The sequence below is a fragment of the Arthrobacter sp. 05L44 genome (assembly GCF_056397605.1).
This window is the reverse complement of the sequence record NZ_JBFTNS010000001.1, coordinates 287033-344123: the sequence shown is the minus strand read 5'-3', so window position 1 is coordinate 344123 and position 57091 is coordinate 287033. Positions and strand designations below refer to the sequence as shown.

Genomic DNA, 57091 nt, shown 5'->3' with positions numbered 1-57091 from the left:
TCTGGTCCACGCAGACGAACTTCCTGCCGAGCTTGGCCGCTACGGCGCCCAGCGTGCCCGAACCGGCGAAGAAATCCAGGCACCAGTCGCCGGGCCGGGATGAGGCGGCGACCACCCGCCGGATCAGGCCTTCGGGTTTCTGCGTCGGGTAGCCGGTTTTTTCCTTGCCGGTGGGGGAGACGATCGTGTGCCACCAGACGTCGGTGGGCAGCTTGCCCAGTTCCCGCTTGGCCGGTGTCACCAGCCCGGGCGCCATGTACGGTTCACGGTCCACCTCGGCGCTGTCGAAATGGTATTTCGCCGGGTTCTTCACGTAGACGAGGATGTTGTCGTGCTTGGTGGGCCAGCGGAACTTGGCGCGGGCGCCGTAGTCGTAGGCCCAGATGATTTCGTTCAGGAAGCACTCCCGGCCGAAGATCGCATCGAGCATGACCTTGGCGTAGTGCACCTCGCGGTAATCCAGGTGCAGGTACAGCGTGCCGTCATCGGCCAGCAGCCGCCACGCTTCGACCAGCCGCGGCTCCAAAAAGGACCAGTAGTCGCTGAAGGCGTCGTCGTAGCTGTGCAGCGCACCCTTGATGGTGTCGTAGGAGCGGCCCTTGAAGCCGACACGGTCGCCCTCGCCCCCGGCATTCAGCACCATTTTGGTTTCCTGGCGCCGCTGGACACGCCCGGTGTTAAACGGCGGGTCCACGTAAATGAGTGTGAAGGCGCCGTCCGGCAGCGTCGGGAGGTACTCCGCGTTGTCCGCGTGTACCACCAGATTGCTGCCGTCCGGCGCCCAGACGGTGTCAGCCATGGTGCGGGTTAGGCCTCGGTGCCGCGTGCCGTAGCTCCGCCCTGTGCCTCGCCGGCCACCACTTCGCCGTTGCGGCGGCGGGTGCGGGTGCGGCGGCGGGCACGGGTGGCCCGGTCTACCTCGGTGGGGGCGCCGGCGGTTGCCGCAGCGCGGCCCGTTGCCTCGGCGGGTGCCGCGGCGGTGGTGTCCTTTTCCGGCGTACGACGTCGGCGCTCACCGGAGCGGCCGCCTTCGCGCGATCCTTCGCGGGCGCCGTCACGGCCGCCTTCGCGGTTGCCCTCGCGGTTGCCTTCGCGGTTGCCTGAACGGCCGCCCTCACGGGGCGCACGGCCGCCGTCGCGTCCGCCGGTCCTGGACCCGTCACGGCCGCCGGCCGGCGCGCCGCCGCGGGCGTTCTTCTTGCCGGTCTCGCCCAGATCCTCGAGGACTTCGGCGTCCACACCGGCAAGCACGCGCTTGTCCCGGGGCAGGCGGCCCTTGGTGCCCTCGGGAATGTCGAGCTCCTCGTACAGGTGCGGGGAAGAGGAGTAGGTTTCGACCGGTTCGGGGTAGCTCAGGCCCAGGGCCTTGTTGATCAGGCCCCAGCGCGGCATGTCATCCCAGTCGACGAAGGTCACGGCGGTGCCCTTGTTGCCGGCGCGGCCGGTGCGGCCAACGCGGTGCAGGTAGATCTTCTCGTCTTCGACGCACTGGTAGTTGATGACGTGCGTGACGTCGTCGACGTCGATGCCGCGGGCCGCGACGTCGGTGGCGACAAGGACGTCCACCTTGTTGTTGCGGAAGGCGCGCAGCGCCTGTTCGCGGGCGCCCTGGCCGAGGTCGCCGTGGATGGCGGCCGCGGCGAACCCGCGGTCCACGAGTTCCTCGGCAACCTTCGCGGCGGTGCGCTTGGTCTTGGTGAAGATGATGGTCCGGCCGCGGCCGCGGGCCTGCAGGATGCGGGCCACCACCTCCACCTTGTCCATGCTGTGGGCGCGGTAGATCAACTGGCGGATGTCGCGCTTGGTCAGGCCCTCATCCTCGGGGTCCGCCGCGCGGATGTGGGTGGGCTGGGTCATGTACCGCCGCGCCATTGCGATGACCGGGCCGGGCATGGTGGCCGAGAACAGCAGCGTCTGGCGGACGGCCGGGGTTCCGGCGATCAGGGTCTCGACGTCGGGCAGGAAGCCGAGGTCCAGCATTTCGTCGGCCTCGTCCAGGATGACCATTTTGACGTTCTTGAGGACCAGGTGCTTCTGCTTGTAGAGGTCGATCAGGCGGCCGGGGGTGCCGACGACGACCTCGACGCCCTGCTGCAGCGCCTCGACCTGCGGCTCGTAGGCGCGGCCGCCGTAGATGGTGGTGATCCGGGCGTTGCGCTTGCGGGAGGCGGTCTGCAGGTCGCTGGCGACCTGGACGGCGAGCTCACGGGTCGGCACGATCACGAGGGCCTGGGGCGCGCCGGGGGCGGGCAGCGCGGCGTAGCCGGCGTCGTCGCGGCCGATCACACGCTGCAGCGCCGGGATGCCGAAGCCGAGGGTCTTGCCGGTACCGGTCTTGGCCTGGCCGATGATGTCGTGGCCGCCGAGGGCGACGGGCAGGGTCATGGCCTGGATCGGGAACGGGTGGGTGATGCCGGCGTCCGCCAGGGATTCAACGATGTCGGCGCGGACGTTGTAGTCGGCGAACGACTTTTCCGCGATTTCGTGGGGGGTCTCGTCAGAGATGATGGTCTCTTCCGGCTCGATCGTTTCCGTGCCGGATTCGTCGGTCAGAAGCTGGTGCGTGTGCAATTCACTCACAGGGGAGTTTCCTTATTCATTTGGGCTGCGCTGCTTGCTCGACGGGGCCGGCCGGGCGGCCGTTCCGGAGCACGCACAGGCGCGCAAGCATGTCCAGTGGAAGCCGATCGCGGGCTATCTAGGTGCTGGCACTGGGACCAGCGGGTGTGTCTCAAGATCGCGTAGGGGCGGGCTTGTTGAATTCATAAAAAATGGAAATCAACGACCGGGCATCCATTACTACCGTTCCAGTCTAGCTGTTCGGCGTTCGGAACCCCGACGGCGGCTGGCAGCGGCGCGGCACAGGCCACACCGGCTCCGGGTGCGGTGTTGGGCCCGGACGGGGTAATTCAGCCCACCAGCTCCAGCCGGACCTCCCGCGTGACGATGTCCGCGGATACCACACGCACCCGCACCTGGGTGCCGGACTCCAGCTCGCCGGGGCAGCGTGCCGTCACCGCGGGCTCGGCGATCTGGACGATCCCGGACGGGCCGTTGCCGTTCCCGTTTCCATTCGCGTTGCCGTTGCCGTTGGCGTTGGCCGGGGCACCATTCGCACCGTTCGCACCATTCGCGCCATTCGCGCCGTTGGGTGCACCGTTTTTGGCCGGCTTCGATCCGGAGATGACGACGGCGTCGAACTCCTGGCCGACGTGGTTGATGAGCAGGGCGGCCTCCACTGTGTCCAGCGCCAGCCGCTCGAGTTTGGCGGCCAACTGGTCGGAGGCGGCCATGATCGCCGGCAGGGAGGGCAGTGCCTCGCGGGCCCACCCTGGAACCTCGTCGCCGTTGGACAGCGCCTCGCAGATGACGAGGACAAACCGGTCGATCAGGCGGCGCAGCGGGGCCGTTGAGTGGGCGTACGCCGCCCCGATGGCGGACTGGATGGCGTCCTCGGGAACCACGCCGTCGAACGGGGTGTAGCCGGCGCCGCGGAACAGCATCCCGGCCGAGTGCACAATGGCCAATTGGCGCGGGTCGGTGGGATCCAGGGTCCGCAGGTATTCCCCGTAGCTGATCCGGCCGTCCCACGGCTTGCCGAGGGCGCCGGTCTGGCGCCGGAAGTGCCGGAGCGAGCGCTCATCGGGGGCCGGCATGGTGCGCAGGATGCCCACCTTGCCCTGCAGCATCAGCTCGGCGGCGGCCATCCCGGTCATCAGGGAAATCTGGGCGTTCCAGTCTTCCACCGGCAGCGGCGGGGCGGCGACGATCCGGTAGCCGCCGTCGGGCAGCTGCTCAATTTCCTGTTCGGGAATATTCAGGCTTGCCCCGCCGCGGGCGCGCTCGAGCTCCACCCGTTTGCTGCCCACCTCCTTGAGCAGCTGCAGCACGGGCGCGGCGGTCCCGGCGTCGAGGTCCGCCTGCACACCGTGGTAGCTGAGCTTGGCACGGCTGCGGACCTGCGCCCGCCGGACCCGCACCGAGGACACCTCGGCGGCCGCGTCGAGGTCGAACTCCCAGACGAAAGCGGCGCAGAGCTGGTCGGCGAGGAGGCTGCCGGCGGCCTCGCTGATGATCTCGGGGTGCAGCGGGATCCGGCCGTCCGGGGTGTAGAACGTCTGCCCGCGGCGCCTGGTCTCGGCGTCGAGTGCACCGCCGGGAGCCACGAAGGAGGGGACATCGGCAATCGCGTAGAACACCTTGTAGCCGTCACCGGAGCGGTCGATGTACAGGGCCTGGTCCAGGTCCGTGGAGGACGCCGGATCAATGGTTACGAACTCCACGTGCGTCAGGTCCAGGCCGGGCAGCTCATGGCCGGCCACGGCGGCCTCGGCGTCCCGCCGCGCGTCGGCCGGGAACGGTCCCGGCAGTTCCAGGACGGTGCGCAGCGCGTTAAGCGCCTGGGCCAGCTGGTTCTGCTGCTGTCGGACGCTCGGAGTCAGGCGATGATGAGACACGGAATCAGGGTAGCCCGATTTCCGCCGCTAGTGTTGAAGCATGAGCACCTCCCCGGATGAGCCCGCCCGCTTCAACCGTTTCCGCAGGGACCTGCTGGGCGTTATGGCCTACGGGGAGTTGTCGGCGTTCGAACGGCTCTCCTCCGACGCCCGGTATTCGCCCACCCTGCACGACCGGTCCGTGCTGGGCCGCCTTGCCGTCATCGAGTTCCAGCACTTCGAGCTGGTCTGCGCGAAACTGGCCGAACTCGGCGTGGACGCGGAGGAGGCGATGCAGCCGTTCCAGGCCTCGGTGGACCACTTCCATGAGCGCACCCGGCCCGCCGACTGGTACGAGTCACTGATGAAGGCGTACGTGATCGACACGGTCTCCGCCGACTTTTACCGGCGGGTTTCGGGTTATGTGGACGCCGGGACGGCCGGCCTGATCGAGCAGGTCCAGTCCGCAGGCGACGCGACGGCCGTGCTCCGGGAGCGGCTGAAGGCGGCGCTGGCCGATGACCCGCGGCTGGCCTCCCGGCTGGCCCTGTGGGCCCGGCGGTTGCTCGGCGAGGCGCTCACCCAGGCCCAACGGGTCAGTGTGGACCACGCGTTCCTCGACGGGCTGGCCGGTGAGGACCCGGCCCGGGCCGGTGAGCTCGCCCGGGAGCTCACCGCGGAACTCGCCGCCGGGCACTCCCGCCGGATGTCCGGGCTGGGGCTCGCGGGCTAGCTAGCCGACGTCGGAATCCGCGCCGGCGTCGAGCGCGGCGAGCAGGGCGCGCGCTGCGCCCGCCGGGTCCGCGGCCTCGGTGATCGCCCGGACCACCACAATCCTGCGGGCCCCGGCGTCGACCACCTGCTCCACGTTGCCCAGATCGATCCCGCCGATCGCGAACCACGGCACCACTCCGGAGACCTTGCCGACGCCGGCTTCCGAGGCCCGCCAAATCGCCGCGGCGGCGTACCGCACCAGGTCCGTTCCGACCGCGGCGCGGCCAGGCTTGGTGGGCGTCGCCCAGACCGGCCCCACGCAGAAGTAGTCCAAGCCGGTCCGGCCCGGGGAGGCGGCGATGGCCGCGTCCACCTGGTCCGGCGTGTGGGTGGACATGCCGATCACCGTGTTCTTGCCCAGGAAGTCGCGGGCCGCCGTGAACGGAATGTCCTTCTGGCCGATGTGGAAGACCGGCGCACCCGCCAGCGAGGCGAGGTCGGCGCGGTCATTGACGGCCCACAGCCGGCCGTGCCGCTGCGCCGTGGCGTGCAGGACCCCGAGGAGCTCCAGTTCCTCGGCCGCCTCCAGCGACTTGTCCCGCAACTGGATGATGTCCACCCCGCCGGCAAAGGCAGCGTCGACAAAATCTTCAAAGTCCCCGCGCTCTTTCCGTGCATCAGTGCACAGATACAGGCGGGCGGTGGTGTGCAGGTCCTGGCTCATATCCCAAGCGTAGTTCCTCTAAACTGGGCGCATACCGCGGGAGCCCGCGGGCCGTACGCGGCCGCCGGGCTGAGAGGGCGTCAGAGCCGACCGCTTGACCTGATCCGGTTAGTACCGGCGTAGGGAAGGAAACCATGACCCCACCAGCCGTACCGTACGACGTCGCCGTGATCGGCGGGGGAGTGATCGGCCACGGAATCGCCTGGGCAGCGCGCCGCTCCGGCCGGACTGTGGCCCTCATCGATGATGCCCCTGGCAGCGGCGCCAGCTGGGCCGCCGCCGGCATGCTGGCGCCGGTCAGCGAACTGCACTACCAGGAGGAAGACCTCCTGGCCCTGATGCTCGAAGGCTCCAGGCTGTGGCCGGCCTTCGCCGCCAGCCTGGCCGACGGCGCGCCCGGGGGCCTGCCCGACGGCGGCCCGCAGCCGGGCAGCACCGGCTACAGCACGACGCCGACCCTCGCCGTCGGCGTGGACGCCGCCGACCGCCGGGCGCTCACCGACCTGCGGGAGGTGCAGCTGGCGTGCGGCCTGGCCGTGGACCCCCTGACGGTGCGGGAGGCACGGTCCCGGGAGCCCCTCCTGAGCCCCGGCATCTCCTGCGCCTTCGCCATCCCCGCCGACCACCAGGTGGACCCGCGGCGGCTGCTGGCACGGATGGGGCGTCTGCTGGCCGCCGACCCAGAATTCGTGGCCGTGCCGAGCCGGGCGGCCGCCCTGCTCTGGGATGACGGCCGCGTCGCCGGGGCCCGGCTGGAGGGCGGGGGAGATATCCGCGCCACCGAAACGGTCGTGGCCAACGGCCTCGGCGCAACCGATCTGCAGGCCCTGCCGCAGGGGCTGGTGCTGCCGCTGCGCCCCGTCTACGGTGACATCCTCAGGCTGCGGGTGCCGCCCCGGCTCCGTCCCTTGCTGGGCTCCACGGTCCGGGGGCTGGTCCGCGGGGTCCCGGTGTACATCGTGCCCCGGGACGACGGCACGGTGGTGATCGGCGCGACCCAGCGCGAGGACGCACCTTCGACCGCCAGCGCGGTCTCGGCCGGCGGCGTCTACCAGCTCCTGCGTGACGCCCAGCAGCTTCTTCCGGCGGTCGCCGAACTCGAACTGCTGGAAGCCACAGCGCGGGCGCGGCCGGGCACACCGGACAACGCCCCGCTGATCGGGCGGGTCGCCGGTCCGGGGGATGGCCCTGACATCGAGGGCCTGATCATCGCCACCGGGTTCTTCCGGCACGGGGTCCTGCTGACTCCGGCCGCCGCGGCGATCTGCCAGGCGTTGCTGGACGGCCGGCCGGATCCGCGCTGGGCCCGGTTCCGCCCCGACCGCTTTCCCCGCCCCCAGGCCGCGGCCCATAGATTCTCAGCAAAAGACAGGACACCAGCATGAACATCAGGCTCAACGGAGCACAGCACGCCGTCGCCGACGGCGCCACCGTCAGCGCCCTGGTCAGCGGGGTCACCGGACGGCCGCTTGCCGCCAACGGCCAGGCCACGGACGGGCGGAAGCTCGGCGTCGCGGTCGCCCGCAACGCCGAGGTGGTCCCGCGCAGCCAATGGCACGCGACGGCGCTCGCCGAGGGCGACGACGTCGAACTCGTCACCGCAGTGCAGGGAGGATAAACGCCATGGAAGAGACCGTACTGACCCAGACCGAGCCGGGCCGTGACCTGCTGACCGTGGACGGCGTCGACCTGCGCTCGCGGCTGATCATGGGCACCGGAGGCGCGCCCAGCCTCGACGGACTGGGCGCCGCGCTGGTGGCCTCCGGCACCGAGCTCACCACGGTGGCCATGCGCCGCTACTCCCCGGCCGAGAGCGGATCGCTGTTCCAGCTGCTGGCGGACCACAACATCCGGGTGCTGCCCAACACCGCCGGCTGCTTCACCGCCCGGGACGCCGTGCTTACCGCCGAACTGGCACGGGAAGCCCTGGAGACGGACTGGGTGAAGCTCGAAGTCATCGCCGATGAGCACACCCTGCTGCCGGACGCCCTGGAACTGGTGGAGGCAACGGAGCAGCTGGTGGGCCGTGGCTTCAAGGTTTTTGCCTACACCAATGACGACCCCGTCCTGGCGCTCCGGCTTGAGCACCTGGGTGCCGCCGCCGTGATGCCCCTGGGCGCCCCGATCGGCACGGGGCTGGGCATCCTGAACCCGCACAACATCGAGCTGATCGTGTCCCGGGCCTCGGTGCCGGTGGTGCTTGACGCCGGCATCGGCACCGCGTCCGACGCGGCGCTCGCCATGGAGCTGGGCTGCGACGCCGTGCTGCTGGCCACCGCCGTCACCCGGGCGCAGGACCCTGCCCTGATGGGCGAGGCATTCAAGCACGCCGTCATCGCCGGGCGCCTGGCACGGCTGGCGGGCCGGATTCCGCGGCGGGAACACGCGCTCGCGTCCTCCGCCATGGAGGGCCGTGCCGAGTTCCTCTAGCCGCAGCGGGCCACGGAAACGTACTGCAGGGTAGTTGAGCACTGTTGCGGAAACGGCAACGTGTCTATTGTGTCCCTTAGACCGCGGCACACCGTGGTCTGCAGGTCGCCGGCACGTCCCGGGAAGCCTTCCCGCACCGGGGGCCCGTCTCGAGGAGGAGGCGACGATGTCCAGTCCTGATGTGCCAACGCGGGGGCCGGCCAAGCCCGGCCCGTACGTGATTTCCGGAATTCTGTTGCTGATCGCGATCGTGGTTCCGTTATTTGTACCCGGATACTCCTTCGACCAGCCGCGCCTGGCGGGTATCCCGTTCTTCTACTGGTACCAAATGGCCTGGATCCCGGTCACCGCGGCCCTGGTGGGCATCTCCTATTGGCTGGTGACCAAGGAGGACCGCCGGCGGCGTGAAGCTGTCCGGGGCCAGGCCGGGATGGGGGAGGAACGATGAACCCCGCAGCCGTGCCCCTGGCAGCACCGGACCGGCCGGTCGACGGTGTGGCTCTGACCATTGTGATCGTCCTCTTTGTCCTGGTCGCCGCCCTCGGCTTCTTCGCCGCGCGGTGGCGGCGGGAGGAAAACACCGGCCTGCACAGCCTGGACGAGTGGGGCCTGGGCGGCCGCGGCTTCGGCACCTGGGTGACCTGGTTCCTGCTGGGCGGCGACCTCTACACCGCGTATACCTTTGTGGCCGTTCCCGCGGCCATGTGGGCCACCGGAGCCGTGAGCGGCTTCTTCGCCGTCCCCTACACGATCGTGCTGTACCCCATCGTGTTCCTGCTGATGAGCAGGCTGTGGTCCGTCTCGCACCGGCACGGTTTTGTCACGCCGGCGGACTTCGTCGGCGGCCGCTACGGCAGCAAGGCGCTGACACTCGCCGTCGCCGTCACCGGGATCGTCGCCACCATGCCCTACATCGCCCTGCAACTGGTGGGCATCAAAGCGGTGCTCACCGTCCTCGGACTGGGCAGCGCCGAGAACGTCCTGCTGACAGACCTGCCGCTGATCATCGCGTTTGTGGTCCTGGCGGCCTACACGTACACCTCGGGCCTCCGCGCTCCGGCCCTGATCGCCGTCGTGAAGGACCTCCTGATCTACCTTGCGGTGATCGTCGCGGTGATCTACCTGCCCATCAAGTTCGGCGGCTGGGGCACCATCTTCGACGCCGCCCAGACGAAGCTCGGGACCGTCAACCCGGCCACGGGCAAACCGGCGGGGGCCTTTATCCCGGGCGCCGCCAGCTACTCGGCGTACTGGACGCTGGCCCTCGGCTCCGCCCTGGCCCTGTTTATGTACCCGCACTCGATCACCGGCGTCCTGGCCACCAAGAGCCGGAACACCATCCGCCGGAACGCCGCAGTGCTGCCGCTCTACTCGCTCATGCTGGGGTTCCTTGCACTGCTGGGCTACGCGGCCATCTACGCGGGGACTAAACCGACCGACCTGAACGGGACCATCAACCCGCAGCTGGTGGTGCCGCAGCTGTTCCTGGACCACTTCCCGTCCTGGTTCGCCGGGATTGCGCTCGCCGCGATCGCCATCGGTGCCCTGGTGCCGGCGGCCATCATGTCCATCGCCGCCGCCAACCTGTTCACCCGGAACATCTACCGGGACCTGATCAAGCCCGACGCCACCCCCCGCCAGGAAGCGAGCGTTTCCAAGATCGCATCCCTCGTGGTGAAGTTCGGTGCCCTGATCTTCGTGATCGCGATGGACCAGTCCGCAGCAATCAACATGCAGCTGCTCGGCGGGATCTGGATCCTGCAGACCTTCCCGGCGATCGTGGCCGGGCTCTACACCCGGTGGTTCCACCGCCGGGCACTGTTCATCGGCTGGGCGGCCGGCATCCTGTACGGCACCATCGCTGCGTACAACGTGGTCAACCCCGTGACGAAGGCCCACTTCGGCGGGTCCATCGCGGCGATCCCGGGCACCGACATCCAGGTGTACATCGCGGTGGTGGCGTTCGCCATCAACCTGATCGTCGCGGCCGTCCTGACGGCGCTCTTCCGGGCCATGAAAGTCCGGGAAGGCACGGACATCACCCGGTCCTCGGACTACGGCGCCGACGAGAACGATCCCAAGGTGGCCCAACTCCAGCGCGAGCACCCGCTGGCCGAGCCGGGAGGCCCCACGTACTGACCAGCAGGAGACACGTACTGACCAGCAGTAGACATCGGCCGGAAAACATTTTTCCGGCCGATGTCTTTTTCGCGCTTGCCCGCACGTAGTAGAGATGTAGCTAACAACAACCAACCCAAGGAGCCAGCGTGGAATACATGCTCTTCATCTGCACCGATCCCACCGCACCCGCCTACGTGGCCGCGGAGGACAACATCGAGGAATGGTCCGCCGACGTGGAGGCCCGGGGGATCGCCCGGCACGGTGACCGGCTCCGCCCGGTGCAGGACGCAACCACCGTCACGGTGCGGGAAGGGCGGCTGATGGTGGTGGACGGCCCGTTCGCCGAAACGAAGGAGTGGGTGGCCGGCTACGACATCATCGACTGCGCCGGGCTGGACGAGGCGATCGAGGTCGCTTCCAAGCATCCGATGGCAAAGTTCGGAAAAATCGAGATCAGGCCCGTGTGGCCTTTCGGATCCTAGCCGTGGACGGCGGGGTAGTGTGATGACCATGGAAATGCGCCTCGAAGTTGTCCAGGTACCGGTCGCCGACGTGGATGCCGCCAAGGCGTTCTACACCGAAAAGATGGGGTTCGCCCTGGACCACGACGTCGAGTACATCCCGGGCATGCGCGTCGTCCAGCTCACGCCGCCCGGGTCGGCCACCTCGGTGGTCATCGGCACGGGAATGACCGGCATGGCGCCGGGGAGCCTCGAAGGCCTGCAGCTGGTGGTGCCGGACATGGCCGCCACCCGCACGGAACTCCTGCGCCGCGGAGCGGAGATCAGCGAGGTCCAGGACATGGGCGGGATCGCTTTCGCCTATTTCAGCGACCCGGATGGGAACCGCTGGGTCCTGCAGGAGGCCACACGGCCCGAGGTCAAGGACGCCCACCAGCACTGAGGCCAGGTTAAAGAACTGTGGCCACTCGCCCGAGGGGGAGTGGCCACAGTGCTGTGTGCCGCGACGCGCCGTGTGCCGCGACCGGCTAGAGCCGCAGACCGGCTAGAGCCGCAGGATAGCGGTCATCCGGGCGATGTCGTGCTTGGCACGGGTCCTGCCGAGAAACAGTGCAGCACCTACCGCGGCCGCGGCGCCCAGCAGCAGGGGCAGTATCCACGGGATCCAGGTCAGGCCGGGCTGGTAGCCGAAGCCCGCAGCCATAAAGATAATCCAGCTCAGCATCCCGACCCCGAGGGCGATCCCGGCCGGAACGGTGATGCCGTACTTCGCGTGGCGCCTGTCATTGGCCCACACCACAAAACCCGCGGCCACGGCCACCATGGCGACCACAATCAGTGACAGCATTCAGACTCCTTTGTGAACTGCGGGTTGAGGGTTCGGGACGACGGCGCCGCTGGGCCGGGCGCGCGCCGGGTAGCTAGAGGGCGCCGAAACCGACGCGGCGGACTTCTTCGGCGCCGATTTCCACGTAGCCCAGGACGTTCGCCGGGATGATGACCAGGCGGCCCTTCTCATCGGTCAGGCGGAGCTCGGTTCCTTTGGAAATGGCCTCGGCAACGAGCGTCGCCACCGCATCCGCGTCCTGGTTCGACTCAAGGGCAATTTCGCGGCCGATGTTCTGAATGCCGATCTTTACTTCCACAGCAAGGCCTCCAAGCCAATCAAAGTGTTCAGGGTGTTTTCTATTTCTACTCTAGGACTCTTTGGGGAAGCGGGAGATTCCGCGCCAAGCTAAACGGTAAATCAGGTCACTGGCCACATCGAGGTCCAGGTTTCCGTCCGTTTCGAGCCAATAGCGGGCACTGACCTGCGCCATGCCGGACAGGCCGCGGCCCAGGAGCTGGGCTTCCAGGAGCGGCAGCTTCGTGTCCTCGGCGATGACCCGGGCGATAGCGTCGGCGAAGGTCTTGTTGAAGGTTTCCAGCCGGGCGCTGACGTCGTGGTCGTTGACCAGGTCCGACTCGAAGACCAGCCGGTGCGCCTGGTCGTCGTTGGCGATGAAGCGGAAATAGGCCCGCATCACAGCCTGGACGCGCTCGTCGTTGTCCGTGGTGGAGTTCAGTGCGCCCAGCAACAGCTCGGTGAGGGTGGACAGGTGGCTGTCCAGCAGGGCCAGGTACAGCTCCCGCTTGGACGGAAAGTGCTGGTACAGCACCGGCTTGCTCACGTGGGCCGTCTCGGCGATCTCGTCCATGGCAGCACCGTGGTAGCCGTTGGCTACGAAAACTTCCTGCGCGGCGGCGAGCAACTGCGCCCGCCGCTCGTCCCGCGGCAGGCGCGCCGAACGCTGGGTGCCGCCCCGTGCCTGGCCTGCCGACGACTTTCCGGTGTGGCCGTGCTCGACCGGTGCCTGATGAACCACTGTAGGCCCGCCTTCCCTCGCTGTTAGCTCCACTTTACGCGGGGGTAATATGACCTGGCCGCATCTTCGGGCATACATTGAAGTATGGCTTCCCAGTTGACCGCTAACGGCACCCCCGCAACCCCGGCCCCTGCCGCCGGGCCGCTGGTTGAACCGGCCGACGCACTGACACCCGAAGAGGTGGAGCGCTACTCCCGGCACCTGATCATTCCCGAGATCGGCACACTCGGGCAGCGCCGCCTCAAAAACGCCCGCGTCCTGGTCATCGGGGCCGGCGGCCTCGGCTCGCCCGCCCTGCTCTACCTGGCCGCCGCCGGGGTGGGAACCCTGGGCATCATCGACGACGACGCAGTTGACCTCAGCAACCTCCAGCGCCAGGTGATCCACGGCGTCGCCGACGTTGGCCGGCCGAAGACCGAATCCGCCCGCGATGCCATTGCGGCCCTGAACCCGCTGGTTGATGTCCGGTTGCACAACGTCCGGCTGGACGCCGGCAACGCGCTGGAGCTCTTCGCCGGCTACGACCTCATCGTCGACGGCGCCGACAACTTCGCCACCCGCTACCTGGTCAACGATGCCGCGGCGATCCTCGGCAAGCCCTACGTGTGGGGCTCGATCTTCCGCTTCGACGGGCAGGTCAGTGTGTTCTGGGAGCGATACGGCCCCACCTACCGGGACCTGTACCCGGAGGCCCCGCCGGCGGGCTCCGTCCCGTCCTGCGGCGAGGGCGGCGTCTTCGGCATGCTGTGCGCCGCCGTCGGCTCGCTGATGGTGACGGAGGCGGTCAAGCTGATCACCGGCGTCGGACGTTCCCTGCTGGGACGGGTGGCGCTCTTCGACGCCCTGGGCGGCAGCTGGCGCGAAATCAAAGTCTCCCGTGACCCGGAGGCGGAGCGTATTACCGGGCTCACCGACTACGAGGCCTTCTGTGGCATCACCCCCGCCGCGGACGCCGGCACCGAGCACACCGTCACCGCGACCCAGCTCGCCACGATGCTCGCCTCCCGCAAGGCCGGGCTCAAGGACTTCCAGCTCGTGGACGTGCGCGAGAGCGGGGAATTCGACATTGTCCGGATTGAGGGCGCCACGCTCATTCCGCAGGGCAGGATCCTCGCCGGCGAGGCCTGGGCCGAACTGCCGCAGGACACGGACATTGTGTTCCACTGCAAGGCCGGGACCCGGTCCGCGGCAGTCCTGGCAGCCGCCCGGGCCGCCGGCTACGAGCGCGTCAGCCACCTGGAGGGCGGCATCCTCGCCTGGGTGCGCGACGTCGAACCGGAAAAGCCGGTCTACTAGCGTCCGACCCAAAGCTGTCCCCGGCCACCCTGCCCGGCGACGATTCCCCGGCCCGCACGGGCCCAACCGGAGAGGCACCGCCATGACTGAAGACAGCAGCACCACCCCGCAGCACCGGATCGGGTCCGGGTTCGGCCCGCGCACGACGGCGGCGGAGGTGGTCGCCGGCGTCGACCTGCACGGGAAAACCGCGCTGGTCACCGGAGGGTATTCGGGGCTGGGCCTGGAGACGGTCCGCGCGCTGCACTCGGCCGGTGCCCGCGTGATGGTGCCGGCACGCCGCCCCGACCACGCCCGCAAGGTCCTGGACGAGGCCGGCCTCTCGGATGTCAGCGTCGCCGCGCTGGACCTGGCCGACCTCGACGCCGTGCGGTCCTTCGCCGCCGACTTCCTCGCCTCCGGGTTCCTTGGCGAGGGCGGCAGCCTGGACATCCTGATCAACAACGCGGCGATCATGGCCAGCCCCGAGCAGCGGGTGGGTCCGGGCTGGGAATCCCAGTTCGCCACCAACCACCTGGGCCACTTCACGCTGGCCAACCTGCTCTGGCCCGCCCTGTCCGCCGGGGACGGTGCCCGGGTGGTGGCACTGTCCTCGACCGGCCACAAACTCTCGCCGCTCCGCTTCGACGACATCAATTTCGACACCGGCTACGACAAGTGGAAGGCCTATGGGCAGGCCAAAACGGCGAACGCCCTGTTCGCGGTGCAGCTGGACGCGCTCGGACGGTCCTCCGGCGTGCGGGCCTTCGCGGTGCACCCGGGCGGCATCATGACCGAGCTGCAGCGCCACCTTCCCCGCGAGGAAATGATCGCCTCCGGCTGGATGGATGCGGAGGGCAACCTCAACGAGCACTTCAAGACCCCCGCCCAGGGCGCCGCGACGTCGGTGTGGGCGGCTACCTCCCCGCAGCTTGACGGCAAGGGCGGCGTCTACTGCGAGGACTGCGACGTCGCCGAGCCCACCGAGACGGGGACGCCGCTGGCCCGGATCAGGGGAGTGGACGCCCATGCCGTGGACCGGGCGGACGCCGAACGGCTGTGGCAGCTGTCGGCCGGGCTGACGGGTGTAGACGCGTTCGCGACGGAACACTAGTCCGAAGGGGACCCGGCGCGGGCCGGCCACTGGCGAAAGGACGGCGCCGGTGCAATAGTGGCCCGATGATCAGCCAGCAGGAGCTCTGGGACGAGGACGCCGCCAAGCAGTACGACACCCCGGGGGAGGGGATGTTCGCCCCCGAGGTCCTCGGGCCCACCGTCGAGGTCCTCGCCGCGCTGGCCGGCGGCGGACCGGCACTCGAGTTCGCTGTCGGCACCGGCCGGGTGGCCCTTCCCCTCACCGAGGCGGGCGTGCAGGTCAGCGGGATCGAACTTTCGCACGCGATGATCGCCCGGCTCCGCGAGAAACCGGGGGCGGACGTCATTCCGGTGGTCCAGGGCAGCATGGTCGACGCGTCGGCCGGGACAGGCTTTTCGCTGGCATTCCTCGTCTTCAACACCATCGCCAACCTCCTGACCCAGGACGAACAGGTCCGGTGCTTCCAGAACGCCGCCCGCCACCTTGCCCCCGGCGGCCGCTTCGTCATTGAGCTGTGGGTCCCCCAGCTGCGTTCGCTGGCCCCCGGGAGGGGCGGAACTGTGGAAGTGAGCGAGCCCGGATACCTGCTGGTCGACACCTACGATGTGCTGCGTCAGCACGTCGTCTCACACCATGTGCGGTTTGGCCCCGAACTCTCGGACGGCAGGAATGCCCGGATCGGCCGGACGCCGCACCGTTACGTCTGGCCCAGCGAGCTTGACTTGATGGCGCGCCTGGCCGGCTTCGAACTGGAATCCCGCTGGGCGGACTGGGACCGCAGCGAATTTACCGCGGAGTCCCGCAGCCACGTCTCGGTGTACCGGCTCAGCGAAGGCTGACGTGGCCGGGGTGGCCTGACGCCGAGGGTCAGGCGGTTTCCCGGCGGCCGTCGACGGCTGGGAGGGAGTTGTGGTCCACCGGGCATTCGGCGGCGGCGTCGGCAGCCGGCCGTGCAGCGGCGGGCTGTTCGACCGTGATGCCGTAGACCGCCTCGAGGCCGGCCACGTAATCGTCCTGCTGGCCGTTGGCAGCAAGCTCGCGGGCCCGGACCGTGGGGACGTGCAGGAGCTGCTTGACCATCCGGCGGAGCGCGAACTCCACTTCCTCGGCAGCGGCCGTGCAGCCGTGGCGGGCGCGGACCTTTTCCATTTCGGCGTCGAGCACGTCCATGGTGTGGCGGCGCAGGGCAACAATGGCTGAATCGACGGAGCGAGACTGCCGTTCCTGCTCGAAGGCGGTTGCGGCGCCGTCAACAATCCCGCTGGCCTGGGTCAGGGACTCGGCCTGTTCCTGCGGGGCGGCCAGCCGGACCGATTCAAGGGTGAGCAGTTCCACGCCGTCGAGCTCCGCCACTGCGGGGTCAAAATCGTGGGTCAGCGCCAGGTCGATGGCAATCAGCGGCTGCGGCGAGGCCGAGCGGATCCGGGCGAGCTCCGGCGCTTCGACGCGGTTGTCCGAGCCGCTGCAGCCGATCATCACATCGGCGGCCGCCACCGCGCCGGGCAGGGTTGCGCTGTCCAGGGCGGTGCCGCCGCGGGTGGCGACAAAGCCGGCGGCGCGTCCGGAGGAGGAGAAGACGGAAATGTCGGTGCAGCCCCGTTCACGCAGCAGGGACATGGTGGCCCCGGCATACGCGCCGGTCCCGAAGACCACGGCCTTTTTGCTGGACCAGTCGGGGTTTTCGGACAGATCGGTGGCCAGGTCCAGGGCGACAGAGACGATCGAGAGCCCGCGGGAGCCCAGGGCGGTTTGCGCCCCGACGTCCTTGGCGGTCTTGGAGGCGGCCTGGAAAAGGCGCACGAGTCCGGCGCTGGCCGTCCCGTCGTGCTGGGCCGCGATCAGGGCCCGGCGCACCTGGCCGGCAATTTCGCGTTCGCCGACGACGGCGGAATCCAGGCCCGAGCTGACGGCGAACAGGTGCCGCGTGACATCCGGGCCGGTGCGGGTATTAAAGGAGCGGGAGACGAGCTGTTCGCTCAGGCCGCTGGCGCCGCTGATCTGGGAGACCAGCGCGGCACGCGCCGCCTCGACGTCGTCAGGGTGCGGGGCTTCGCCGTAAATCTCGAACCGGTTGCACGTGGCCAGGACAACGGCACCCGACACCGCCGGCGATCCGGCGAGGGCGGATGTGGCAAGCCCGGAAGCGCCGGTGCTCAGTTGAGCAACGGTTTCCAGGTCGATGTCGGCGTGTGTAGCCACCAATGAGAAAAGAACCACAGCACCACAATCATAGCTTTTTCGTGCCCGTGTAGAACAACTACCGGACGTGGGACTGCGCACCCCTGGCTGTGATTCCCGCCACGACAGGGGACCGGCGGCCTTCGCTGACAGGTTGTCGTTATCTTTTGGGGCCGATTTTCGGCACAATCAAAGGCATGACACCTAGCGCTGCGGCAACGAACGGCACCGCCGTCGACGGAACGGCAATCGACGGCACTGCAATGAACGGCCTCGACGCCGGCCACCCCCTGATGGACGGCCGCACCGCCGATTCACCGCTGATCACCGCGTACCGCGGCGGCAAGCCGTCCCGGCGCCCGGTGTGGTTCATGCGCCAGGCCGGCCGGTCGCTGCCCGAATACCTCAAGGTGCGCGAAGGCGTGGCCATGCTCGATTCCTGCCTGCGCCCGGAACTCGCCTCCGAGATCACCCTCCAGCCGGTGCGCCGGCACGACGTCGACGCAGCGATCTTCTTCTCCGACATCGTTATCCCGCTGAAGCTCGCGGGCGTCGGCGTGGACATCGTCCCCGGCGTCGGCCCGGTGCTGGAGAAGCCGGTGCGCACCGCCGCGGACGTCGCTGCCCTCCCGCAGCTGACCTGGGAAGCCCTTGAGCCCATCCGCGAGGCCGTGCGCCTCACCGTTGCCGAGCTGGGCAGCACCCCACTGATCGGCTTCGCCGGAGCCCCGTTCACCCTGGCCGCCTACATGGTTGAAGGCAAGCCCTCCCGCGACCACCTCGGCCCGCGCACCATGATGCACGCCGACCCGGAAACGTGGACGGCGCTGGCCAACTGGGCCGCCGATGCCTCCGGGATGTTCCTCCGGGCGCAGCTGGAGGCCGGCGCCTCCGCAGGCCAGCTCTTCGATTCCTGGGCCGGCTCACTGGGGCTGGCCGACTACTCCCGCTACGTCGCGCCGGCATCGGCCCGGGCCCTGAACGACGTCCGGCACCTCGGGGCCCCGCTGATCCACTTCGGTACCGGCACGTCGGAACTCCTGGTTGCGCTGCGCGATGTCGGTGTGGACGTTGTGGGGGTCGACTACCGGCTGCCCCTGGACGAAGCCAACCGCCGGCTCGGCGGGACCGTGCCGCTGCAGGGCAACATCGACCCTGCACTGCTGTCCGCGCCCTGGGAGATCCTCGAGGCCCACGTCCGGGATGTCATCGCCGCCGGCGCCTCGGCTCCGGGCCACGTCCTGAACCTTGGCCACGGCGTGCCGCCCGAGACCGACGCCGCGGTGCTGACCCGCGTCGTCGAACTGATCCACTCGATCGACCCGGAGTAGGCCCCGGATGGCCACAGGCCCTGCCGCAGGCTCCGCCCTTCCCGCGCCGACCGCCGTCGTGGTGGGCGGCGGCATCTCCGGCCTGCTTGCCGCCCGGGAGTTGGCCCGCGCCGGCGTCCGGACCACGGTATTGGAGGCCTCCGCGGAATGGGGCGGCTGCGTGGGCAGCCACGTGGTGGCCGGCCTGACCCTGGACAACGGCGCCGAGTCTTTCGCCACCCGGTCCACTGCGGTGGCGCGCCTGGCCGAGGACCTGGGCCTCGGCCCGCAGATCGTTCCGCCCAACCCCGGGGGCGCCTGGGTCCAGCTCCCCGAAGGACCCCGGGAACTGCCCAAGACCGGGGTCCTGGGCATCCCCGCTAATCCCTGGGACCCCGAGGTGCGCCGTTCGCTGGGCCTGTGGGGATCCCTCCGTGCCTCCCTGGACGCAGTGCTTCCGGCCACGGCCGGCACGTCATCGCAGGCCACCAGCGTCGCTGACCTGGTCCGTATCCGGATGGGACGCCGCGTCCTGGAACGCCTGGTGGCCCCCGTGGTGGGTGGCGTGCACTCCGCGGACCCCGCCCTGCTGGACGTGGACATGGTGGCCCCGGGGCTGCGGGCCGGCATCCGGGCCCACGGTTCCCTCGCCGGCGCCGTCGCCGCGCAACGCCGCGGACCCGCCGCCGTCGGCGCGCAACGCCAGCAGCCTGCGGAGCGCCCGGAGCACCCGGAACACCCGGGGCAGGCGGCCGGCCAGCCGGGTCCCGCGAAGGCGGGATCCGCCGTCGCCGGTCTCCGTGGCGGCATGCACACCCTGATCGCGGCGCTCCTGGCCGAGCTCCGCGGCCTGGACGTCAGCCTGCTCAGTTCCTCGCGGGCGGACGCTGTGGAGCGCCTGTCGGGCGGCTGGCGCGTAACCTCAGGGACCGCCCGGTACGAGGCCGAACGGCTGGTGGTGGCAATCGAGGGGCCGGCCGCCGTCGACCTTCTCGCCGGCACACTGCCGGCCCTGGAATCACTCCGCCCGGAAGCCGGCCCCGACGTGCGGCTGGTGACCCTGGTGCTGGACCGCCCCGCCCTCGACGCCGCACCGCGCGGGACCGGGGTGCTCGTGGCCCCGCAGAGCCCCGGCGTCCTGGCCAAGGCCCTGACGCATGCCACCGCAAAATGGGCGTGGCTGGCCGAACGCACGACGCCGGGCCGGCATGTCCTCCGGCTCTCCTACGGTCGCGGCGGGGACGAACCCGCCGCCGGCAGCCCCGTGTCCCGCAGCGACGACGAGCTGTTCGATGCCGCGCTCCGGGATGCCTCGTCGCTGCTCGGTGTCCGGCTGTCCGCGGGCGACGTCGTCGGCTGGGACGTGGTGCGCTGGTCCGGCGCCCTGCCCTTCGCCACCCTGGGCCACCGGCAGCGGGTGGACCAGGTCCGGCGGCTCTGCGCCGCTGAAGGAAACCTCGCCGTGGTCGGGGGCTGGCTGTCCGGAAACGGGCTCGCCGCGATCGTCGCGGACACCCCGAAACAGGTGGCGTCCCTGCTCCCTTGACGGGTCCCAGCGGGCCGCCGTCCGGCTCCGGACGGGGACGCGCTAACCGGAACAGGGGTGTTTCCGCAAATTTTCCCCCGCGCCGTTCAGCGGCTAGGGTCGATGACCATGGTTATGCACAGGTCCGAGGTTCCAGAAACGCCGGCCGGTCACCATGGGGGACTTCGACGCGGCACGGCAGTGGCAGCGCTCGGAGCGGTACTGGCTCTCACCGCAGGAGTTCCTGCCACACAGGCGGCCACCCCGTCGCCCAGCCCGGACGGCCCTTCGGCCTCGATTTCCGTGGGCATCGGCGACCTGATCGGCGGCATCGTGTCGCCGTCGCCGTCGCCCTCCCCGACGTCAGGCTCCAGCAGCCCCACCCCTACCCAGAGCACCGCGCCGCCGTCGTCGGCCGCGCCGGACCCGACTGAGACGCCGGCGCAGCGCGCCACCCGGCAGGCCAGTGCACCTGCCGCACCGGGGACCACGGCCCCGCAGCCGGCGCCCGCCGTGCCCGCAACCGGCCAGGCCACCGGCACCCAGGCCTCCGGCACCCAGCAGGCACCGGCCCCCGTGCAGGCCCCCGCCGCCGGCAGCCAGGCCGCCGCGCCCGGCACGCCGTCAGAAGCCGCTACCGGCACCGCCGCCGGCAAGGCCGGCACCCCGTCGGCGACTCCGAGCGGAACGCCCCGGTCCGCCACCACCATGTCCGCCGCCAAGGAAGCGACCCCGGCGTCGCCCAGCCCGTCCGGGGACACCATGCAGGCGGCGTCCTCGGTGCAGTCGTCCGGGCCCTCCGCACTGGTGGGCTGGGGGATCTGCCTGGTGGCTGTGTCCCTCGGAGCAGGAGCAGTGGTCCTGCGGATGCGCCGGATCTAAACCCGCCAACCCCGCCCCGCTGTGAAATTGAGCACTTCTACGCCTTGTAGAAGTGCTCTGTTTCGACTTAGCCCGGGGGAGGGGGCAAACTGGTATGCATGAGCCACACTTCTGCCGAATCTGTCACTAAAACCGGAGCAGCAGCCGAGGAATCGACCGAGCAATTCTTCACGCTCTGGACGGTCTTCAAGCGCTCCGCGGACGTCCTGCGCAGCGGCGACGCCGCCGAGGACTTCGACGCCCTGATCGGGCGGCTCGCCGAAGACGGCGTTGTCCACCGCGGCAGCTACGACGTTTCGGCAATGCGGGCGGACGCAGACATCATGGTCTGGCTGCACGGTCCCCGTGCCGAGGCCCTGCAGCGGGCCGTGCGCGACATCCGCCGCAGCAAGCTGTTCACCGGCACCGAGATCGCATGGTCCGCCATGGGCGTGCACCGCGAGGCCGAGTTCGCCAAGAACCACACGCCCGCCTACTCCCGCGGCGTCGAGCCGGCCGAGTGGCTCTGCGTTTACCCCTTCGTCCGCTCCTACGAGTGGTACCTGCTGCCGGACGCCGAGCGCGGCGCAATGCTCCGTGACCACGGCCTCCTGGGCAGGGACTTCCCGCAGGTCATCTCCAACACGGTGTCCTCGTTCGCCCTCGGCGACTGGGAATGGATCCTCGGCCTGGAAGCCCCGGAACTGGTTGACCTGGTTGACCTGATGCGGCACCTGCGCGCCACCGAGGCCCGCCACCATGTCCGCGAGGAAATCCCCTTCTACACCGGGCGGCGCATCAACGCCACGGAGATCGCCGAGGTCCTCGCGTGAGCCCGATCGACGCCGCGCTCACCGCCGTGAACCCCATCACCGAGGCCGGCCGGATGGCGCCCAAGGAGTACGACGCCGTTCTGCTCGCCTCCTTCGGCGGCCCCGAGGGGCAGGAGGACGTCATCCCGTTCCTCCGCAACGTCACCCGTGGCCGGGGCATCCCGGACGAACGGCTCGAAGAGGTCTCGCACCACTACCGCGCCAACGGCGGCATCAGCCCGATCAACGAACAGAACCGCCAGCTCAAGGCCGCCATGGAAACCGAGCTCGCCGCCCGCGGCATCGGGCTCCCGGTGTTCTGGGGCAACCGCAACTGGGACCCGTACATCCCGCAGACCCTGCAGGAAATCTACGACGCCGGTCACCGCAAGGTCCTGATGATCACCACCAGCGCGTACTCCTGCTATTCCAGCTGCCGGCAGTACCGCGAGGACATCGGCATGGCCCTGACCGAGACAGGTCTGGACGGCAAACTCGAAGTGGACAAGGTACGCCAGTACTTCGACCACCCCGGCTTTGTGGAGCCGTTCATCGAAGGCACCGCCGCCGGCCTCGCCGACGTCCGGGCCCAGCTGGCCGCCGCCGGAACCCCTGACGCGCCGGTCCACATCCTGTTCGCGACCCACTCGATTCCGACCCGCGACGCCGAGGCCGCCGGACGGTCCGACGGCGAACCGCGCCAGTTCGAACAAGACTCCGCCTACGTGGCCCAGCACCTCGCGGCAGGCACCGAGGTCATCCGCCGGGTGGAAGCCGAGACCGGCCTGACCGCACCGTGGTCCCTCGTATACCAGTCCCGCTCCGGCGCCCCGCACGTGCCGTGGCTTGAGCCCGACATCAACGACGCGATCGAGGAACTCGCCGGCCAGGGAGTCAAGGGCGTGGTGATCGTGCCGCTCGGCTTCGTCAGCGACCACATGGAGGTGGTCTGGGACCTGGACACCGAAGCCCTGGAAACCTGCGGCAAGCTCGGCATCGCCGCCACCCGTGTGCCCACCCCCGGAACGCACCGTAAATTCGTGGCCGGAATCGTGGACCTCATCAGCGAGCGGACCGCGGCGAACACCATCGCCGACCGGCCCCACCTGACCAACCTCGGCCCCTGGTACGACGTCTGCCGCCCCGGCTGCTGCGCGAACTTCCGCGGCGAAAAGCCCACCATCGCGGGCGCAGACACCTCTGTTGGGACCGGGCACGACCCCTACCCGGCCGGCACGGCGTCGTCCACGGCCGGCCAGGCCGCGCTGTGACGGTCCGGATCGGCACCCGGGCCAGCAAACTGGCCCTGACCCAGACCCAACAGACCGCGGACCAACTGGCCGCCGTCGGCGGTTTCCCGGTGGAACTGGTGCACATCCGCACCGACGGTGACGTGCTGACCGGCCCGCTGTCCCAAATGGGCGGCACCGGTGTGTTTGTGGCCGCGCTGCGCGACGCCCTCCTGCGGGACGCGTGCGATGTCGCCGTGCATTCACTGAAGGACCTGCCCACCGGCGCGGCGCTCGGACTGAGCCTCGCGGCGACCCCCAAACGCGCTGACGTCCGCGATGTGCTCTGCGCCCGGGACGGCCTCACCCTCGCCGCGCTGCCGGCCGGCGCCACCGTCGGCACCGGCTCGCCCCGCCGCGCGGCCCAGCTGCGCGCGGCCCGCCCTGACCTCGACATCCGGGACATCCGCGGCAACGTTGATACCCGCCTGGGCCGCGTCCCGGGGCTGCCCGGGAACACGACGGACGACGTCGTGGAGGGCAAATCCTGCGACCTCGACGCCGTGGTGCTCGCCGCCGCCGGCCTGCACCGGATCGGCCGGCAGGACGCCGTCACCGAGTACCTCGACACCACCGTGATGCTGCCGGCCGCCGGCCAGGGTTCCCTCGCGATCGAGTGCCGCACCGGGGATGCCCCGCGGAAGGCAGGGTCCACTGAGGGATCACAGGGGGTGCTCGCCCAGGCCCTCGCGGCCCTGGACGATCCCGACACGCGCCTGGCCGTCACGGCCGAGCGCGCCCTCCTGGCCAGGCTGGAAGCCGGTTGCGCAGCCCCGGTGGGAGCCTACGCCCAACGCAAGGGCAGCATGCTGCACCTCGAAGCCGTGGTGTGTGCCGTGGACGGGACCGCAACCGTCCGGGACTCCAAGGTCACCGACGGGCTGACCGAGGTGGGGGCCACCCTGCTGGGCATCGAACTGGCCGAGGCGCTGCTCGCGGCCGGCGCTGCCGACATCGCCGACCTGGCAGCTTCCTGAGCCGGACGGATTCCAGCCTGATGGGACGCCGCAGCGCCAGCCGCCGGCCGGACGGGGAGGCCGGGCCCAGGGTGCTTGAGGGTGCCCGGGTCCTGGTGACCCGCAGTCCGGACCGAGCCGGTGCGCTGGTGGCGGCCCTCCGCGAGACCGGGGCCGAACCGTTGCTGCTGCCGCTCATCGACTTTGAGCTCGCCCCGGACCAGCACTCCCTGGACGTTGCCTTTGACGCGCTCGGCGCCGGAGCCTACTCGTGGCTGGTGGTCAGCAGCGTGACCACCGTCCAGGTCCTCGAAGCCAAAGCGGCCGAACGCGGTAAGGACCTCAGCGCCTGGCTGCCGGGGAGCCTGCAGGTCGCCGCCATCGGCCCGGCCACCCGCCGCGTGCTGGAGGCCCGGGACATCGCCGTCGATCTCGCCCCGGCCGGGCAGCAGTCCGGCGCGGGCCTCCTCGACATCTGGCCCGGCGGCCAGGGCAGCGTGCTGCTGCCGCAAGCGGACATCGCCGACCCGCGGCTCCGGCGGGGACTGGCGGCGCGGGGCGCCTCGGTCCAGGCCGTCACCGCCTACCGCACCGTCGACTATCCTGCGGACCCGCGGCGCAGCCTCCCCGGCAGCCCGGCGGCCGCAGCCGACGACGCCGTCGTCCTGGCCATGGCGGACGCCAAGGCTGCCCTCGACGCCGGAGCCCTGCACGCCGTCGTCGCCGCCTCACCGAGCGCGGCCCGCCGCATCCATGCCGGCCTCTCGCCACTGGGTGACTGCCTGCTCGTGGCGATCGGACGCTCGACGGCGGCCGAGGCCCTCGCCCTCGGGCTCCCCGTCGCCGCCGTCGCCGAGGAACCCACCGCCACCGGACTCGTCGCCGCCGTTATCCAGGCCCTGGACCCGGTTCACCCCGCACCCCACCCTGACCCCGAGCACACTGTGAAGGACCCAACATGAGCTTCCCGACCCACCGCCCCCGCCGGCTCCGCACCACCCCCGCGATGCGCCGGCTGACGGCCGAATACCGCCTCTCCGCGGCCGAACTGATCCTGCCCGCCTTCATCCGCGAGGGCCTCAGCGAACCGAACCCCATCGCCTCGATGCCCGGCGTGCAGCAGCACACCACCGACTCGCTCAAGCGCGCCGCCGCCGAAGCCGTCCAGCTGGGCGTCGGCGGCATCATGCTCTTCGGCATCCCGGCCGAACGCGACGCCCGCGGCACGGCCTCCCTGGACCCGGACGGTGTCCTGAACAAGGCCATCCGCGACGTCAAGGCCGAGGTCGGCGACGAGCTGGTGATCATGAGCGACGTGTGCCTCGACGAATTCACCGACCACGGGCACTGCGGCGTCCTGGACGCGAACGGCTACGTCGATAACGACGCGACGCTCGAGATCTACGCCCGGATGGCCGTGGCCCAGGCCGAGGCCGGTGCCCACGTGCTTGGCCCGTCCGGCATGATGGACGGCCAGATCGCCGTCATCCGGCAGGCCCTGGAAGAAGCCGGCCACGCCAACACCGCCGTCGTGGCGTACGCAGCCAAGTACGCCTCCGCCTTCTACGGGCCCTTCCGCGAAGCTGTCGACTCGCAGCTCACCGGAGACCGGCGCACCTACCAGATGGACGCCGCCAACCGCCGCGAAGCGATCCTCGAAGTGGAACTGGACCTCGAGGAAGGCGCTGACATGGTCATGGTCAAACCCGCCATGAGCTACCTCGACATTCTTGCCGACGTTGCCGCGATGAGCCCGGTCCCCGTTGCCGCCTACCAGATCTCCGGCGAGTACTCGATGATTGAGGCCGCAGCGGCCAACGGCTGGATCGACCGGCGCGCCGCCATCACCGAATCCGTGCTCGGCATCAAACGGGCCGGCGCCAACATGGTCCTGACCTACTGGGCCGCGGAACTCGCCGGCTGGCTGAAGGACGCCCGATGAGCGCCCCGGCCACGCCCGGCCCGGCGGCAGGAGCCAACCCGACCGCCCCTGTAGGAACGGACACCATCCTGCTGGGCCTGAACACCTTCGGCGACGTCGGAGTGTTCCCCGACGGCCACCCGGTCCCGCACGCCCAGGTTCTGCGGCAGCTGCTGGAACAGGCCGAACTTGCCGACCAGGTGGGGCTGCACGCCTTCGGGGTGGGGGAGCACCACCGCAAGGATTTCGCCGTGTCCGCACCCGAGGTCTTCCTCGCCGCCGCAGCCGCACGCACCAAGAACATCCGGCTGGGTTCCGCCGTCACGGTGCTCAGCTCCGATGACCCCATCCGCGTATTCCAGCGCTTCGCCACCGTCGATGCCATCTCCAACGGCCGCGCCGAGGTGATGCTGGGCCGCGGGTCATTCGTCGAATCCTTCCCGCTCTTCGGGCTGGACCTGGCCGATTACGACGTCCTGTTCGAGGAAAAGCTGGAACTCTTCGACAGAGCCAGGGCCCAGGAACCGATCAGCTGGGAGGGCCGGACCCGCCGGCCGATTCGCGGGCTCAGCGTCTACCCGCCGCTGGAGCACCACCTGCTGCCGGCCTGGATCGGCGTCGGCGGCACCCCCGAATCCGTGCTGCGCTGTGCCGAGTACGGCTACCCGATCATCTTCGCCATCATCGGCGGCCAGCCGCGTTCCTTCGGACCGCTCGCCGGGCTCTACCGCGAAGCCATGGCCAAGTACGGGCACCCCATGCAGCAGATGGCCACCCACTCGCCCGGACACCTCGCCGCCACGGACGAGGAAGCACGGGAGGAGTTCTTCCCGCACTGGCTCGGACAGCGCAACCAGATCGGCGCGGAGCGCGGCTGGGGACCGGGCAGCCGGGAGGAGTTCGACCACCTGTGCAGCCCCGAAGGGGCCCTCTACGTCGGCTCACCGGAAACTGTCGCCACCAAGATCACGCTGCTCAAACGGAACCTGGGTGTGGACCGTTTTGACCTCAAATACAGCAACGGAACCCTTCCGCATGCCGCCATGATGCGCTCCATCGAGCTGTTTGGCACCGAGGTGGCGCCCCGCGTGCACGCGCTGCTGTCCGGCGCGGCATCCGCACCCGACCAGTCACTGAAAGAATAGGGACCATGACTTCCAGCCACCCTCGCAACGAGGAACTCTTTGACCGCGCCCGCAGCCTGATGCCCGGCGGCGTCAACTCTCCGGTCCGTGCCTTCGGCTCTGTGGGCGGTACGCCGCGCTTTATGGTCTCCGCCAAGGGCGCCTACCTGACTGACGCCGACGGCGCCGAGTACGTGGACCTGGTCTGTTCCTGGGGGCCGGCGCTGCTGGGCCACGCCCACCCCGACGTCCTCGCGGCCGTGCACGCCGCCGTCGACCGCGGCCTCTCCTTTGGCGCCTCGACCCCTGACGAGGCGAACCTCGCCGCCATCGTCCAGGAACGTGTTCCGGCAGCCGAGCGGGTCCGGATGGTCTCCACCGGCACCGAGGCCACCATGACCGCCATCCGGCTGGCCCGTGGCTTCACCGGACGCAACCTCGTCATCAAGTTCGCCGGCTGCTACCACGGCCACCTGGACGGTCTGCTCGCGGCCGCCGGCTCCGGCCTCGCCACGCTCGCGCTGCCGGGTTCGGCCGGCGTCACGGCCGCCACCGCCGCCGAGACCCTCGTGCTGCCGTACAACGACCTCGCCGCCGTCGAAGCCGCCTTCGCGGCGCACGGACCCAACATCGCCGCCGTGATCACCGAGGCCGCACCGGCCAACATGGGTGTGGTCACCCCCGGCGAGGGTTTCAACGCCGGGCTGGCCCGGATCACGCGCGAGCACGGCGCACTCCTGATCCTCGACGAAGTCCTCACCGGCTTCCGCACCGGGTACTCCGGCTACTGGGGCCTGACCGGCGGGGCCGCCGACGCCGCGGAACCGTGGACCCCGGACCTGCTGACCTTCGGCAAGGTCATCGGCGGGGGCATGCCGACGGCGGCCCTCGGCGGGCGTGCCGAGGTTATGGACTACCTCGCCCCGGTGGGCCCGGTCTACCAGGCCGGCACCCTCTCCGGGAACCCGGTGGCCATGGCCGCCGGCGTCGCGACCCTCACGCATGCCACCAAGGACGTGTACTCCTTCGTGGATGCCCGGTCACTGGAACTCTCGGGCGCGCTGTCCTCGGCGTTGGACACCGCCGGCGTGGACCACTCCATCCAGCGTGCCGGGAACCTGTTCTCCGTCGCGTTCGGCACGTCGGCTCGCGGCGTGCACAACTACGACGACGCTCAGGGCCAGGAAGTCTTCCGGTACGCGCCGTTCTTCCACTCGATGCTGGACTCCGGGGTGTACCTGCCGCCGTCCGTTTTCGAGGCATGGTTCCTTTCCGCCGCGCACGACGACGCCGCGATGAACCGGATCTTCGACGCCCTGCCGGCGGCAGCGAAGGCCGCCGCGGCCGCGCAGCCGTAAGCGGGGGCCGCGGCGGGCCGGGCCAGTATGCCCGGCCCGGCCCGGCGACCCTGGCGCGGCCAGCCGGCAATCCCGCGCCGCGCCGATGCCCATTGCGCACGGCGGCGACCGTGTGCGAATATTCCGGTGATCGTAAATCAACCACAGGAGGTGAGACCCATGTCCGCAGTATCCACAATGGGTGCTCCCCTGAAGTCAACGATCGCGCGACGGGCATAGTCGCAGCTGGGAGCGCCCGCCAGGCAAAAACGCGAAAGGCGACTCCCATGAACACCACACCAGCTTCAACTTCCCACACTTCACTTCCGCACACTCCGGGCCGTCGTGCCCTCGTCCTGGGCGGGGGCGGGTCCACCGGCAACGCCTGGCTGATCGGCGTCGTCGCCGGGCTGTTCGACGCCGGACTGGACGTCACCGGGGCCGATCTGCTGATCGGCACGTCCGCAGGATCCACTGCCGCAGCCCAGATAGCCGGCGCAACACCCGGCGAACTTCTTGCCGCCACGCTCGCCGCCGTACCTCCGCGCCGGACCGGCCCCGGGGCCTCGGGCGGAGGATCCGGGCCGACCGGGCAGGTGGTCAACCATCTGGAAAGAACCGACAGAATCATCGGCGCGGCCGGGGACGCGGCGGAGATGCGCCGCCGGATGGGGGCAGCGGCACTGGCGCTCGCTGCGGCGTCGGACGGGTCCCGCCAAACACAGTGGCGGGACACCGTCGCCGCCCGGCTGCCGCGGCAGGACTGGCCGGACCGTGCGGTGTTGATCACCGCCGTCGATGCCGAAACCGGTGACCCGGTGGTGTTTGACCGGCACAGCGGAGTCGAGCTGGCGGACGCCGTCGCCGCCAGCTGTTCCAGCGGCTTCGCCTACACGATCGGAAAGCGCCGGTATATCGACGGCGGCTACCGGCGCAACGAGAACGCCGACCTTGCGGCCGGCTACCAGCAGGTGCTGGTCCTGTCGCCGTTCGGGGGACGCACCCGGATGCCGTTGGCCTGGGGCATGCAGCTGGCAGCCCAGGCCGACGAACTGCGGTCCCGTGGCAGCAGGGTCGAAACGATTGGCCCGGACAGCGCCGCCGAGCATCTGTTCGGCGCCAACGCGATGGATCCGTCGCTGCGCCCACCGGCGGCCCGGGCCGGATACAGCCAAGGCACTCTCCTCGCCGGGCAGCTCACCGGTTTCTGGGGGTAACCTGGTCCACGCCCGGCCCGCCGCCGTGCAGGCGCTGCATTTCCTGGGCGAGGGCCGGGTTGTGGTGTCCGACGTGCGCGGTGATGTTGGCCGCCACCTCGGGGGACTTGTTTTGGCTGAGCTTGGCGCGGGCGTCGAAGCGGTCGACCCGCATGCGCAGGCCAACCGTGCCTTTCGCGGCCCGGCGGGTGCCCGCTTCATTCTCGGCAAGGCTGCGGCCGTCCGGCTGGTGCTGTTCGAAGTGGTCGGTGAGGCGGGAGAGCATTGCATAGTTCTCCTCCTCGCCGAGGATCTCCGGGGTCCCGTAGAGATGGGCCGTGATGTGGTTCCAGGTCGGAATGAGGTCGCCGGGGGCGTACCAGCTGGGGGAGATGTAGTCGTGCGGGCCCTGGATGATGACCAGAATCTCGTGCTGCCCGAGCTCGTGAAGTGTTTCGTCGGGGCGTCCGAAGTGGCTGACGATGGTGATGCCGTCGCAGTCGTCAACCAGGACCGGGTAGTGCGAGGCGACCAGGCCCTTCGCGGTCGCCGAAACGAACGTGGCCCAGGGGTTGCCGTGGATGAGGCGCTTCACTTCAGCGGGGTCGGTCATCAGGAAATGGGGGCTGTGGCGCATTAGACGGACTTTCTGTTGAGGCGGGTGCGGACGGCCAGGCCGGCGCAGAGGATCACCGTGATGCCTCCGGCCAGCGTGGACCATGTGAGTTCTTCACGCAGGATGAGGGCGGCCCAGAGAAGACTCAGGACCGGCTGGACCAGCTGCACTTGGCTGACCTTCGCCATGGGGCCGATGGCGAGGCCGCGGTACCAGGCGAAGAAGCCCAGGAACATGCTGACGACGGCGAGGTACGCGAAGGCCAGCCACTCCGGCCCGGTGGCTGTCGGGGGCTGCGCGGCAAGGGCGGCCAGCGAGGTTGCCGCCATCACGGGGGCCGCCAGGACCAGCGCCCAGGAAACGGTCTGCCAGGACCCGATCTCCCGCGCGAGAAGGCCGCCTTCCGCGTAGCCGACGGCGGCTGCCACCACGGCAGCGACCAGGAGCGCGTCGGACCAGCCCAACCCGCTGAGGCCGCCGTTCTGCAGGGCGGCGAAGACCAGGACCGCGGCTGCCCCCAGCGCGGCAAAAGTCCAAAAGGCGACCGTGACGCGTTCCTTGCCGCGAACGACGGCGGCGACGGCGGTGGCCGCAGGCAACAGGCCGATCACCACGGCCCCGTGGCTGGCCGGAGCCGTGGTCAAGGCGAAGGAGGTGAGGAGGGGGAATCCGGCCACGACGCCGCCGGCGACAACCGCCAGCCGGGCCCACTGCGTCCTGCCGGGCAGCCGCTGCCGGGTCAGCGCGAGGGCGGCGATGGCGAGGACGGCCGCGACGGCGGCCCGGCCTGTGCCGATGAACAGGGGAGAGAACCCGCCGGTGGCGACGCGGGTGAGGGGCACGGTGAAGGAGAACGCGGCGACGCCGAGCAGTCCCCAGCCCAGACCGGACCGGCCGGGTAACGCTTTCCCGACTGGGACGATAACGCTACTATGTACTGTCATGAACAACGATAGCACTGACCGGATTGTCTCCGGCTTGCGGCGCTGGATTGCCCAGGCTCCGCCGGGAGCCCAGGTGCCGTCCAACCGGGCACTGATGGCCGAATATGCCGCGAGCCCGGTCACGGTGCAGAAGGCGATGCGCCTCCTCGCGGCCGCGGGCCTCGTGGAGAGCAGGCCGGGCGTGGGGACATTTGTGCGCACGGTACGGCCCACCCGGGGTGCCGACTACGGCTGGCAAACGGCAGCGCTGGGCGCCCCGCCGCGCCGGTCGATGCTCCTGTCATCGACCCAGCGCGTGCCCGCCCCGGACGTGATCGGGCTGCATTCGGGCTACCCCGCCAAGGAATTACTGCCCGAGCGCCTGGTGCGCGCCGCCGTCGCCCGCGCCGCGCGGACTGAGGCTTCCCTGACCCGGTCTCCGGTGGCGGGTCTTCCGGAACTGCAGGCCTGGTTTGCCCAGGAACTTGCCGACGCCGCACCCGCCGGTGTCCGGGCGCCGTCGGTCCGGGATGCCCTGATCATCTCGGGCAGCCAAAGCGGCCTCAGCTCCATCTTCCGTGCGCTGATCGGCCCCGGGCAGCCGCTCCTGATCGAGTCGCCGAGCTACTGGGGTGCGATCCTGGCGGCGGAGCAGGCCGGGGTGGTCCTGGTTCCGGTTCCCGCGGGGGCGCAGGGACCCGACCCGGAGGAGGTGGACAGGGCGTTCCGTGCGACCGGCGCGCGCGGGTTCTACGCCCAGCCCACGTTCGCGAACCCCACCGGCGCCCAGTGGCCTGCCGAAACCGGGCGGGCCGTGCTGGAGACAGTCCGGCGGCATGGAGCCTTCCTCATTGAGGACGACTGGGCCCATGACCTCGCGATCGACTCCGAACCCCGGCCCGTGGCCGCCGCTGACGACGACGGCCATGTCATCTACCTCCGGTCACTCACCAAGAGCGTCTCACCCGCGCTCCGGGTCGCTGCGGTCATCGCCCGCGGGCCGGCCCGGGACAGGATCCTTGCCGACCGCGCCGCCGAATCCATGTATGTCAGCGGCCTCCTGCAGGCCGCAGCCCTCGACGTCGTCACCCAGCCGGGCTGGCGCGGCCATCTGCGGGGATTCCGGCAGCAGCTGAGGGGACGCCGGGACTCCCTTGTGGACAGCCTCCGGCAGTACGCCCCGGCGGCCGAAATCGCACACATTCCCGCCGGCGGGCTGAACCTGTGGGTCCGCCTGCCCGAGGGAACGGAGGTCTCCCGCCTCGCCAGGGAGTGCGAGGCCCGCGGGGTGGTCATCGCACCCGGGACCGAGTGGTTCCCGGCCGAACCGGCGGGACCCTACATCCGGCTGAACTACTCGGGCGAGAACCCCGAACGGTTCCCGGAAGCCGCCCGCATCCTCGGTGAGGCGCTCGCCGACACCGCCTGACGGGCCCGGCCGCCACCCGCCGGCGGTTGCGCCGCCCCCGGAGCCGCACCCGCCGTCGTCGTCCTTAAACACTTTCGGCACCCGCCATGGCGGGTGCCGAAAGTTGACCTGCGGTCCGGACTAGAAGGCCGGAGTCACGTCACCGTTGGGCCATTCCTTCTCAATGAAGGCCTTGACCTCGGGGGAGTGCAGCAGCTCGTCGAGCTTCTTGATCCGAGCATCGTCCTTGGAATCTTCACGCCAGGCCAGGAAGTTGGCGTACGGGTTGTTGTCCACGGACTCCACCGCCAGGGCGTTCTTGGTGCTCAGCCCGGCCTTGAGGATGAAGTTGCCGTTGATCAGGGCCAGGTCCACCGACGGGTCCTTGAGGTCGTTGATCAGCAGTTCCGGCTGGTTCTCGGAGAACTGGAGCTTCTTCGGGTTTTGCTCATCGCTGAGCGTCAGCACGGTGCTGTCATCCTTGATGTCCTTGACCAGCCCGGCCACCTGGAGGACCTTCAGGGCGCGGACCTGGTTGGAGGGATCGTTCGTGATGGCAACCTTGGCGCCGTCCTTGAGATCCTTGATGTTCTTGATCTTTTCCGAGAACGCGGCGTACGGCTCGATGTGCACGCCGGTGCCGTGGCCGAACTTGTAGCCCTTGGTCTTGACCTGGTCCTCGAACCACGGCAGGTGCTGGTAGAAGTTCGCGTCGAGGGAACCGTCGCTCAGCGCGGTGTTCGGCGTCTGGTAATCCTCGATCTCCTTGATGTCCAGCTTCAGGCCGGCCTTGGGGGCGAGTTCCTGGTTGATGAATTCAAGGATCTTGGCGTGCGGAACCGGGCTGGCGCCGACCTTCAGGGTGGCCGGTTTGGCCGGATCCAGGGTCGTGACCTGGGCGCTGGGGGTGGAGGAACCACCGCAAGCCGTCAGCGCCAGGGCAGTGACAATGCCGGTGGCCAGGAGGGTGAGTGACTTACGCATCGGATGCGTTCCTTTCGAAAGAGGCGGAGGACACGACGGCGGGCCGTGGTCCGCGCAGGTGCAGAGGGCGGCTACCCGCTGCAAGGCTGTGGTGGTTTGGTGCCTGGCTCAGCGGTGGTCGAGGCTGCGGGAAACCCGCTCGCCGACGAGCTGGATGACCTGGACGAGGACGACGATCAGGACGATGGTGACGATCATGACCGTGACGTCGAAGCGCTGGAAGCCGTAGTTGTAGGCCAGCTTGCCCAGCCCGCCGCCGCCGACGAGGCCGGCCATAGCGGAGTAGCCCACGAGGGTCACCACCGTAGTGGTGATGGCTGCAACGAGGGCAGGCAGTGATTCGCGCAGCATCACCTTGCTGATGACCTGCATGGTGGTCGACCCCATCACCTGGGCGGCGTCGATCTTGCCGTGGTGCACATCGCGCAGGCAGGATTCGACCAGCCGGGCGAAGAACGGGATGGTGCCGATGGAGAGGGACACGGACGCGGCGATCGGGCCCAGGCTCGTCCCGGTCAGCGCACGGGCCAGCGGAATGAGGGCAACCATCAGGATCGCGAACGGGATGGAACGCGTGATGTTGACGATCACGTCGCTGAGGATGCGGTTGGTAACAGGCATCGGGCGCAGGCCGCCGGGAGCGGTGACGTGCAGGAAAACGCCCAGCGGCAGGCCGATCAGCACCGTGAAGAAAGCCGAAATGCCGACCATCTGCAACGTTTCCACGATTGCGTCGGGGAGGGCCCGGACCAGGACGGGGTTACCGAAAATGTCATTCATTAGTTCACTCCTTCTTCCGCCGCTGCAGCCTCGGCGGACACGCGCTTTGCGCTGATGCCGCGATCGTGCAGGTAGCGCAGGACGGCGTCGAAGTCGGCGTTCTCGGCGAGCTGGACGCGGAGGTGGCCGAACTGCTGGCCGCCAAGGGTCTCGACGCTGCCGGCGAGGACGTTCAAATCCATGTCGAAGTGCCGGGCGACGCCGGTCAGGACGGGCTCCCTGGCGCTCTCACCGGAGAACAGGATTTCCAGGACCGGCCCGCGCTGCAGCGCGCCGTGCAGGGGTTCCGACGGCGGCAGCGGAAGCAGTGCGCGGGCCAGCTTGCTGTCGAGTTCGCCCGCGACGTCCTGCAGGGCCCCGTGTTCGATGATCCGGCCGCGGGACAGCAGGGAAAGGGAGTCGCAGACGCGCTTCACGACGTTCATCTCGTGGGTGATGATGAGCACCGTCAGCTGCAACCGCCGGGTCAGATCCTGGATCAGGTCCAGGATCTCCTCGGTGGTAGCGGGATCCAGGGCCGAGGTTGGCTCGTCGCACAGCAGCACCTCGGGATCCGTGGCGAGTGCCCGGGCGATGCCGACGCGCTGCCGCTGGCCGCCGGAGAGCTGGGACGGGTACGCGTTCTCGAAACCTTCGAGCCCCACCAGCTTCAGGAGCTCGGCCACGCGCGCGCGGATCTTGTCCTTGGGGGTCTTCACCAGTTCCAGCGGGTGCGCCACGTTGCCGGCCGCCGTCCGGGAGTCCATCAGGTTCGCGTGCTGGAAGACCATGCCGATGCGTCGCCGCGCAGCCCGGATCTCGGAGTCCCGCACGGAACTGAGCTCGGTGCCGTCAATGCTGACGGAGCCGGAGGTGGGGCGGTCCAGCAGGGTCAGGCAGCGGACCAGGGTGGACTTGCCGGCACCGGAGTGGCCGATAATCCCGTGGATCGAGCCTTTGGGCACGGAGAGTGTGACGCCGTCCAGCGCCACCACTTCCTTTTTGCCCTGCCGGTAGACCTTGCGAAGGTCGGTAACTGTGATCATTTATCCCTTGGCGGTCGGATTTGGGCGCGGAATAACACACGCCCTGTTCTGAACTAAATTATGTCAGCGGGGCAAAATGGCATCCACTCGCGCATAACATTCGTCACAAAGGGAATTTGGGTGCAGGAAATTTCGGATTCGGCGCCGGGTGGCGGGAATGGGGTGCGGGGTTGGGCGCACCGCGGAATCCCGGGGTGCCCTAAGGAGCCGCAGGGAGCAGGGACGCGGCTGTGATCTCCGTCCCAGCTACTTGGTGCCGGGCGGTGAGGGGGCTAGAAGTCGCCCCGGCCCGCGTCCTCGGGAGGCAGAACCGGCCAGTCGCCCTCGATCACGGCCGCGGGCTTGGTTTTGCGCAGGTAACTCTGGAAATCCGTGGCCTGGGCCGACGCCCACTCGATCTGGAGCTGGTGCAGATTCCCGGCCGGCATCCGCAGCTTGGGAAACTTTCCGGCCATGGCATCGAGCACCCGCAGGGTAGCCAGGGCATCGGCCGCCGAGGTATGCGCGTTGTCCAGGTTGACCCCGTACTCCTCGCAAAGGGCGGTCAGTGTCCGTTTGCCCTTGCGGTAGCGGTCCACCTGCTTGTTCATGATGAACGGGTCCAGCACCGGGAAGCGGCTCAGCTGCGGCACACCGTAGCGGGCCGACTCCGCGGCGAGCACCGTGAAGTCGTAACTGGCGTTGAAGGCGATTACGGGGACCCCGTCGTCGAACAGTTCCTGCAGGACGGCAGCCAGCTCCCGCGTCACCTCGGCGGCAGGCCGTCCCTCCCGGCGGGCCTGCTCGGTGGTGACACCGTGGACGTCGCTGGCCTCGGTGGGAATCTCCACCCCGGGATCCGCGAGCCATTCGTGTTCCTTGATGACCGCACCGTCGGCATCCACCACGGTGACGGAGGCCGTGACGATCCTTGCCGCGCGGGAGTTCCGGCCGGTGGTTTCGAGGTCAAACGCTGCGCGCGGAAGGGTATGCCAGGTGCTCATACTTCAACGCTACCCGCTGCCACCGACACTTCCGGCAACGCCCCGCGGTGAGGTCCGACGACGGTCCGTGGCGCTCCGCGACGGTAACCTTGGGTGCATGCGGACGGAGTATGTTGAGGCAGTGCTGGAGCTGGCGGCCATGGTGCCGGCGGGTACCGCCGTCGCATACGGGGATGTTGCCGAACTTCTTGGCTCCGGCGGCCCCCGCCAGGTCGGCTCCGTCATGAGCCACCACGGCAGCGCCGTTCCCTGGTGGCGGATCCTCAAGGCCAACGGGGACGCCCCACCCGGCCACGAATACGAGGCCCTCGGCCTTTACCTGGCCGAGGGGACACCGTTGCGCGGCAGCTATGAGGACTACAGGAAAACCGGCGAGGGCCGGTGGCGGGTGGACCTCGCGGCAGCACGGTGGGCGCCGTCGGAGCAGGACTTCGACCGGATTGACGCCCTCGCCGAGCGGCTCGAACGCGACCTGCATAGATTGTCGGTCCCCAATGATGAAATGACCGTGTGAGTAGCTCAACCACCACCAGCCCCACCTCCACCAGCCAGAACCGCTCCCGCCCGGCCGCGCCCGGAACCCCGGGTGGCGGAACCGGGCTACGGCTGCTGCCGCCCCGGATGCAGCACAGCGTCGTCCCGGTGCTCTCCCCGGACCAGCGCGACGCCGTCGAGCTCCGCCACGGCTCGGGCCCGGTGCTGGTTCCCGGGGCGCCCGGCACCGGCAAGTCCACGGTGCTGGTGGAAGCCGCGGTACGCCGGGCGCAGCACGAGGGCGTGGATCCGGAACGGATCCTGATCCTGGCTCCCAACCGGCTTGCCGCCGATGCGCTGCGTGACCGCTTCACGGCGCGCCTGGACCGCAGCCTGAGCACGACGCCGGCCCGCACCTGGGCGTCCTACGCCTTCGACCTGATCCGTCGGGCCAAAGCCGAGGGCATCCTTCCCCTGCCGCGTGCCCCGAAGCTGCTCTCCGGGCCGGAACAGGACCTCATCATCAAGGAACTCCTCGAAGGCCATGCCCAGCCGGGGCTGGAGCTTCCGTGGCCGGAGGACCTCGGCGCGGCCCTGCAGACCCGCGGCTTCCGGCAGGAGGTCCGCCAGCTGTTTGACAGGATCATCGAATCCGGGCGCACTGCAGAAGACCTCGCGGACCTCGCGGTGCGCTGCGGCCGGCCCGACTGGACGGCCGCGGCGGCCCTGTACGCCGAGTACCGGGACGTCCTGGACCTGCGGATGCCCGAATCCTTTGACCCGGCCGGCATCATTACGGCGGCACGCCAGATCTTCCAGGACGCGCCCGGCTTCCTGGCCGCCGAGCGGGACCGGCTCCAGCTGATCCTTGTCGATGACATCCAGGAGGCAAACCCCGCCGTCTTCGAACTGCTCGCCGACATCGCCGCCGGAAAGGACGCCCTTGTCACGTCGTCCCCGGACACCGTGGTGCAGGGGTTCCGCGGCGCCCGGCCGGACCTGGTAGCCGAACTGCCCCGGCTGCTTGCCCCCGCCGGGGGCACTGTGCTGGAGCGGCCGCTGTGGACGGCCCACCGCCACAGCCCGGCCGTCGCGGACGCCTGGCAGGGCGTCGCCGAGCGGATTTCGCTGCGGTCAGGCGGTTCCTCGGCTCGCCGGCTCGAGCAGCCGCACCCGCCGGCATCCGGAGGCAGCGGGGTTGTTGAGGCGCACCTGCTGCCCTCCCCTGTGCATGAACTGCGTTACGTCGCCCAGCGCATCCTGGAAGCGCAGCTCAACGACGGCCGGGACCTCTCGGACATCGCCGTGATCGTCCGTAACGGCGGCCAGCTCAGCCAGCTGCAGCGCCACCTCGCCGGCCAGGGCATCCCGGTCCGGATCCCGGTGGCCGAATCCGCCGTCCGGGACGAGGTGGCCGTCCGGCCGCTGCTGGACGCGTACGCCGTCGCCCTGGACCCCGCGGTCCTGACCCCCGAAGCCGCCGTCTCGCTCCTGACTTCAAGGATCGGCGGCGCAACCTCCATCGAATTGCGCCGGCTCCGCCAGTCCCTCCGCCGAGAAGAGCTCCTGGGCGGCGGCGGCCGGACCAGCGACGCGCTCCTCGTGGAGGCGCTGCTTGAGCCGGGTGCCCTGGCCACCCTTGGCATCGAGGGGCACTCCGCCCGCCGGGTCGCGAGGATGATCCAGGCCGGCCGCGAGGCCGCCGGCGCCCCCGGTGGCAACGCCGAGACCGTCCTTTGGGCCCTGTGGCATTCCACCGGCCTCGCCCGCCGGTGGACGGAGGCAGCCCTCTCCGGTGGGGCCGCCGGAGCCCGTGCCGACCGGGACCTGGACGCCATGATGGCCCTGTTCCACACGGCCGAACGGTACGTGGACCAGCTCCCCGGATCGGGCCCGGAGCAGTTCCTCGAGTACCTGGTCAGCCAGGAACTTCCCATGGACACGCTGGCGGCCCGCGCACAGCTGGAAGACGCCGTGGAGCTTATGACGCCGGCCAGCGCGGCGGGACGCGAATGGCCGGTGGTGATCGTCCCTGGGCTGCAGGAAGGCGTGTGGCCCAACACCCGGCTCCGCGGCGAACTGCTCGGCAGCACCCTGTTCGCCGACGCCGTCGAACACGGAGTCCAGTACGCCCTGCAGCTGGATCCGATGAGCCGGCTCCGCGAGATCCGCTACGACGAGCTCCGCAGCTTTTCCACTGCGGTTTCCCGCGCCCGGGAAGTGCTGGTCTGCACCGCCGTCTCCTCCGAGGATGAACAGCCGTCCTCCTTCCTCGATTACGTCTCACCCCTGCCTCCGGATCAGGACCGCCGCGGATTCACCCCGGTGGAACGGCCGCTGACCCTGCGCGCGCTGGTCGCGGAGCTGCGCCAGTACGCCCAGCTCGACGGCGGACACACCGACGCGGCCGAGGCGGCTGCCGTCCTCGGCGCGCTCGCGGCCGCGCAGCCGCCCGTCCCGGGAGCGCATCCGGACGACTGGTGGGGGCTGGCGCCGCTGTCATCGACGGAGCCGGTGGTGCCGCCCGGCGGCACCGTCTTCGTTTCACCCTCCAAGGTGGAGACGGTGCAGAAGTCGCCGCTGGACTGGTTTGTGCAGGCCGCCGGCGGAGAAGCCGCCACGGATTTCGCGCGCAGCCTCGGAACCCTGGTTCACGCCATCGCCCAGGACCTCCCCGATGCCTCGGGAGGCGAGTACGTGGCCGAGCTCCTCAAGCGCTGGCCGTCCCTGGGCATGAAGGACAACTGGGAAGGGAAACTCGATTACCAGCGGGCCGAGACCATGGTCCGTAAGCTCGCCCAGTACGTGCTGGTCATGCGGAGCGAGGGCCGCAGCCTGCTCGGCGTCGAGCAGGACTTTGAGGTGAAGCTTCCCGACGTAGCCCCCGCGGAGACTCCCGGGACCGGCGAGGCGTGGCCGGCCCGGCCCGCCGTGCTGCGGGGCCAGGTGGACCGGCTGGAGATCGACGCCGACGGGCGCCTGGTGGTGGTGGACCTCAAGACCGGGAAGCGCCAGCCCGGCAAAGCGGAGCTGGAACGCCATCCGCAGCTGGGGGCCTACCAGGCCGCTGTGCTTGCAGGAGGGTTCACCGGCCCGGACGACGGACCGCCCCCGCTGCCCGGCGGTGCCGTGCTGGCCCAGCTCGGCACCAGCACCAAGAGCCCGGGCGTGCAGAGCCAGCCGCCGCTCGATCCGGACGCGAACTGGGCGCTGGATCTGGTGGGCGAGGCCGCCCGCGTGATGTCCGGCAGCACCTTCGAAGCCCGGCACGACCCCGCCAAAGGCGGCCACGGCGGCCACGGCTGCAGGCTCCCGGAAGTCTGCCCCCTCTGCGCCCGCGGAAAGCAGGTCACCGAATGAACAACCAGACCGTGACGGACGGCCGGGACGCAGCTGTGAATCCGGGCGCTGTGGAGCCGGGCGGGGCCCTGCCGGCACCGCTGCCCGAGCCCCGGTTCAGCCCAGAGGAACTGTCGGCCATGCTGGGGGAGAAGAACAGCCCCACCGCCGAACAATCACTGATCATCTCCTCGCCGCTGGCGCCCCGGCTCGTCATCGCCGGGGCCGGATCGGGCAAGACCGCCACCATGGCCGACCGGGTGGTGTGGCTGGTCGCCAACGGCTGGGTCCGGCCGGAGGAGGTCCTCGGCGTGACCTTCACCCGCAAGGCCGCCGGCGAACTCGCTACCCGGATCCGGGCCAAACTGGCTGCGCTGGCACGGATCGCAGCCGCTGATCCCGGGCACAAGATATTCCCCGCCGGACTGCTGAGTACGGACGCGCTGGAACCCAAGGTCTCCACCTACCACTCCTACGCCAGCGGGATTGTCTCGGACTACGGCCTGCGGCTGGGCGTGGAACGGGACGTGGTCCTGCTCGGCGGCGCCCAGTCCTTCCAGCTCGCCAGTGAGGTGGTGGAGGCTTTCGACGGCGACAACCAGCACTTCCGCGCGGCCAAATCCACACTGGTCAAGGCGGTCATCCAGCTCGCCGGGGAGTGCGCCGAACACCTGCAGGATCCCATGCAGGTCCGGGCATGGCTGCTGGAGCGGGTCAGTGAGTTCGAAGCCCTTCCCTACCTCGCCACCGCCCGGAAAAACCCGACCCAGGCCGCGGGCGACCTCAGCGCACTGCTCCGGACCCGCGCCAGCGTCGCGGAGATGGTGGGCCGGTACGCGGAGGCCAAACGGGCCCGCGGCGCTCTGGACTTCGGCGATCTGGTTGCCCTCGCGGCCCGGGTGGCCAACGAGATCCCGGTCGCCGCCCAGACCGAGCGCCAGCGCTACAAAGTGGTGCTGCTGGATGAATTCCAGGACACCTCCCATGCCCAGCTGGTCCTGTTCTCCCGGTTGTTCGGCGACGGCCACGCCGTCACGGCGGTGGGGGATCCCAACCAGTCCATCTACGGCTTCCGCGGCGCGTCAGCGGGCCAGCTCTTCCATTTTGTCCGCGAATTCCCGGTCAAGGTGGCCGGCAGCGGCACCCGCGATGCCGGCAGCGTGCCGGCGTTCGCGCTCGCTCCAACGTCGTACCTGACCACCGCCTGGCGCAACGGCCGGAACATCCTCCAGGCCGCGAACGTCATCTCGGCCCCGCTGAGCAAGGCGGCGGCCCAGACCGGCGCAGCGGGGGCCCGGGACAGCGCCGGGACGGTTGAGGTCCCACCGCTGCAGCCCAGCCCCGCCGCGGTCCAGGGCCGGGTGGTGATGGGCCGGTTCGGCACTGACGAGGACGAGGCCGCGGCCATCGCCTCCGACGTCCTGAAGTTCCGCCGCACGGACTTCAACGCCGACCAAGCCGAGCCGGAGCCGCCCGCCATGGCCGTGCTGTGCCGCCGCCGGGCCCAGATGGAGTGCATCCGCCGCGAATTCGAGGCGCGCGGCATTCCCTACGAAATTGTCGGACTCACCGGCCTGCTGGACACCCCCGAAATCGTCGACCTCGTGGCGACCCTCCGGGTGCTGGCCGATCCGGGCCGCTCGGACTCCCTTATGCGGTTGCTGGCCGGCGCGCGCTGGCGGATCGGCCCGGGGGACCTGATGGCTTTCCGCGACTGGTCGAGCCACTTGGCCAGGCGCCGGGGCCGCCCGGGTTCTCCCGGGAGCGGGGACCCCGACGCCGATCCCGCCACGGACGACGACGCGGCGGCGGTCATCGAGGGTGACCTGACGGACGCCGCGAGCCTCGTCGAGGCGCTGGACTGGCTGCCCCGCCCGGACTGGACATCCGCGCACGGCCGCCGCCTGAGCCCGGAAGCGCAGGAGAGGCTGCAGCGGCTCTCGGCGGAGCTCCGGCAATTGCGGAGCTTTATGGGCGACGACCTCAGTACCTTGCTCGGCGAGGTGGAGCGGGCCATGCTCCTGGACATCGAAGTCGCGGCCCGGCCCGGCATCAGCATCCACCAGGCGCGGCGCAACCTGGACGCCTTCCAGGACGCAGCGGCTGGATTCCTGCACACCTCGCACCGCGTGGATGTGCTGGCATTCCTTGCCTGGCTTGAAGCGGCTGCGGCGGAGGAGAACGGCCTCGATGCCGCAGCGCCCGAAGTCAACCACGAGGCAGTCCAGCTCCTGACGGTCCACGCCTCCAAGGGCTTGGAATGGGACGTGGTGTTTGTCCCGGGCCTGAACGCCGGGGCCTTCCCGAGCAGCCGGGATTCGCGCTGGAGCAGTGGATCCGCCGCGCTTCCGTGGCCCCTGCGTGGCGACCGGGCCGACCTGCCGCAGTGGGACCTGGATCAGCCGGACCAGAAAGGCTGGCTGGACGCCGAGAAGGAATTCAAGTCGGCCGTGCAGGCCCACGGCGAGGCGGAGGAACGCCGCCTCGCCTACGTGGCCTACACCCGGGCCAAACATGTGCTCTGGGTATCCAGCGCGGCCTGGGTGGGTTCGCGGGCCGGACTGGCTGAGATGTCCCCGTTCCTGACAGACCTCGAGGTCCTCCCGGCAGCCGGCACAGCGGAGATCCACCCGCTCTCCGTCGCCGAGGACGCGCTGCCGGAGGAGAGTCCGCTGACGTCCGAACTTGAGGTCGCGTTGTGGCCGTACGACCCCCTGGAAGGTCCCGTGCACCCGCAGACCGGAGCCCGGCTCCGCCTCGTGCCGGGGCGCCGGGCAGCGATGGAGTCCGCTGCCGCCGCCGTCCGGGAAAGGCTGGAGCGCCAGGATGCCGGATCCCTGCCCGGGCTGGTTCCTGGAGGGGTGCCCGGTACGGCGCCGGGAGCCCGGACGCAGCGCGGGCCTGCCGCCGGGTGGGCTCAGGAAGCGGCAACGCTCCTGGAACGGCGCTCCCTTCGGTCCGCGGGCCAGGACATCCATCTCCCGGGGCACATTTCCGCGTCCACCTTGGTGGACCTGGACGAGGACGCGGCCGCCGTGGTGGCCAGGCTCCGGCGGCCGGTTCCCCGCGAACCGGGGATGTCCGCCCGCAAGGGCACGGCCTTCCATGCCTGGGTTGAGGAGTACTTTGGCACCACCGGAATGCTGGACCTTGGCGAAGCCGCGGGCTCGGATAACCACATTGACGAGGCGTACGGCCTGGATGCCATGGTGGAGACCTTCCGCCAGTCCGAATGGGCCCACCGGGCGCCGGCGCACGTTGAGGTTCCCGTGGAAACCCGGATCGGCGACGTCGTGGTCCGTGGCCGTATTGACGCCGTCTTCCGCGACGCCGACGGCGGCTGGGACCTGGTGGACTGGAAGACCGGGCGGCGGCCCTCGGCGGGTCAACTTAAGACCAAAGCCGTGCAGCTCGCCGTGTACCGGTTGGCGTGGTCCCGGCTGAAAGGTGTTCCACTGGACGAGGTCCGGGCCGCGTTCTACTACGTGGCGGACAACGCCGTGGTCCGGCCCCACGATCTTGGTTCCGCGGAGCAGCTCGAAGGGATCGTCGCCGCGGCGCTGGCCGGCTAGGCAGGGCTAACTGGTATGGCGGCGCTAACTGGTACGGCGGGGCTAGCTGGTGCGGGTTGTGCCGCTCGACGGAACCACCGTGAGGGCCGTGGTGGAGGTGTCATCGGCCGCAGACGGCGTCGGACGATCGCGCCGGTCCTCGCTGTCGGCATCCGAGGTGGCATCCGTTGCGGCGTCCGCCTCCGCGGCGGACGTACTGGCGTCGTCGACCCCGGCCCCAGGATCGTGGTCGCCGGCCGGGGCGTGGTCGTCCGGTGCCACGGCGGGGACCTCATCGCTGGGAATCGGAGTGACGTGCACCGCGGTCGACGTTCCACCGATCGGCTGAACAGTGACGTTTGGCTTGGCAGCGACGTTAGGCTCAGCAGTGACATTGGGTTCAGCAGGGTTGTTGGGCCGAGCAATGTCATCGGGCCCAGCAGTGTCGATCGGCTGGACCGTGACCGCCGGCTGCGGCAGCGGCTCAACGCTGATGGGCTGCCCGCCGTGTTCGGCCACGTCCTCGGCCAGGACCTCCAGCATCGACTCGGCCTCACTGATCATGTCCTCGTCGCCGGCGGCAAGGCCCTTGACCAGGTACTGCGCCAGGGCGAACTCCGCGGACAGCGCGGCGCGGCGCAGCAGGTGCGCGTCAGGAACGTCCCGGCGGCTGGAGGTGTAATGCGCCACCACAGCATCCACAAAAGCCTGGTTGTTGGACGCGACCAGCCACGCCAGGTCGTCGGCGGGGTCCCCGATCCGCAGATCCGTCCATCCGGTGACCGCCGTGACCCGGGACCCGTCGACCAGCAGGTTGTCCTCGTGCAGGTCGCCGTGCACCACGCTGGGATTAAAGCGCCATAGCGAGACGTCTTCCAGCGCGTGCTCCCAGCGGCGCAGCAGCAGCGCGGGAATCTTGCCAGTGGTGGCGGCCTGGTCGAGCTCGTTCAGCCGGCGCTGGCGGAACTCGTTCGGCGTGTAGCTTGGCAGGTCGGCATTGCTGACCAGCGAATGCGGAAGGTCGTGGATGGCAGCCAGGGCGGCGCCCAACTCTCCTGCCAGGGCTGCGGAACCCGTGCTGAGGTCCTCCACCGAACGCGTGGAGCCGCCAAGGTGCGAGTAGACGAACGTGCTCAGCGTCCCCTGCCGGACGGTTCCAGCCACGGTGGGCATCAGGAAGGGAAGTTCGGCGCGGATGCCGGGGGTGAAAGCTCGGAGAACCAGGAACTCGGTTTCCAGCCGGGCGCTGGCCTCGGCGTGGCGGGGGGAACGCACCCGCCAGCGCTTGCCTTCGGAGTCCAGGAGAAGGGCGGAATCGAAGTCTGCCGGATCGTCCGGAGCGGAGCTCACGGCGGTCGGGGTCAGGCCGGGAACTGCCGCAGTTGCTACGGCTGCCAGTTCGATGGGTTCTCTTCTCACGCTTCCACGGTAGATTGACCCGCGCCCAAGACGGCGATGCATCACGGCGAGTCTGAAAGATCGGCACGAAATAGCGCAGGAAGCCTTGCCAGACAAGCTGGCAGTCCGACGCCGGCGCATCGGCAGCCCGGATGCCGGGCCGACGCCGGCGGTGGCCGCCCCCGCGACGGCGCCTGAAAATGTCAATTGTCGGCGGGGGTCGGTACGGTGGGTACATGAGTCTTGCGGAGTCACCGGAGTCCGGCGCCGGGCACAGTACCGGACACATTGATCCTGAATCTGCGCGCGCGGGCGGGGCAGCAACAGCAGACCACCTACCGGACAGCCACCCCGCCAACCACCTGCGGGACACGGTACTGCCGGTCCGCCCGGCCCTCATTGACAGGGGCTCCGCGGCCCGGCTGAAGCCGGAGATGTTGGACGAACTGCTCCGCACCAGCGGCGTGCAGGCGATGGTGCTGTCGCGGCGCCAGGCCCTCGTCAGCGGCAACGGGCTCGTCTTCCTGGACGCGGCCGCGCTCGCCCAGCGGCTGAGGGGAACCGACTACGCCCCCGAACACGTGGTCTACCTCGGCAGCGCGCTCCCCGGGGCGGGCACCGCGGCCGGCACCCAGTTCCTGCTCTTTATCCTTCCCGAACAGTTCGAAGTCCGCGCCGAGCCGTTCGAGCCGCACGTCGACGGCATCCCCGCCGGAGCCCAGTGGGCGGGTTTCCGCGAAGTGGCCGCACAGCTGGACCCGATCGACACCGCCCTGTTTATTGAGGCCAGCGCCATCGCCAACTGGCACGCCACCCACACCCACTGCCCCCGGTGCGGCGCCGCCACCGTCCCGGAAGCCGGCGGCTGGGTCCGGCGCTGCCCGTCGGATAACTCCGAGCACTATCCCCGCACGGACCCGGCGATCATCGTCACCGTCGTCGGCCCGGACGACCGGCTGCTGCTCGGCGGCGGCGGCCCGCTCGATGCCCGGAACTATTCGACCCTTGCCGGCTTCGTTGAGCCGGGCGAATCCCTCGAACAGGCCGTGGTCCGCGAAATCGGCGAAGAAGTCGGGGTCCGGGTGACCGCGTCCCAATACCTGGGCTCTCAGTCCTGGCCCTTCCCGGCCTCCCTGATGCTCGGCTTCACCGCGACGACGGCGGACACGGAGGCCACGCCCGACGGCGTCGAGGTCACCCGGGCGCGCTGGTTCAGCCGGCAGGAGCTCCAGGAAGCCGTGCTGAGCGGCGAAATCGTCATCTCCAGCAGGCTCTCCATTGCGCGCGCCCTCATCGAACACTGGTACGGGGGCGTTATCCAGGACCGCCCGGATACTACCTAACGCGCGTGTGCCAGCACCCCGGGACACCGTTTGGCGGCTTCCCGCGGGACCCATGGCGCGGCCCAACCCCGCGCACCCTCCAACAACTAAGCAGCAGAAGTGAACACTGAGATTTTTCCTTCCAGCGACCTCCCCAGTGGACAGGCGCACCACGGCAGCCCGGCCGCGGAGGCCCCGGACCAGGACAGCCGCTCCCTCGAGGACAGGATCCTTGGCGGCCTTGACGCGGAACAGCGCGAGGTAGCCAGCACCCTGAACGGGCCGATGTGTGTGCTCGCCGGAGCCGGCACCGGCAAAACCCGGGCCATTACCCACCGCATCGCCTACGGAGTGCATTCCGGCGTCTATAGCCCGCAGCGTCTTTTGGCCGTCACCTTCACCGCCCGGGCCGCCGCGGAAATGCGCAGCCGGCTCCGGGACCTCGGCGTCGGCAGTGTCCAGGCCCGTACTTTCCACGCCGCCGCGCTGCGCCAGTTGCAGTTCTTCTGGCCGCAGGCCATCGGCGGGGCACTGCCTAATCTGCTGGACCACAAGGCCCAGATGATTGCCGAGGCGGCCCGCCGCCTGAGGCTCAGCACCGACCGTGCCTCCATCCGGGACCTCGCCTCCGAGATCGAGTGGGCCAAGGTTTCCATGCTCACCCCCGCCAACTACCTGGAAAAAGCCCGGGGCAGAGGCACGCCCGGCGGTTTCGACCTGACAACCGTCGCGCGGGTCTTCCAGTCCTACGAGGACGTCAAGACGGACCGGAACGTGATCGACTTCGAGGACGTCCTGCTGATTACGGTGGGCATCCTGCAGGAGGATCCGAAGGTCGCCGCCACGGTACGGGAGCAGTACCGGCATTTTGTGGTGGATGAGTACCAGGACGTGTCGCCGCTGCAGCAGCGGCTCCTCGAACTGTGGCTGGGTGGCCGGGATGATCTCTGTGTCGTCGGCGACGCGAGCCAGACCATCTACTCGTTCACGGGCGCCTCGCCGAAGCATCTGCTCGGCTTCAAAGCCCAGTACCCGGACGCCACCGTGGTCAAGCTGATCCGCGACTACCGGTCCACGCCGCAGGTGGTGAGGCTCGCCAACCAGCTGCTGGCCGGCCGGCGCAGCGGCGGACCCGTGGCCGATGCCGCCTGGGCGACGCCGCTGCAGCTTGTGGCGCAGCGGCCGGCCGGCCCGGCGCCGCAGTTCACGGAATGTTCGGACGACGAGGCCGAGGCAGCCACGGTGGCCGTGAAGATCCGAGAGCTCCTCGACGCCGGAACGCCGGCCAGCCAGATCGCCGTGCTGTTCCGCACCAACGGCCAGTCGGAGGCCTACGAACAGGCCCTCGCGTCCGCCGGGATCGGCTACCAGCTGCGCGGCGGCGAAAGGTTCTTCGCCCGGAAGGAAGTCCGCGACGCGATCCTTCAGCTGCGTGCCGCGACCCGGGCCGTCGCCGAAACCGCTGAACCGGAGCCGCTCGGCCAGCTGGTCCGCGACATTCTTTCATCCCTGGGCTACACCGAGGCGGCCCCGCATAACGGCGGCGCACTCCGGGAACGGTGGGAGTCGCTCGCCGCGCTCGTGGCCCTCGCCGACGAGCTGGTAGTCAGCAGGGGAGCGCAGTTCAGCCTCGCCGACTTTGTCAACGAGCTGCAGGAACGCTCCCTCGCCCAGCACGCCCCGACAGTGCAGGGCGTAACGCTGGCCTCCCTGCACGCCGCCAAGGGCCTGGAATGGGAGGCTGTGTTCCTGGTCGGACTCAGCGAGGGCCTGATGCCGATCTCATTCGCGGACACTCCGGAATCCGTGGACGAGGAGCGCCGCCTGCTCTACGTCGGCGTCACCCGCGCCAAGGAATTCCTGCACCTGTCCTGGTCCACCGCGAGGACCCCCGGCGGCCGGGCCAACCGGAAGCCGTCCCGGTTCCTCGACGGGCTGCGGCCCGACTCGGTGGCCAGCTCCACCGTCCGTGGTAAGGGCTCGGCGCCACGCCGTAAAGCGGCCGTGCCGGCGTCGTGCCGGGTCTGCGGCAGCATGCTCTCCTCAGGCGCCGAACGAAAAGTGGGCCGTTGCAACCAGTGCCCGCCGAGCTATGAGGAACAGACGTTCGACGCGCTGCGGCAGTGGCGGAAGGAAACGGCGCTGGGGGCCGACGTCCCGGCCTTTGTGGTCTTCACCGATGCGACCCTGACAGCCATTGCCGAGGCGCGTCCGGAGTCCCTCGAACAGCTGGCAACCCTGCCCGGCGTCGGCGCCTCAAAGCTGGAGAAGTACGGCGAGGCCGTGCTGACGGTCCTCGTGGAAAGCTCCAGCCTCTGATGGCCCGCAGTCTGGCGGACACCGGGGGCACCCCGCTGACCACTGCCGACGGCGCCCCGGTGGAGGTGCGCCGCTCGGCCCGGCGGCGCAGGACGGTGGCCGCATTCTGGGAGAACGGGACCGCCGTCGTTGCCATCCCCGCGCATTTCAGCGGCGCCCAGGAACGCGAGTGGGTGCACCGCATGCTGGAAAAACTCCGGGTCCAGGGCACCCGTGGCCCTAAAGCTGCCGGCAAACGCCGGGCCGGCAGCGACGCGGAGCTTGCCGCCCGGGCCAGCGAGCTCTCCGCTCGCTACCTCGGCGGCAGGGCCGTGCCGGCGTCCGTGCGCTGGGTGACCAACCAGAATTCGCGCTGGGGCTCGGCCACGCCGTCCGAAGGGACCATCCGGCTTTCGCACAAGCTCCAGCCCATGCCGCAGTGGGTCATTGACTATGTGCTGCTGCACGAGCTGGCACACCTGCTGGTGGCAGCGCACAACGCCGCGTTCTGGCGGCTGCTGGCGGCCTACCCGGAGACTGAGCGGGCCAAGGCGTTCCTGGAAGGCGTTTCCTTCGCCACCGCCCGCGGCCTTCCGGCCGAGGGGGAGGACGACGTCGACGGCGCCGGTCCGGCCGCCGACGCCGGGGACCCGGCCCTGCGCTAGGTTCGCCCCGGCGTGGACGGGCCGGTTAGGCCTTCGGGCTGCCGTCGCCGGGTTTGTCACCGGGTTCGTTGCCGGGCACATCACCGGAAGGCCCGGCGGGGCCATCAGTTCCCGCGGCCCCGGCAGTCCCGTCCTGCTCCGGACCGGTGGTGTCGAACCCGCCGCTGAGCAGTTTCTGCAGGGCATCGTCGACTTCGGTATCACTGGCCTCGGCCAGTTTGCGGCGTTCGCTAAAGCCCTTGGGGTCGTCCAGGTCCTCGGCGGTGGGCAGCAGATCGGGGTGCTGCCAGATGGCATCGCGGCCCTCCGCGCCGCGTTCTTCCTTGAGCTGGGCCCATAGCGTAGCGGCCTCGCGCAGCCTGCGGGGCCGGAGTTCGAGGCCGACGAGGGACGAGAACGCGTGCTCCGCGGGTCCGCCGGTGGCCCGCCGGCGGCGCACAGTCTCGCGCAGCGCAGCCGCGGAGGGGAGCATCTTGCCGGTCGCCGCGGCCGTTAGCTCATCAACCCAGCCCTCCACGAGGGCAAGGGCGGTCTCGAGCTTCTCCAGCGCCTGGTCCTGCGCGGGGGTCCGCTGCGGCATAAAGACACCCTGCGACAACGCTTCCTGGATGCCCTCGGGATTGCTGGGATCCAGGTCCCGGGCGAGCTCCTCGATCTTGGAAGTGTCGATGTGGATGCCGCGGGCGTAGGCCTCGATCGCCCCGAGCAGGTGGCCGCGCAGCCAGGGGACCTGCACGAACAGGCGCGCGTGGGCAGCCTCGCGGACCGCGAGGAACAGGCGAATGTCGTTCTCCGGCAGGCTCAGGCCCTCGCCGAACTTCGCCACGTTGGCCGGCAACAATGCCATCTCCAGGTCGGCCAGCGGGACACCGATATCGGTGGAGCTGACCACCTCGGCGGAGAGCGCGCCGATGGCCTGGCCAAGTTGCATACCGAAAATGGCTCCGCCCATGTTCTGCAGCATCGAGGAGGCGCCGCCCATCATGGACTTCATTTCCTCGGGCATCTGCTCGGTCATGGCGGAGGAAAGTGCGTTGGCGATGCTGTTGGCGACCGGCTCGGTCAGCCGCTTCCAGGTGCCCAGCGTCTCCTCGACCCATTCGGCGCGGGACCAGGCGCGGCCGATCAGCCCGGTGGCGGGGAGCCCGGTGACCTGGTCCAACCAGAGCTCGGCCAGCCGGAGGGCCTCATCCACCTCGCGTGACTGGGTGGCTGTAACGGAAGGATCGGATCCGCTGGCCGCGACCCGACGCGCATTCTCATGGGCCAGCTGCCAGTTCACCGGGCCCTCGGAGGGGGCGCTCATCATGGCCTGGACCTGCGAGAACATCTGCGCCAGCAGGTTCGGATCCTCCGGCAGCCCGGCGGCTTTGGCAAGCTCTGCCGGATCGATGTCGCCCATGCCCTTGCCGCCCATCAGGTTCTGCAGCATTTCCGCCAGCGGATCCTTGGGTTCGTCGTCCCCGTTGGACGGAGTTAGTGGGTTAGAGGTCATGATCCCGCCGATCGTCGGTGTGACTGGTGCTCAACTTCACGCTACCCCTCCGGCTCAGCGGCTGTCTCCCGAAACCGGGCCACGTTCGCTGTCGGCAAAGAGCCCCCGCGGTGCCCGAGCGCGTAGTGTTAGAGGCTGGAATATTTGCAGGCTGCGGACCGGCTACGGGGTCGCGGCCGCAGCGCCGCGGTCGCATCCGCAAGGGCACCAGGCGCCGGCACGGAGAGGTCCTTCATTGACGATTACCCAGGGCGGCCAGCCTGCCGGCGAAACCGCGCCCCGCGAACGCGGCGGCGAGAACACCACCCGGTCCTCCACCATGCTGGTCTCCGGCCTGCTGTCGCTGGCCCTCGGGCTCGCGGCGATGAGCCTCCCGGTGCCGTACGTGATCGAATCCCCGGGCCCCACGTTCAACACCCTGGGATCCGACCACGGCAAACCAGTCATTACCGTCTCCGGCCACGAGGCGTTTCCCGCCAAAGGAAACCTGGATCTGACCACCGTCTACGTCGACGGCGGCCCCAACGGCCCGGTGACGGTCTTTGAAGCCCTAAGCGCCTGGCTGAATCCCACCAAGGCGGTCTACCCGGAGGAACTGATCTTCCCCAGCGGCGTCACCAAGGAGCAGTCGCAGCAGGAAAGTGCCGTGGCCATGACCACCTCGCAGGAGAACGCGGTGGCCTCCGCCCTGAAGGAACTGGGCATCGCCTTCGAACAGAAGCTGCAGATCGCCGGCGTCCCGGACGGGTCGGCCTCGAAGGGCAAGATCGAGGACGGCGACGTGCTGGTCTCCATCGACGGTAAACCCGTCACCGCCCTGAGCGTGGTCCAGTCTCAGCTCGCGGCCGGAAACGGCAAACCGGTCACCGTCACCGTGGACCGCAACGGCCGCCAGCTGCCGCTCAGCATCACCCCGACCAAGTCCGAAAACGGCCGCTACCTCCTCGGCGTCGTGCTGCAGTACAAGTTCAAATTCCCGTTTGACGTAAAAATCTCACTCGACCAGGTAGGCGGCCCCAGCGCCGGCATGATGTTCGCCCTGGGCATCGTGGACACTGTGACCCCGGGTGACCTGACCGGCGGCAAACACATTGCCGGCACCGGCACCATCACGCCCGACGGCGTCGTGGGCCCCATCGGCGGCATTGGCCAGAAGATGGTCGGCGCCAGGTCCGGCGGCGCCACGTTGTTCCTGGCCCCGGCGGCAAATTGCGACGACGTCGTCGGCCACATCCCGGCCGGCCTGCAGGTGGTCAAGGTGGCCACCCTGGACCAGGCACGCCACGCCGTCGAGCTCGCCGCGTCAGGGGCCGACACATCCGGACTTCCTGCCTGCACCAGCAACTAGACTGGCCGCGGAACTAAGCACCGGCGCCACTCGTGGCACTAATGACGGCCGCCGCCGCCCCCTGGGCGGCGCCGGCAGTCGCTAGACTGCAGCAACACCTTGCACTTAGACAACTGAAAACCAGCAGCACTGAGACCAGCTATGAGGTACCGAGTTTGTCCCGTCCCAGCACCGTCCCACCCGGAAGGCCACAGCAACGGCGAGGCGCACTGACGCCTACATTAATTGTTGTGGCCCTGATCGTGGTGGGCTTCATTTTCTTCGCCAATGTCTGGACGGACGTCCTCTGGTACCAGCAGCTGGGTTTCTTCGAAGTCTTCCTGACCGAGAACCTCGCGCGGATCATCATCTTCCTCATCGGGTTCGCCGTTATGTTCGCGGCCGTGTTCTTCGCGATCCGGATCGCCTACATCTCGCGTCCGGTCTACGCGCCGGATTCCGAAGTCCGGGACAACCTCAACCGCTACCAGGCCCAGCTTGAGCCCATCCGCCGGGTGGTCATGATCGGGCTGCCGGTGCTCTTCGGGCTCTTCGCCGGAAGCGCAGCCGCCAGCCAGTGGCAGAAGGTCATGCTGTTCCTGAACCAGGAACCCTTCGGGCAGAACGATCCCCAGTTCAACCTGGACATCAGTTTTTACCTGATGACCCTGCCGTTCCTCGGCTTCGTCACCGGCTTCCTGATCAGCGTCGCCGTCGTGGCCGGTGTCGCGGGCATCCTCACGCACTACCTCTACGGCAGCATCCGGCTGATGGAGCGCGGTGTGTTCACGAGCCGGGCCGCCCAGATCCACCTGGCCGTCGCCGGCGCGGCGTTCCTCCTCCTGCTCGGCGCGAACTTCTGGCTGGACCGCTACTCGGCCGTCCTGAACAACGGCGGCCGCTGGGCCGGTGCGCTGTACACCGACGTCAACGCGGTCATCCCCACCAAGGCCATCCTGGCCGTCGCCGCAGGCATTGTTGCCGTGCTCTTTATTGTGGCCGCCGTCGTCGGCAAGTGGCGGCTCCCGGTGATCGGCACGGCCATGCTGGTGATCACCTCGATCCTGGCCGGCGGCGTGTACCCCTGGGTGATCCAGCAGTTCCAGGTCCGCCCCTCGGAGCAGACCCTGGAGAACGAATTCATCAAGCGGAACATCAACATGACCCGCGCCGCCTACGGTCTGGACAAGATCCAGGAGAAGCGGTACGAGGCCACCACCAACGCCACCACCGGCGCCCTCGCCCCGGACGCGCAGACCACGGCCAACATCCGCCTGCTCGACCCGAACCTGATCTCTGACGCCTTCTCCCAGCTCGAGCAGTACCGGCCGTACTACCAGTTCCCGAGCACCCTGAACGTGGACCGCTACGAAGTCAACGGCAAGATCCAGGACACGGTGATCGCGGTCCGCGAGCTGAACCCGGGCGGCCTTGCGACAAACCAGCAGTCCTGGCTCAACCGGCACGTGGTCTACACCCACGGCTACGGTGTGGTCGCGGCCAAGGGCAACAAGTTCACCGCTGACGGCAAGCCCGAGTTCCTGCAGTCCGGCATCCCGTCCACCGGTGTGCTCGGCACCGACACCAGCTACCAGCCGCGGATCTACTTCGGCGAAAACTCCCCGGACTACTCGATCGTCGGCGCCCCTGCGGGAGCGGCGCACCGTGAGCAGGACCGGCCGGCGGCCAAGGAAGGCGACGCCGGAACCCAGTACACGTTCACCGGCAACGGCGGACCGAACGTGGGCGGGTTCTTCAACAAGATCCTCTACGCGATCAAGTTCCAGTCCTCGGACCTGCTGCTCTCCGACGGCGTCAACGCCGAGTCGCAGATCCTCTACGACCGGAGCCCCAAGGACCGTGTGGAAAAGGTCGCGCCGTACCTGACCGTCGACGGAAACGCCTACCCCGCCGTCGTCGACGGCCGGGTGAAGTGGATCGTGGACGGCTACACCACCAGCCCGTACTTCCCGTATTCGCAGCAGGAGCAGCTCTCGGACGCCACGAGGGACTCACAGACCTCGGCCGGACGCACCGCCGCGCTGCCCAGCAACTCGGTCAACTACATCCGCAACTCGGTCAAGGCCACCGTTGATGCTTACGACGGGTCCGTCTCGCTCTATGCCTGGGACGACCAGGATCCGGTCCTGAAGGCCTGGCAGAAGGTCTTCCCGACCTCCTTGAAGCCCTTCTCGGAGATGTCCGGCGCCCTGATGAGCCACGTCCGCTACCCGGAGGACCTTTTCAAGGTCCAGCGTGAACTCCTGGGCCGCTACCACGTGACCAACGCGGACAGCTTCTTCACCAACAACGACGCCTGGTCTGTTCCCAACGATCCGACCGTCAAGGAAGAGGGGGTCAAGCAGCCCCCGTTCTACATGTCGCTGCAGATGCCCGACCAGGAGAAACCGGCCTTCCAGCTGACCTCCTCGTTCATCCCGCAGGTGGTCAACGGCAACGCCCGTAACGTGCTCTACGGCTTCCTGGCCGCGGACTCCGACGCCGGAAACCAGAAGGGCGTGAAGGCGGCGAGCTACGGCCAGCTGCGGCTGCTCCAGATTCCGCCCGAAGCCAACGTCCCCGGCCCCGGGCAGGCGCAGAACAAATTCAACTCCGATCCCACGGTGTCCCAGGCGTTGAACCTGTTGCGCCAGGGCGCGTCGGCGGTGCTCAATGGCAACCTGCTGACCCTGCCGGTGGGTGGCGGCCTGCTCTACGTCCAGCCGGTCTACCTGAAGTCGACGGGGGAGACCTCCTACCCGACGCTGCAGCGGGTCCTGGTGGCGTTCGGTGACAAGATCGGGTTCGCCCCGACCCTGGACGAGGCGTTGAACCAGCTGTTCGGCGGCAGATCCGGCGCTACCGCCGGTGACGCCGCCAACAACGGCCAGACGCCGGCCAGCCCGTCACCGGGCACCACGCCACCGGCCACCGGCGGCAGCACGGACGCCAAGGCCGAGCTGAAGGCGGCGCTCGACGACGCCAACGACGCCATCAAGGCCGGCCAGGCTGCCCTGGCCAAGAGCGACTTCGCGGCTTACGGCGAGCAGCAGAAGAAGCTCTCCGCCGCCCTGGAACGGGCGATCAACGCGGAGGCCAAGATCACAACGCCCTCCCCGTCGCCGTCGGCCACCCCGTCACCGGGCGCCAGCGCATCGCCGTCGGCCAGCCCGTCACCGTCCCCGAGTAAGTAAGCTCCGGAGAACGACAGGCCACCGGGCCGGATTCCCTGCCTCCACGGAGCAGGGGGTCCGGCCCGAGGCGTATGCGCCGGGGATGGGACGCACATCACGCCGCCCCGATTTGGCCTCCCGTTCACCGGCAGGTAAAGTTGTTCTTGCGACGCGGGGTGGAGCAGTTCGGTAGCTCGCTGGGCTCATAACCCAGAGGTCACAGGTTCAAATCCTGTCCCCGCAACTGAGAAAGAGTCCGGAACACTGGAAAGTGTTCCGGACTCTTTGCTTTAACCTCCGGCGAGGGGCGGCCGCGGCCTCCGTCCAGCGCCGGCCGTGGTCGGGCCGTGGTCGGAGACGGGCCGTGGTCGGGACGGCGGCCAAAGTAGGGTAGTCTTGATCAAGCGACGCGGGGTGGAGCAGTTCGGTAGCTCGCTGGGCTCATAACCCAGAGGTCACAGGTTCAAATCCTGTCCCCGCAACCACTGGCAGTAGGAAAAAGGCCCGGATCCAAGGATCCGGGCCTTTTTCGTTGCCTGCCCCCGTCGGTACTTAGGCGTCCTTCAGCCGCTGGTAAGTCTCCAGGGCCCTGGCCCGGGATTCGGGGAGGCCCACGATCGGCTCAGGGTAGTCCGGGGCCCATCCATTGGCCTTCCACGGCTCATGCACGGCCTTGTCATCCAGGCCGGACAGCTCCGGTATGAACGCGCGCAGGTAGCGGCCCGCGGAGTCGAACTTCTTGCTCTGCGTGACCGGGTTGAAGATGCGGAAATAGGGGGAGGCATCGGCGCCGGAGCCGGCCACCCATTGCCAGTTGGCCGGGTTGCTGGCCGAATCCGCGTCGACGAGGGTGTCCCAGAACCAGGCTTCGCCCAGCCGCCAGTCGGCCAGCAGGTTCTTGACCAGGAACGAGGCAGCCGCCATCCGGACGCGATTGTGCATCCAGCCGGTCTGCCAAAGTTGGCGCATGCCGGCATCCACCAGCGGATACCCGGTCGCGCCCTGCTGCCAGGCATGCAGTTCGGCGTCGGACGGTGTCTGCCATTCGAAGCGGTCAAAATCCGGGCGGTAGTTTTTGGTGGCCAGCAGCGGGTTCTCGTAGAGCAACTGCCAGCAGAATTCCCGCCAGCCGAGCTCGGAGCGGTAGATGCCGACGTCGGCCGGCGCGCCGTGCGGGTAGCGTTCCCGCAGCGCGTGCCAGACCCGGAACGGGCTGATCTCCCCGAAGCGCAGGTGCGGGGAGAGCCTGCTGGTCCCCTCCACGCCCGGGACGTCCCGGCCGGTGCCGTACTCGGCGGCGGGCCCGTCGAGGAAGTCATCAAGCCTGCCGTGCGCTCCGGCCTCGCCGGGCGTCCACTCGGCCGCCAAGCCGGCGCTCCAGTCCGGATGCCGGGGGAGGAGCGCCCAGCTGCCCAGCGGTTCGCTCTCCGGCAATTTCCCCCCTGCGGTCTTGGCCGGCGCCGGGAGGTGCTCCGGGGCGTCCAGCGGCTGCCGGGGCTCGGACGAGTCGAGGCACGCTTTCCAGAACGGTGTGAAGACCTTGTACGGGCCGCCGGAACCGTTCCGGACCGTCCACGGCTCGAACATCAGGCTTGCCTGGAAGCTGGAGGCATCGATGCCCTCTCCTGCTGCCCACTCCTTGAGGCCGGCGTCGACGGCGCGTTCCGGTCCTCCGTAGCGCCTGTTCCAGAGCAGCCGG

General features: G+C 69.4%; 48 protein-coding genes, 2 tRNA genes and 1 riboswitch (2 of these 51 cut by a window edge). Of the genes, 33 read left to right on the top strand and 17 right to left on the bottom strand.

Annotation, left to right across the window (positions count from 1 at the left end; translation table 11 throughout):
* The 3 genes from AC1DHY_RS01540 to AC1DHY_RS01530 form a co-directional block, all read right to left on the bottom strand.
* A protein-coding gene (locus AC1DHY_RS01540) for a DNA-methyltransferase (protein WP_476880508.1) crosses the window boundary here: on the bottom strand, nt 1–799 show its 5' portion. Its footprint begins 95 nt before the window's first position; the window shows 799 of its 894 coding nt (coding positions 1–799); the start codon lies at nt 797–799; its stop codon lies off the left edge, out of view.
* Nucleotides 800–807: 8 nt separating this feature from the next.
* Nucleotides 808–2580 carry a DEAD/DEAH box helicase gene (locus tag AC1DHY_RS01535; protein WP_476903063.1) on the bottom strand — a complete coding sequence of 591 codons (1773 nt, stop codon included), beginning with the start codon at nt 2578–2580 and terminating at the stop codon, nt 808–810.
* Between the two features lie 329 nt (nt 2581–2909).
* Nucleotides 2910–4457 (bottom strand): RNB domain-containing ribonuclease, encoded by a 1548-nt coding sequence (locus AC1DHY_RS01530; protein ID WP_476878206.1) that lies wholly within the window; start codon nt 4455–4457, stop codon nt 2910–2912.
* A gap of 40 nt (nt 4458–4497) precedes the next feature.
* Here AC1DHY_RS01530 and AC1DHY_RS01525 point away from each other — a divergent pair, with 40 nt between their 5' ends.
* A complete protein-coding gene (locus AC1DHY_RS01525; RefSeq protein WP_476903062.1) occupies nt 4498–5169 on the top strand; it encodes a ferritin-like fold-containing protein in 672 nt (223 codons plus the stop codon).
* On the opposite strand, the gene thiE is transcribed toward AC1DHY_RS01525, so the two are convergent.
* A complete protein-coding gene (gene thiE / locus AC1DHY_RS01520) occupies nt 5170–5874 on the bottom strand; it encodes a thiamine phosphate synthase (RefSeq protein WP_476878208.1) in 705 nt (234 codons plus the stop codon).
* A gap of 26 nt (nt 5875–5900) precedes the next feature.
* A riboswitch (TPP riboswitch) is annotated at nt 5901–6018 on the top strand.
* Here thiE and thiO point away from each other — a divergent pair.
* The 7 genes from thiO to AC1DHY_RS01485 all read left to right on the top strand — a co-directional run bounded on the left by thiO (nt 6009) and on the right by AC1DHY_RS01485 (nt 11328).
* Nucleotides 6009–7259: a glycine oxidase ThiO gene (gene thiO, locus AC1DHY_RS01515; protein ID WP_476878209.1), complete on the top strand. Its 1251-nt coding sequence runs from the start codon at nt 6009–6011 to the stop codon at nt 7257–7259. It overlaps the preceding riboswitch by 10 nt.
* On the top strand, nt 7256–7492 hold the full coding sequence (gene thiS, locus AC1DHY_RS01510) for a sulfur carrier protein ThiS (protein WP_476878210.1): 237 nt from the start codon (nt 7256–7258) through the stop codon (nt 7490–7492). The genes thiO and thiS overlap by 4 nt, the downstream gene beginning before the upstream one ends.
* 5 nt (nt 7493–7497) lie before the next feature.
* Nucleotides 7498–8304, top strand: a complete 807-nt coding sequence (locus AC1DHY_RS01505) for a thiazole synthase (RefSeq protein ID WP_476878211.1) — start codon at nt 7498–7500, stop codon at nt 8302–8304.
* Nucleotides 8305–8470: 166 nt separating this feature from the next.
* Nucleotides 8471–8752, top strand: a complete 282-nt coding sequence (locus AC1DHY_RS01500; RefSeq protein ID WP_476878212.1) for a DUF3311 domain-containing protein — start codon at nt 8471–8473, stop codon at nt 8750–8752.
* On the top strand, nt 8749–10443 hold the full coding sequence (gene mctP, locus AC1DHY_RS01495) for a monocarboxylate uptake permease MctP (RefSeq protein ID WP_476878213.1): 1695 nt from the start codon (nt 8749–8751) through the stop codon (nt 10441–10443). Before AC1DHY_RS01500 ends, mctP begins: the two co-directional genes overlap by 4 nt.
* Before the next feature lie 137 nt (nt 10444–10580).
* Nucleotides 10581–10907: a YciI family protein gene (locus AC1DHY_RS01490; RefSeq protein ID WP_476878231.1), complete on the top strand. Its 327-nt coding sequence runs from the start codon at nt 10581–10583 to the stop codon at nt 10905–10907.
* Between the two features lie 28 nt (nt 10908–10935).
* A complete protein-coding gene (locus AC1DHY_RS01485) occupies nt 10936–11328 on the top strand; it encodes a VOC family protein (protein WP_476878214.1) in 393 nt (130 codons plus the stop codon).
* A 102-nt stretch (nt 11329–11430) separates the two neighbouring features.
* Here AC1DHY_RS01485 and AC1DHY_RS01480 read toward each other — a convergent pair whose 3' ends face one another.
* The 3 genes from AC1DHY_RS01480 to AC1DHY_RS01470 form a co-directional block, all read right to left on the bottom strand.
* Nucleotides 11431–11733, bottom strand: coding sequence for a hypothetical protein (locus AC1DHY_RS01480; protein WP_476878215.1), 303 nt, complete (start codon nt 11731–11733; stop codon nt 11431–11433).
* Between the two features lie 73 nt (nt 11734–11806).
* Nucleotides 11807–12031 carry a DUF3107 domain-containing protein gene (locus AC1DHY_RS01475; protein WP_476878216.1) on the bottom strand — a complete coding sequence of 75 codons (225 nt, stop codon included), beginning with the start codon at nt 12029–12031 and terminating at the stop codon, nt 11807–11809.
* Nucleotides 12032–12082: 51 nt separating this feature from the next.
* Nucleotides 12083–12751: a TetR/AcrR family transcriptional regulator gene (locus tag AC1DHY_RS01470; protein WP_476878217.1), complete on the bottom strand. Its 669-nt coding sequence runs from the start codon at nt 12749–12751 to the stop codon at nt 12083–12085.
* An 84-nt stretch (nt 12752–12835) separates the two neighbouring features.
* Between AC1DHY_RS01470 and moeB the strand changes: the two genes are divergently transcribed.
* The 3 genes from moeB to AC1DHY_RS01455 all read left to right on the top strand — a co-directional run bounded on the left by moeB (nt 12836) and on the right by AC1DHY_RS01455 (nt 15961).
* Nucleotides 12836–14047 (top strand): molybdopterin-synthase adenylyltransferase MoeB, encoded by a 1212-nt coding sequence (gene moeB, locus AC1DHY_RS01465; RefSeq protein ID WP_476878218.1) that lies wholly within the window; start codon nt 12836–12838, stop codon nt 14045–14047.
* A gap of 82 nt (nt 14048–14129) precedes the next feature.
* Nucleotides 14130–15140 (top strand): SDR family NAD(P)-dependent oxidoreductase, encoded by a 1011-nt coding sequence (locus tag AC1DHY_RS01460; RefSeq protein WP_476878219.1) that lies wholly within the window; start codon nt 14130–14132, stop codon nt 15138–15140.
* Nucleotides 15141–15205: 65 nt separating this feature from the next.
* A complete protein-coding gene (locus tag AC1DHY_RS01455) occupies nt 15206–15961 on the top strand; it encodes a class I SAM-dependent DNA methyltransferase (protein ID WP_476903061.1) in 756 nt (251 codons plus the stop codon).
* 28 nt (nt 15962–15989) lie between these two features.
* On the opposite strand, the gene AC1DHY_RS01450 is transcribed toward AC1DHY_RS01455, so the two are convergent.
* Nucleotides 15990–17339: a glutamyl-tRNA reductase gene (locus AC1DHY_RS01450; RefSeq protein ID WP_476878221.1), complete on the bottom strand. Its 1350-nt coding sequence runs from the start codon at nt 17337–17339 to the stop codon at nt 15990–15992.
* A gap of 158 nt (nt 17340–17497) precedes the next feature.
* On the opposite strand from AC1DHY_RS01450, the gene hemE reads away from it, so the two are divergent.
* The 11 genes from hemE (at nt 17498) to AC1DHY_RS01395 (ending at nt 29652) form a co-directional block, all read left to right on the top strand.
* Entirely contained in the window at nt 17498–18631 is a 1134-nt protein-coding gene (gene hemE, locus AC1DHY_RS01445; RefSeq protein WP_476878222.1) for a uroporphyrinogen decarboxylase, read from the top strand.
* Between the two features lie 7 nt (nt 18632–18638).
* Nucleotides 18639–20156: a protoporphyrinogen oxidase gene (gene hemG, locus AC1DHY_RS01440; protein WP_476903060.1), complete on the top strand. Its 1518-nt coding sequence runs from the start codon at nt 18639–18641 to the stop codon at nt 20154–20156.
* Between the two features lie 180 nt (nt 20157–20336).
* The gene (locus AC1DHY_RS01435; RefSeq protein WP_476878224.1) at nt 20337–21017 is read left to right on the top strand and encodes a hypothetical protein; all 681 of its coding nucleotides are present in this window, start codon (nt 20337–20339) and stop codon (nt 21015–21017) included.
* A gap of 98 nt (nt 21018–21115) precedes the next feature.
* On the top strand, nt 21116–21829 hold the full coding sequence (gene hemQ / locus AC1DHY_RS01430) for a hydrogen peroxide-dependent heme synthase (RefSeq protein WP_476878225.1): 714 nt from the start codon (nt 21116–21118) through the stop codon (nt 21827–21829).
* A gap of 53 nt (nt 21830–21882) precedes the next feature.
* A complete protein-coding gene (locus tag AC1DHY_RS01425) occupies nt 21883–23079 on the top strand; it encodes a ferrochelatase (protein ID WP_476878232.1) in 1197 nt (398 codons plus the stop codon).
* Nucleotides 23076–24074: a hydroxymethylbilane synthase gene (gene hemC / locus AC1DHY_RS01420; protein WP_476878226.1), complete on the top strand. Its 999-nt coding sequence runs from the start codon at nt 23076–23078 to the stop codon at nt 24072–24074. The genes AC1DHY_RS01425 and hemC overlap by 4 nt, the downstream gene beginning before the upstream one ends.
* A 20-nt stretch (nt 24075–24094) precedes the next feature.
* Nucleotides 24095–25015 carry a uroporphyrinogen-III synthase gene (locus AC1DHY_RS01415; RefSeq protein ID WP_476878227.1) on the top strand — a complete coding sequence of 307 codons (921 nt, stop codon included), beginning with the start codon at nt 24095–24097 and terminating at the stop codon, nt 25013–25015.
* Nucleotides 25012–25995 (top strand): porphobilinogen synthase, encoded by a 984-nt coding sequence (gene hemB / locus AC1DHY_RS01410; RefSeq protein WP_476903059.1) that lies wholly within the window; start codon nt 25012–25014, stop codon nt 25993–25995. Before AC1DHY_RS01415 ends, hemB begins: the two co-directional genes overlap by 4 nt.
* Nucleotides 25992–27119, top strand: coding sequence for an LLM class flavin-dependent oxidoreductase (locus AC1DHY_RS01405; RefSeq protein WP_476878229.1), 1128 nt, complete (start codon nt 25992–25994; stop codon nt 27117–27119). Before hemB ends, AC1DHY_RS01405 begins: the two co-directional genes overlap by 4 nt.
* A gap of 5 nt (nt 27120–27124) precedes the next feature.
* A complete protein-coding gene (gene hemL, locus AC1DHY_RS01400; protein ID WP_476878230.1) occupies nt 27125–28456 on the top strand; it encodes a glutamate-1-semialdehyde 2,1-aminomutase in 1332 nt (443 codons plus the stop codon).
* Between the two features lie 266 nt (nt 28457–28722).
* A complete protein-coding gene (locus AC1DHY_RS01395; protein ID WP_476903058.1) occupies nt 28723–29652 on the top strand; it encodes a patatin-like phospholipase family protein in 930 nt (309 codons plus the stop codon).
* On the opposite strand, the gene AC1DHY_RS01390 is transcribed toward AC1DHY_RS01395, so the two are convergent.
* On the bottom strand, nt 29633–30268 hold the full coding sequence (locus AC1DHY_RS01390; protein ID WP_476880512.1) for an FMN-binding negative transcriptional regulator: 636 nt from the start codon (nt 30266–30268) through the stop codon (nt 29633–29635). The two genes, AC1DHY_RS01395 and AC1DHY_RS01390, sit on opposite strands and share 20 nt — an antisense overlap.
* Complete coding sequence (locus AC1DHY_RS01385) at nt 30268–31191, bottom strand: DMT family transporter (protein ID WP_476880511.1); 924 nt, start codon at nt 31189–31191, stop codon at nt 30268–30270. The genes AC1DHY_RS01390 and AC1DHY_RS01385 overlap by 1 nt, the downstream gene beginning before the upstream one ends.
* Between AC1DHY_RS01385 and AC1DHY_RS01380 the strand changes: the two genes are divergently transcribed.
* A complete protein-coding gene (locus AC1DHY_RS01380; RefSeq protein ID WP_476903057.1) occupies nt 31190–32599 on the top strand; it encodes an aminotransferase-like domain-containing protein in 1410 nt (469 codons plus the stop codon). The two genes, AC1DHY_RS01385 and AC1DHY_RS01380, sit on opposite strands and share 2 nt — an antisense overlap.
* Before the next feature lie 120 nt (nt 32600–32719).
* Here AC1DHY_RS01380 and AC1DHY_RS01375 read toward each other — a convergent pair whose 3' ends face one another.
* From AC1DHY_RS01375 to AC1DHY_RS01360, 4 genes are all read right to left on the bottom strand, one after another.
* On the bottom strand, nt 32720–33562 hold the full coding sequence (locus AC1DHY_RS01375) for a MetQ/NlpA family ABC transporter substrate-binding protein (protein ID WP_476879497.1): 843 nt from the start codon (nt 33560–33562) through the stop codon (nt 32720–32722).
* Between the two features lie 108 nt (nt 33563–33670).
* On the bottom strand, nt 33671–34342 hold the full coding sequence (locus tag AC1DHY_RS01370; RefSeq protein WP_476879498.1) for a methionine ABC transporter permease: 672 nt from the start codon (nt 34340–34342) through the stop codon (nt 33671–33673).
* Nucleotides 34342–35367, bottom strand: a complete 1026-nt coding sequence (locus AC1DHY_RS01365) for a methionine ABC transporter ATP-binding protein (RefSeq protein WP_476879499.1) — start codon at nt 35365–35367, stop codon at nt 34342–34344. The genes AC1DHY_RS01370 and AC1DHY_RS01365 overlap by 1 nt, the downstream gene beginning before the upstream one ends.
* Nucleotides 35368–35639: 272 nt before the next feature.
* Nucleotides 35640–36350 carry an exonuclease domain-containing protein gene (locus AC1DHY_RS01360; protein WP_476879500.1) on the bottom strand — a complete coding sequence of 237 codons (711 nt, stop codon included), beginning with the start codon at nt 36348–36350 and terminating at the stop codon, nt 35640–35642.
* A 97-nt stretch (nt 36351–36447) separates the two neighbouring features.
* Here AC1DHY_RS01360 and AC1DHY_RS01355 point away from each other — a divergent pair, with 97 nt between their 5' ends.
* The 3 genes from AC1DHY_RS01355 to AC1DHY_RS01345 all read left to right on the top strand — a co-directional run bounded on the left by AC1DHY_RS01355 (nt 36448) and on the right by AC1DHY_RS01345 (nt 43735).
* Nucleotides 36448–36864 carry an MGMT family protein gene (locus AC1DHY_RS01355; protein WP_476879501.1) on the top strand — a complete coding sequence of 139 codons (417 nt, stop codon included), beginning with the start codon at nt 36448–36450 and terminating at the stop codon, nt 36862–36864.
* A 107-nt stretch (nt 36865–36971) separates the two neighbouring features.
* Nucleotides 36972–40184, top strand: a complete 3213-nt coding sequence (locus AC1DHY_RS01350; RefSeq protein ID WP_476879502.1) for an ATP-dependent helicase — start codon at nt 36972–36974, stop codon at nt 40182–40184.
* Nucleotides 40185–40303: 119 nt separating this feature from the next.
* Nucleotides 40304–43735, top strand: a complete 3432-nt coding sequence (locus AC1DHY_RS01345; RefSeq protein ID WP_476903260.1) for an ATP-dependent helicase — start codon at nt 40304–40306, stop codon at nt 43733–43735.
* 42 nt (nt 43736–43777) lie between these two features.
* Here AC1DHY_RS01345 and AC1DHY_RS01340 read toward each other — a convergent pair whose 3' ends face one another.
* On the bottom strand, nt 43778–45133 hold the full coding sequence (locus tag AC1DHY_RS01340; RefSeq protein ID WP_476903056.1) for a phosphotransferase: 1356 nt from the start codon (nt 45131–45133) through the stop codon (nt 43778–43780).
* Nucleotides 45134–45348: 215 nt separating this feature from the next.
* Between AC1DHY_RS01340 and nudC the strand changes: the two genes are divergently transcribed.
* The 3 genes from nudC (at nt 45349) to AC1DHY_RS01325 (ending at nt 49397) form a co-directional block, all read left to right on the top strand.
* Complete coding sequence (gene nudC / locus AC1DHY_RS01335; RefSeq protein WP_476878649.1) at nt 45349–46455, top strand: NAD(+) diphosphatase; 1107 nt, start codon at nt 45349–45351, stop codon at nt 46453–46455.
* A 207-nt stretch (nt 46456–46662) separates the two neighbouring features.
* Nucleotides 46663–48753 carry an ATP-dependent DNA helicase UvrD2 gene (locus AC1DHY_RS01330; protein ID WP_476903259.1) on the top strand — a complete coding sequence of 697 codons (2091 nt, stop codon included), beginning with the start codon at nt 46663–46665 and terminating at the stop codon, nt 48751–48753.
* Nucleotides 48753–49397, top strand: a complete 645-nt coding sequence (locus AC1DHY_RS01325; protein WP_476878648.1) for a M48 metallopeptidase family protein — start codon at nt 48753–48755, stop codon at nt 49395–49397. The genes AC1DHY_RS01330 and AC1DHY_RS01325 overlap by 1 nt, the downstream gene beginning before the upstream one ends.
* A 25-nt stretch (nt 49398–49422) precedes the next feature.
* On the opposite strand, the gene AC1DHY_RS01320 is transcribed toward AC1DHY_RS01325, so the two are convergent.
* Entirely contained in the window at nt 49423–50892 is a 1470-nt protein-coding gene (locus tag AC1DHY_RS01320; protein ID WP_476878647.1) for a zinc-dependent metalloprotease, read from the bottom strand.
* Between the two features lie 235 nt (nt 50893–51127).
* On the opposite strand from AC1DHY_RS01320, the gene AC1DHY_RS01315 reads away from it, so the two are divergent.
* The 4 genes from AC1DHY_RS01315 (at nt 51128) to AC1DHY_RS01300 (ending at nt 55877) form a co-directional block, all read left to right on the top strand.
* Nucleotides 51128–52240: a YlbL family protein gene (locus AC1DHY_RS01315; RefSeq protein WP_476878646.1), complete on the top strand. Its 1113-nt coding sequence runs from the start codon at nt 51128–51130 to the stop codon at nt 52238–52240.
* A 155-nt stretch (nt 52241–52395) separates the two neighbouring features.
* Nucleotides 52396–55413 carry a UPF0182 family membrane protein gene (locus tag AC1DHY_RS01310; protein ID WP_476878645.1) on the top strand — a complete coding sequence of 1006 codons (3018 nt, stop codon included), beginning with the start codon at nt 52396–52398 and terminating at the stop codon, nt 55411–55413.
* A 149-nt stretch (nt 55414–55562) separates the two neighbouring features.
* Nucleotides 55563–55636: transfer RNA gene (locus AC1DHY_RS01305), tRNA-Met, on the top strand.
* 164 nt (nt 55637–55800) lie between these two features.
* Nucleotides 55801–55877: transfer RNA gene (locus AC1DHY_RS01300), tRNA-Met, on the top strand.
* A 67-nt stretch (nt 55878–55944) separates the two neighbouring features.
* On the opposite strand, the gene AC1DHY_RS01295 is transcribed toward AC1DHY_RS01300, so the two are convergent.
* Nucleotides 55945–57091: the 3' portion of a cryptochrome/photolyase family protein gene (locus tag AC1DHY_RS01295; RefSeq protein WP_476903055.1), read on the bottom strand. 278 nt of this gene lie beyond the right edge of the window; 1147 of the gene's 1425 nt are visible here — the last part of the coding sequence; the start codon falls outside the window, past its right edge; the stop codon is at nt 55945–55947.

Excerpts from the sequence above, each read along its gene's own strand:
- AC1DHY_RS01525 (WP_476903062.1), top strand. The coding sequence starts at position 4,498 with ATGAGCACCTCCCCGGATGAGCCCGCCCGCTTCAACCGTTTCCGCAGG.
- thiE (WP_476878208.1), bottom strand. The coding sequence starts at position 5,874 with ATGAGCCAGGACCTGCACACCACCGCCCGCCTGTATCTGTGCACTGAT.
- thiO (WP_476878209.1), top strand. The coding sequence starts at position 6,009 with ATGACCCCACCAGCCGTACCGTACGACGTCGCCGTGATCGGCGGGGGA.
- thiS (WP_476878210.1), top strand. The coding sequence starts at position 7,256 with ATGAACATCAGGCTCAACGGAGCACAGCACGCCGTCGCCGACGGCGCC.
- AC1DHY_RS01505 (WP_476878211.1), top strand. The coding sequence starts at position 7,498 with ATGGAAGAGACCGTACTGACCCAGACCGAGCCGGGCCGTGACCTGCTG.
- AC1DHY_RS01500 (WP_476878212.1), top strand. The coding sequence starts at position 8,471 with ATGTCCAGTCCTGATGTGCCAACGCGGGGGCCGGCCAAGCCCGGCCCG.
- mctP (WP_476878213.1), top strand. The coding sequence starts at position 8,749 with ATGAACCCCGCAGCCGTGCCCCTGGCAGCACCGGACCGGCCGGTCGAC.
- AC1DHY_RS01490 (WP_476878231.1), top strand. The coding sequence starts at position 10,581 with ATGCTCTTCATCTGCACCGATCCCACCGCACCCGCCTACGTGGCCGCG.
- AC1DHY_RS01485 (WP_476878214.1), top strand. The coding sequence starts at position 10,936 with ATGGAAATGCGCCTCGAAGTTGTCCAGGTACCGGTCGCCGACGTGGAT.
- AC1DHY_RS01480 (WP_476878215.1), bottom strand. The coding sequence starts at position 11,733 with ATGCTGTCACTGATTGTGGTCGCCATGGTGGCCGTGGCCGCGGGTTTT.
- moeB (WP_476878218.1), top strand. The coding sequence starts at position 12,836 with ATGGCTTCCCAGTTGACCGCTAACGGCACCCCCGCAACCCCGGCCCCT.
- AC1DHY_RS01460 (WP_476878219.1), top strand. The coding sequence starts at position 14,130 with ATGACTGAAGACAGCAGCACCACCCCGCAGCACCGGATCGGGTCCGGG.
- AC1DHY_RS01455 (WP_476903061.1), top strand. The coding sequence starts at position 15,206 with ATGATCAGCCAGCAGGAGCTCTGGGACGAGGACGCCGCCAAGCAGTAC.
- hemE (WP_476878222.1), top strand. The coding sequence starts at position 17,498 with ATGACACCTAGCGCTGCGGCAACGAACGGCACCGCCGTCGACGGAACG.
- hemG (WP_476903060.1), top strand. The coding sequence starts at position 18,639 with ATGGCCACAGGCCCTGCCGCAGGCTCCGCCCTTCCCGCGCCGACCGCC.
- hemQ (WP_476878225.1), top strand. The coding sequence starts at position 21,116 with ATGAGCCACACTTCTGCCGAATCTGTCACTAAAACCGGAGCAGCAGCC.
- AC1DHY_RS01425 (WP_476878232.1), top strand. The coding sequence starts at position 21,883 with ATGGCGCCCAAGGAGTACGACGCCGTTCTGCTCGCCTCCTTCGGCGGC.
- AC1DHY_RS01415 (WP_476878227.1), top strand. The coding sequence starts at position 24,095 with ATGGGACGCCGCAGCGCCAGCCGCCGGCCGGACGGGGAGGCCGGGCCC.
- hemB (WP_476903059.1), top strand. The coding sequence starts at position 25,012 with ATGAGCTTCCCGACCCACCGCCCCCGCCGGCTCCGCACCACCCCCGCG.
- AC1DHY_RS01405 (WP_476878229.1), top strand. The coding sequence starts at position 25,992 with ATGAGCGCCCCGGCCACGCCCGGCCCGGCGGCAGGAGCCAACCCGACC.
- hemL (WP_476878230.1), top strand. The coding sequence starts at position 27,125 with ATGACTTCCAGCCACCCTCGCAACGAGGAACTCTTTGACCGCGCCCGC.
- AC1DHY_RS01395 (WP_476903058.1), top strand. The coding sequence starts at position 28,723 with ATGAACACCACACCAGCTTCAACTTCCCACACTTCACTTCCGCACACT.
- AC1DHY_RS01390 (WP_476880512.1), bottom strand. The coding sequence starts at position 30,268 with ATGCGCCACAGCCCCCATTTCCTGATGACCGACCCCGCTGAAGTGAAG.
- AC1DHY_RS01380 (WP_476903057.1), top strand. The coding sequence starts at position 31,190 with ATGAACAACGATAGCACTGACCGGATTGTCTCCGGCTTGCGGCGCTGG.
- AC1DHY_RS01385 (WP_476880511.1), bottom strand. The coding sequence starts at position 31,191 with ATGACAGTACATAGTAGCGTTATCGTCCCAGTCGGGAAAGCGTTACCC.
- AC1DHY_RS01375 (WP_476879497.1), bottom strand. The coding sequence starts at position 33,562 with ATGCGTAAGTCACTCACCCTCCTGGCCACCGGCATTGTCACTGCCCTG.
- AC1DHY_RS01370 (WP_476879498.1), bottom strand. The coding sequence starts at position 34,342 with ATGAATGACATTTTCGGTAACCCCGTCCTGGTCCGGGCCCTCCCCGAC.
- AC1DHY_RS01365 (WP_476879499.1), bottom strand. The coding sequence starts at position 35,367 with ATGATCACAGTTACCGACCTTCGCAAGGTCTACCGGCAGGGCAAAAAG.
- AC1DHY_RS01360 (WP_476879500.1), bottom strand. The coding sequence starts at position 36,350 with ATGAGCACCTGGCATACCCTTCCGCGCGCAGCGTTTGACCTCGAAACC.
- AC1DHY_RS01355 (WP_476879501.1), top strand. The coding sequence starts at position 36,448 with ATGCGGACGGAGTATGTTGAGGCAGTGCTGGAGCTGGCGGCCATGGTG.
- AC1DHY_RS01350 (WP_476879502.1), top strand. The coding sequence starts at position 36,972 with ATGCAGCACAGCGTCGTCCCGGTGCTCTCCCCGGACCAGCGCGACGCC.
- AC1DHY_RS01345 (WP_476903260.1), top strand. The coding sequence starts at position 40,304 with ATGCTGGGGGAGAAGAACAGCCCCACCGCCGAACAATCACTGATCATC.
- nudC (WP_476878649.1), top strand. The coding sequence starts at position 45,349 with ATGAGTCTTGCGGAGTCACCGGAGTCCGGCGCCGGGCACAGTACCGGA.
- AC1DHY_RS01325 (WP_476878648.1), top strand. The coding sequence starts at position 48,753 with ATGGCCCGCAGTCTGGCGGACACCGGGGGCACCCCGCTGACCACTGCC.
- AC1DHY_RS01320 (WP_476878647.1), bottom strand. The coding sequence starts at position 50,892 with ATGACCTCTAACCCACTAACTCCGTCCAACGGGGACGACGAACCCAAG.